This is a genomic window from Halanaerobium sehlinense (assembly GCF_055379485.1).
In genome coordinates, this window is sequence record NZ_AP042442.1 from 1268770 (window position 1) to 1326440 (window position 57671).

Genomic DNA, 57671 nt, shown 5'->3' on the forward strand with positions numbered 1-57671 from the left:
AGCAAAGAATATTCATAATATTGTTAATTGGAGTTTTAGTTCTAAAAAGTTTGAAAAAACCTGAGGGGGATATAAAATGAATCAAAAATTATTAGTTTTAACTTTAATTACACTGCTGGTTGTTTTTTCCACAAGCGCGATGGCTCAAGTTATTACAGTAGAGTACTGGAATCTTTTTGGCGGTGGGGACGCTGAATTTATGGATGAGATAGTAGCAGAGTTTAATGCAGCTCACGAGAATATCGAAGTAGATGTGACGAGATTAGAATGGGAAGAATATTATACTAAATTGAAGACAGCAACTGCCAGTGGTAACGGACCTGATATTGCAATCAGCCATGTTACCAGAGTCAAAGAACTGGCAGATGAAGGTTTAATTGTTCCCTTAGATGAATTGGGTGCGGCTGTGGATATCAGCTGGAATGAATATAATCAGAATATTTTAAATGGTGCTAAAATTGATGGGGAAATTTATGCAGTACCACTGGATACTCACCCACTAGTTCTTTATTATAACAAAGACTTTTTAAGAGAAGCAGATCTTTTAACAGAAGATGGAACACCTAAAATGGATGGTACATTTATGGAGTTTTTGGGTAAATTAAAATCTGATTCATCAGCAAAATATCCAATGACTAACTGGACAAAGTTAACAGCTGAAGGTCACTACAGGGTCTGGTGGAGTCTTTATAATCAGCTTGGGGGAAGTCCGGTTGTAACAGGAAAAGAACTGACAATTGATAAGGCCAAAGCAGTAGAGGCAATTGAATATATGCAGGAGTTATATAACAAAGAATATTCACCACTGCATTCAGAGTATATGGAAAATGTAAACTTATTTAGAAATAAAGAAGCAGCTACCCTGTTAACAGGTGTTTGGATTACTGGAACTTTAGAGGCAACTGAAGGTTTAGACTTTGGAGTAATTCCAATGCCACAGATTTTTGACAACAGATCTTCCTGGTGAGATTCACATACTCTGGTTATTCCATATGCCAGAAGTGTTGACAATGATAAGCGAGAAGCAGCTTTAACTTTTGCCAAATGGGCTACAGATAATGGCGAACTCTGGGCAAAAGCAGGTCACATTCCAAGTAAGGAAACCGTTAAGGAAAAAGAAGCCTTCCAAAATATGCCTTACAGAATGGATTATGTTAACGCAGCAGATTATGTAAGCTTTGATAGTGCTGGCTCATATACCTGGAGCATCAGAACCGAGATAACAACAGCTTTAAGTAAGGTCTGGAATGAACAAATCACAGCAGAAGAAGCAGTGGAAGAAGCAAGCCGTGGTATAGAAAGATTATTGAGCAGATAAAGAAAGTTGAAACAGTTTGTAAAGCACAGGTGTTTTAAAGCACCTGTGCTCCAATTTTAGAATTTTTAAAGGGGGTTTCAAATTTGAACAGTTATAATAAATTATCAGACCGTTATCCATTTTTAAAGGCACTGCCTTTTCTTCTGCCTTTTGCCCTGGTTTATGCTGTATTTTTGATTTATCCAATTTTTAGAGGTTTTTGGATGAGTTTGCACCGCTGGACAATGATCAGAAATATGGGATTTGTCGGCTTTGACAATTACCTCTATATGATCAAAGACCCTGCCTTCTGGGAGTCTTTAGGTAATACTTTACTCTTTGTTTTAATTTCAACACCAACAATAGTTATTGGGGGCTTAGTTTTAGCATTACTTGCAAACCAGAAAATTAAAGGGCAATTATTTATCAAAATTTCATTCTTTCTTCCTTATGTTTTATCAGTAGCAGTTATTTCATCAATTATGGTTTATTTTTTCCAGCCCCACAGTGGTTTATTAAATGGGATTTTGCAGAGTTATTTTGGAGTAGAAGAGACTATTTTCTGGCTTGGTGAAACAAAGCTGGCCTGGTTTGTAATTGTTTTTGCAACATTATGGTGGACAGTTGGCTTTAATATGATCTTATATCTGGCTGCACTGCAGGATATTCCCCAGTCTTTTTACGAAGCAGCCGAAGTTGATGGTGCGACCAAATTACAGCAGCTTTTATATATTACTCTACCTTCATTAAAACCAATTACCTGGGTGGTAACCCTGCTGCAGATTATCTTTTCTTTTAAGATTTTCTCACAGGTCTGGTTGATAACCGGTGGTGGACCAGGTACAGATACCCGCCCTATAGTTCAGTACATTTATGAAACAAGTTTTAAGCAGAACAGTATGGGTTATGGTGCGGCAATGGCCTTTTCATTTTTCATTATCTTAGTTCTAGTTTCAATGGCTCAAATCTACTTACGTTCAAGAGAGGAAGGTTAAAATGGAAAATAAAACTTCACCAACCACTAAAGTTTTAAAATATTCATTTTCTTATTTGCTGGCTGTATTATTTATATTTCCTATTTTGTGGATGCTTTTTGCTTCACTTAAACCATCAGGCTATCATGTTTCCCAGATTATAGAGTGGTTTTTACCACCTTATTCATTTTCCAATTACTCTGAGGTCGTGGGACAGGCGCCGATTCTTAAGTGGATGTTGAACAGTTTTATAGTTTCGGCAAGTGTTACCTTTATTGTAATAATTTTTGATTCACTGGCAGCTTTTGCCCTGTCAGTTATCGACTTTAAGCATAAAAATTTGGTCTTTGTGCTTTTTACAATTGGTTTAATGGTGCCGACAGAGGCCAATATAGTAGCCTTATTTGATATCGTTCAGAAGCTGGGTTTAGTTAATACCTATCCGGGGCTAATCCTGCCAAGAATTGCAATCCCTCTGGGGATCATTATCTTAAAGGAATTTTTTGATGCTATTCCGAGAGACTTAATTGACAGTGCCCGAATTGACGGCTGCGGCCTTTTTAGAATTTACTTTTCGATTTTCATGCCGTTATCCAAAGCAGCAATTGCTTCAATTGGAATCTTTACCTTTATCCAGGCCTGGAATGCTTTCTTATGGCCTTTTATCGCCATTATGTCCAAAGAAATGTTTACCCTTCCGGTTGGTGTTCCAACCTTTACAGATGCCTATACACCTGATTATTCAATCCCGATGACTGTCAATATGATTGCTTCCTTACCAGCAATTGCGGCTTTCTTATTGTTCCAGAAGCAGATTATCCAGGGAATTAAGTTTACAGGTATTAAAGGTTAAATCGGAACAAAAAAGGTAAATTATAGCAAAAAGGTTGATTTAAACAGAATTATAATTTTATAAACTAACTAGAAAATAGAGATAGATTAAAGAAAGATATTTAAGGAGGATCAACATGGGAAATAAAATACCAAGGCCGGAACATCCTAAAGCTCAGTTTGAGCGGGAGAACTGGCAGAATTTAAATGGTGAATGGAATTTCGCCTTTGATGATCAAAATCAGGGTGAAAAAAATAAATGGTTTGAGCAAAATGAGCTGGGAGAAAAAATAATAGTTCCTTTTACTTTTGAATGCAAAGCCAGCGGTATTGCTGACCGGAGCCAGCATAATTATATCTGGTACCAGAGGAGTTTCGAAGTTGAAGCAGAGTCTGAGCAGAAAGTGATTTTAAACTTTGGGGGAGTTGATTATCTTTGCAAAGTCTGGCTCAACGGATATTTTGTCGGCAGCCATCAGGGGGCTTACGATTCATTTGCTTTTGATATCAGTGACTTTGTCGATTATGAGGGAGAAAATAACTTGGTAGTTAAAGTTGAGGATTCTCTTTCTAAAAATCAACCCCGGGGTAAGCAGACCTATAAAAAGGACAATTTTCTCTGCTGGTATACCAGAAATACCGGTATCTGGCAGACAGTCTGGCTGGAGTTTGTGGATCAAAACCTTTATCTAAAGGATTTGAAAATTACTCCTAACCTTGATCAAAAAGAGGTGGAATTAGCTTATAATTTTGAGGCTGATAATTTTGAGGCAGCAGCTTATAAATTATTAACCAGGATTGAATTTGAAGGCCAGCTGATTAACGAATTTGAGCTGGAAGTAAAGAAAGATAGTTATTGTTTTAAAGTAAAACTTGAAGATCAGAACAATGAACTTAAAATCTGGCAGCCAGGGAATCCAAATTTATATGATCTCAAATTGACTTTACTTAAAGATGATCAAGTTGTTGATCAAATTAATTCCTATTTTGGTATGCGAAAAATATCAATAGTAGAAGATAAGGTATATTTAAATAATAAGCCGCTTTATCAGAAGCTAATTTTAGACCAGGGCTACTGGCCTGATTCTTTAATTACACCTCCTTCTGATCAGGCACTAAAAAAGGATCTGGAGCTAATTAAAGAAATGGGCTTTAACGGAGTCCGCAAACACCAGAAGATTGAAGATGACCGCTTTTATTACTGGGCAGATAAGCTGGGCCTTTTAGTCTGGGCAGAGATGGGTTCTACCTACCAGTATACCGATCGGGCTGTAGAAAATTTCAGCAGCCAGTGGTTGCGAGTAGTCCGAAAATTGTACAACCATCCTTCAATTATCTGCTGGGTGCCCTTCAACGAATCCTGGGGAATCGAAGATGTTGCCAAAAATAGAAAACAGCAGAGTTTTACCGAAAGTATTTATTATTTAACAAAAAGTATTGACCAGCAGCGTCCAATAATTTCAAACGACGGCTGGGAACACACTATTTCAGATATCATAACCTTCCATGATTATGTGGAAAGTACTGCTGAGCTTCGTCAAACATATGTTGAAAGTATAGATCAGCTGCTGCAGAATAAAAAAGTTTTTAATAACCAGGAATATATTAAGGGTGGTAAGTTTATCATGGCTGATAATTACAGCTATCAGGGCCAGCCTATAATTTTCAGTGAGTTTGGCGGTGTTGCTTTTCAGGATAAAGAAGGCTGGGGCTATGGTGAGCAGGTTACATCAAAGGCAGAACTGAGCCAGAGAATAAATAAACTGATGGAAATCATTAGAGATGCCGAATATTTTGAAGGCTACTGCTATACCCAGCTGACAGATGTTGAACAGGAGAAGAACGGCCTGCTGGATGAGAATAGAGAATATAAATTGGAGCTGGAAAAGATTCAAGAATTTAATCAGATTGTAGACAGATGAAAGGAAAGATATGTTTTTTAGATGAAAAAAATAGAAAGCTAAAATTTTATTCTGCAGATTCCCTATCAAATTAGCAAAAATTAAAGGAACTTTCTTCTAAATGACTAATATTAATAATAGATGTTAATAAAATATGATAGGGAGGTTTTATGATGCACAACACTGAATTTATTGAAACCTTTGATGATCAGAAATTATTTCTGCGCCGGGATTTGGTTGATGATCCTCAGGCTGTAGTGATCATTGTCCATGGTTTAAATGAACACCAGGGACGCTATGACTATTTTGCCGGCAGGCTGAATGGAGAAGGCTTTTCTGTTTATCGTTTTGATAACCGCGGCCACGGCAGATCTGATGGGGCTCAGTCCTATATTGAAGATTTTAATACCTACTTAGATGATGCTGATACGGTTTATGAGCTGGTTAAAAAGGAAAATCCTGAACTTCCGATTTTTATGCTCGGCCACAGTATGGGTGGTTTTATTGCTGCTGGCTATGGAGTTAAATACCCGGGTAAATTAAATGGACAGATCTTAAGTGCTGCTGCAACAAATGAACTGGATGCCTTTAGTGAGTTAGAAGAGTTAAGTCTGGAGAATAATCCAGAGATGAAGCTTCCCAATGAACTTGGTAAATTTATTTCAAGATCAGATTATGTGGTTGATGATTATGAAAAAGATTCCTATGTTTCAGAATTTACGACTCTAAAATTAATGAAGGAAGTTTTTATAGACGAAGGAATCCCCTGGTTGGTTTCTAATCTGGATCAGTTCCAGTACCCAGTTTTAATCCTGCACGGAGAGGGAGATAAAATAGTAGATCCTGGCTGTTCAGATAAGTTTTATGATCTTATAGCTTCTGAAGATAAGAGTCTAAAAACTTATCCTGAACTTTACCATGAAATATTGAATTCCGAAGAAAAAGAAACTGTGATTAATGATATTTTAAACTGGCTGGAGGAAAGAGTAGATATCAGAATTGATTTAAAACCAGAATAAGCTAAAAAATAGCGGCCATCTAATTAAAGGTGGTCGTTATTAAAATAGCTGGAGGTGATTAGCTTGGCATCTTTTAATCATTTAAAAAATGAAACAAGTCCTTATTTAAAACAGCATGCCGAAAATCCAGTTGACTGGTATCCCTGGGGGGAAGAAGCTTTTAAGGAAGCGAAAAGAAGGGATCTTCCTATATTTTTATCAATAGGATATTCTACCTGCCACTGGTGTCATGTAATGGAGAGAGAATCATTTACCGATCAGAAAACAGCAGAACTGATAAACAAATATTTTGTCGCTGTAAAAGTTGACCGAGAAGAAAGGCCGGATATAGATCAGGTCTATATGGATGTCTGCAGAGCGATGACCGGGAGTGGTGGCTGGCCTTTAAGTATTTTCATGACAGCTGATAAAAAGCCTTTCTATGCTGCAACCTATATTCCAAAAGAAGATAATTATGGGCGGCTGGGGCTCCTTAGTTTGTTACCAAACATCTATGATGTCTGGATGAATGACAGGGAACAGCTCTTAAATCATTCGGAAAATGTGATCAGCCACCTCAAAAAAGAGCAGAATAATAGCGACCAGGACTTAAAACTTAAGCAGGAAGTAATTACTGAAACTTTAAATATTTTAACTACAATCTATGATGAAAAATATGCCGGTTTTGGCAGTGAACCTAAATTTCCTATGCCCCATTATTTTATCTTTTTAATGGATCAGTGGCAAAAAAGTTCTGACAACAAATATTTAAGAATGACAGAAAAAAGCCTGGCAGCAATGAGATCCGGCGGTATCTTTGATCAACTTGGAGGAGGGTTTCACCGCTATTCAACAGATCGTAAATGGGAGCTGCCTCACTTTGAAAAAATGCTCTATGATCAGGCTTTATTAATCTACAGTTATGCGGAAGCCTATCGGATCACTAAAAAGGATATTTATCTGGATACAATTGAGAAAACAGTTTCTTATCTAAAAAGAGAAATGAGAGATAAGGATGGTGCCTTCTATTCTGCAGAAGATGCTGACAGTGAAGGAATTGAAGGGAAATTTTATCTCTGGGATAAAACCAAATTGAAAAATATTCTTTCTGAAACAGAATACCAGAAATTTTTTAAGGTGTTTAAAGAGAAAGAGAATAATAAAATTACTTTAAGCCTCAACCAGCCGGAATATTTTGCTGAAATACCGGAGATTAAGGCCAAACTCTTTCGGGAAAGAAAAAATAGGGAGAGGCCGGATAAGGATAGAAAAATATTAACTGACTGGAATGGTTTAGCTGTCGCTGCTCTGGCAAAAGCTGGTTTTCTGACCGATAATCAGGAATACATTTCCTTAGCCCAAGCAGCTGTTGATTTTGTCTTTGAAAAGATGAGGGATGATAACGGGAATTTAGTTCATAGCTATCACCAGAAAAAAGCTTCAGCAGTTGATAATCTGGGTGACTATGCCTTTTTATTATGGGGTCTAGTTGAACTTTATCAGGCGACATTAGATAATAAATACTTAATTAAAGCAGAAAAATTAACGAAGAAAATGATTGACCGATTCTGGGACCAGGAATCAGGTGGTTTTTATTTTACTGCTGCTGAAAATAATGAGCTTTTTTTGAGGCGGAAAAAAACCGAGGGTAGTGCGATTCCCTCTGCCAATTCTATAGCCTCTTTTAATCTACTTAAACTGTCTCATTTATTAAATGATGCTGATTTAAGAGAAAAAGTTGAAAAGATGCTGACTACCTTTGCTGCAGAAATAGCTGCTGTACCTGCAAGTCATATTTTCATGCTGCTCAGCTATCAGTATTTAGAAAATCCTTTTAAGGAGATTAATATCTACGGCAGCCTGGATGACCCTCAAGTTAAAGAACTGCTTGCTTACCTGCGTCAGAATTATAAGCCAGAAATACTATTGAAATCTTATCAATCAGAAGCAGGAAAAGAAGATATTGAATTTTCTCTCTGCAATAATTTTGTTTGTGGTGAGAAAACTAATGATTTAAATAAGATAATTTCTGATTTATAATTGATGGCTGCTTAAGAGATTGTAGACTTAAATTAAAAAGGAGCTAATAATGTTCAGAAGAATTTTCTTGAAAAGAACTCCCTGCTATGGCATCTGTCCTGTCTATAAGCTTGAGATTTATCCCGATGGTCAGGTTAATTATTTTGGTGAGCATCGAGTAAGAGTTGAAGGTTTTAAAAGCTGGCAGATTGACAAAAAAGCAGTAGAAGAGTTAAATTATTTAATCAAAAAATATGATTATTTTAACCTAAAAGAAGAGATGGTTACTATGATGAGTACTGATTCTGCTGGCTGTATTACTGAAATAACAATGGATGACGGTAGAAAAAGAAAAATCAAAAATGACTATGGCTGCAATCAGTGGCCGCTTAAACTTAAGGCCTTTGAAAATAGGATCGACAGAATAGTTAATTCTGCTGAATATGTTGAAGAAGAAAATAAATATAGGAGATGAAGTAGATGAATAACGTTGTAGAAAGATTTAAAAAATATATAGCAGTTGACACAAGATCTGATTCAGATTCAGAAACTGTTCCGAGTACCAAAGGTCAGCTTAAGCTTGGTAAAATTTTAGTTGAAGAATTGAATGAACTTGGTCTTAATAATGTGAAGCAAGATGACAAAGGATATATTTATGCCGAACTACCTTCTAATATTGAACGGGAAGTTCCAACTATCGGCTTTATAGCTCACTTAGATACCAGTCCTGATTTGGATGGTAAGGTTTTAAATCCCCAGTTAATAGATTATGAAGGTGGAGATATTAAATTAAATGATCAGTACAGCCTGACTATTGAAGAGTTTCCTTTCTTAAAAGAATTAAAAGGACAAAGCTTGATTACCACAGATGGAACTACACTTTTAGGGGCAGATGATAAAGCAGGAATAGCTGAAATTATGACAGCTCTTGAGTATTTAATTTCAAATCCAGAAATTAAGCACGGAACAATTAAAGTTGGCTTTACCCCGGATGAAGAAATAGGTAGAGGAGCAGATCACTTTGATGTAGAGGCCTTTGGTGCTGATTTTGCCTATACTCTCGATGGTGGACCACTGGGAGAACTGGAGTATGAAAACTTTAATGCAGCTTCTGTTGATCTAAAAATTCAGGGTAAAAATGTCCATCCCGGTACAGCTAAAAACATGATGATAAATTCAATGAAAATAGCGATGGAATTGGATTCGATGCTGCCTGCAGCAGAAGTTCCGGAACATACAGAGGGTTATGAGGGTTTTTATCACTTGACTGAGATCGAGGGCAGTGTGGATTATACTGAGTTAAGTTATATTATAAGGGATTTCTCCAAAGAGGAGTTTGAAGAGAAGAAAAGCTTAATGCAGCAGGTGGTAGACTTTTTAAATAACAAATATGGTGAAAGAATAGAAGTAAAGATAGAAGACAGCTATTATAATATGAAAGAAAAAATAGAGCCTCACTTTGAGATAGTAGAGCTTGCCCAAAAGTCGATGGAGGATCTGGGAATAACTCCAGATATCAAGCCGATCAGAGGTGGAACTGATGGCTCCAGACTTTCCTATATGGGACTGCCAACTCCAAATTTATTTGCCGGCGGCTATAACTTCCACGGCAGATTTGAATTTATACCGGTAGAAAATATGAAAAGAGCAGCAGAATTAATAGTTAAAATTGCTGAAAGTGCAGTTCAACAAAATTGATTTTTAAAGCTGGCAGTTAGCTGTCAGCTTTATTTTTAGATCGAGCTGAAAATCATTTTCAATTAAATCTCAATATTTGTTGACATATGTTCATTATTATATTATAATTTATATCGTAAATAACAAATATAAATTTGGAGGGATTTCTTTGAAAAAGCATGATCTTTTAATTATTGGTGGAGGACCTGCTGGAATTACACTAACTAAAAATATAAAAAATAAAAGAGATATAGGACTTATGAGGCCGGAAGATCATTCGATGATTTACTGTGCGATGCCTTATGTGATAGAAGATTTGCTGCCTTACGAAAAAACCTTAAAAACAGATGACATTGTAACTGATACAGGGGCAGCTCTAATTAGAGACAGGGCAGTAAAGATTGATTTTGAAAATAAAGTTGTTAAAACTGCTAAAGGTGATCAGTACAGTTACAATGAGCTGATTATTGCCACTGGGGCTGATCCAATTCTGCCGCCAATTGCGGGGACAGAGCTGGAGGGAGTCATGACCTTTAAAAGTGAAAATGACTTAAAGGAAATTTTAGAAACTGTCAGCAGGGGAGTCAAAAATGTTTCTGTGGTTGGAGCAGGAGCAATTGGCATAGAGCTGGCCCAGGCTTTAAATGAAAAAGGGATCAATACTAATTTAATAGATATGATGCCGACTGTACTGCCAAATATGTTAGATGAAGATATTGCGGCTGAAGCTGAGGCTGAATTAAAAGAGCTTGGAATTAACTTATATCTGGACAAAAGAGTTGTTGAGCTAAAGGGAGACTCTAATTTGCAGACAGTTGTATTGGATAATGAGCAAGAAATAGAAAGTGAGCTTGTTGTTTTTGCAGTAGGAATGAAGCCCAATGTTGATTTTCTCAAAGAAAGCAATTTAAAGATAGCTGCAGATGGAATTGTTGTTAACAAAAAAATGGAAACTAATATTGCAGATGTCTATGCTGTAGGAGACTGTGTGCAGTTTGAGAGTGGCATTACAGAGGAGGTAATTTCCGGTAAACTGGCAACAAATGCTGTTGCAATGGGCAGAGTGCTGGCCTCAAATTTACTTGGCGGAAATAGAAAGTATAAAGGATTCTATAATGGTGCTGCTACCAAAGTCGGCCAATTCTATGTTGGAGGCACAGGTTTAACTGAAAAACTAGCTGCAGAAAAACATGAAATAGTAACTGCCCAGGCAGAGTTTAAAACAGCCTTTCCGATTATGCCCTTTGCTAAAGATGTTAAACTAAAATTAATTGTCAACAAAGCTGACCGAAAAGTGCTGGGGGGTCAGATTATCAGTGGTGAGCCAGTGACCGATAAAGTTGATAAAATCACGATGGCCGTGCAGTATGGTCTAGATGTTGACCAGCTTTTAGATTTCAATTATTCAGCACAGCCCTATCAGTCTTTTTATCCAGCTCATAACCTCTTAGTCAAAGCAGCAGAAGAAGCTGTTAAAAAACTAAACAGTTAGAAAACAGATAATAAAAATATTTGCAGCTTAAATCCTACTTCCTTAATTGAGGCAGGATTTTTTCTATTGATCTAATCTATTTTTAAGTTTTTTCTGTTATAATAAGCCTGAACAACAAAAAATATAATTAAATTCAGGAGTGTATTAAATGGAAACTAAGATAAGTAAAGAACAGCTGATGAGCATAGCAGATCACTATGGTTTTAAAGAATGGCGGGAGCTGATCTTTATGCATGAATCAGCAATTGAAGAAGTTAACACCAAGCTAAAGATTTTAAATAACGAATTTAAAATAATACATGACCATAACCCAATTGAACATATTAAAACGAGGGTTAAAAAACCTGACAGCATCATCGAAAAACTGGAGCGCAAGGGTTATGAGGTCAATCTGGAAAATGCTAAAACTAAGATCAATGATATAGCTGGAATCCGGATTATCTGTTCCTTTACCGATGATATTTATAAAATTTTGGAGATGATTAAAGCACAGGGTGATATTGAGGTTTTAGAGGTCAAAGATTATATCAAAAATCCCAAGGAGAACGGCTATAGGAGTCTGCATTTATTAATTCAGCTGCCGATATTTTTAAGCAGTCAGGCTCGAATGACTAAGGTTGAAATTCAGATTCGAACAATTGCCATGGACTTTTGGGCCAGTTTAGAACATAAGATTTATTATAAATACAAAAATGATGCTCCAGATGAGATTCCGGAGAAACTAAAGGAATCTGCCGAGATGATCAAAAATCTAGACCAGCAGATGCTGGACATTAAAAAAGAACTGGATGAGTATGCAGAAGTAGATTGATCAAAAACTGCAGTTTAAAAAGACTTATAAATAGCCCTTCCTTTGGCTGGAATCTCTAATTCAAGATAATTTTTACCTTTATCAGCTTCTTTTATCTCTAGTTCTTCTCCAATTTTCTTTTTATCAGACGAGTAGACACAGATAAATTTTTCTCCGGGCAGGTGGATTTCACTGTCAATTAAAACTTTTGCTTTGTGAGCTGTTTTTAATTCACAGTTTATTGCTAACAAAAATTCATCCTGGCTGAAGATCCTTGACCAGGCAATAATTTCTCTGCATCTTTCTTGATCTGCTTGGGGAAGGTGAAAATTGTTAGCTTTTAAGTCTGATATTTCTCTTAAATACTGCCTACCTAATCTGAGGTGAATGTACTCATTTCTAAGTTCAGCCAGTTTTTTAGTTTCTTTATAAACAGGATGTTCTCTGTTAAAAAAACTTCTGTTTCGAGTTCTAAAGGCACCAAATTCTCCTCCAAACATTGATTCTCTTACATATTTGTCGTGGTCTCCACTACCGTCAAATCCCTGTTCAGTTCCATAATAGATGCAGGGAATCCCAGCAGTAAAAAAGTTTAAAAAGACAGCATTTTTAAGCAGAGGTGCTGCTTTTTTATCGGCAGTAAAACGCTCTTTGTGCTGGGGCTTGTACACCATATCATGATCGTCAAACATGGAAATAACTCTTTTATGATACCACTGATTTTCTCCTTCACTTAAAACCTGAGAATTAGTAAAAATCGAGAAATAGTTTTCGGCTGCGGAATATCCCTTGGCTACATTTTCAAGAACTTCCGGGATTTTGTTGATGCCCAGTGCTGCATCAAGACCTGTGTTTTCACAGATGGACTTTGCAAATTCCATCCCACCTGTAATTTCTCCTACTATATAAAAATCCTTTTTTCCCAGAGTTTGAGTAAATTCTTTAATTTCTGTTACAAAAAAACGTACAGCACCTGGGTCCAGATGTTTAACTGTATCCAGTCTAAAGCCATCTAAATCTGCATATGCTATCCAGTATTTATAGCATTCTGTTAAAACTTTTAAGGCTTCAGATGGTTTATAGTTATCTACCTCACCAGAACCAGTATTAATATTTTTTAAGGAGAAAAAATCTCCCTCCCGGAATTCCGGGTCACTATCCCAGTCTCTAATATAACCTTTTTTGCTGAAGGTAGCTAAATTGAAAATTTCTTGCGGCCAGACTCCACCTTCAGGCCAGGTAGTGTTGTAGTTAGGATTATTTGGATCAACAACTGCTCTACCATTCTTATCTCTAAAGGCTTTAACAGGATATTCCTGACCGGTATAGAAGGCATCTTCTGCATCATAAAGAAATACATCAGCTGTGTGGTTGATTATTACATCAAGAATAATATAGATGCCCTTTTTGTGAGCCTTATCAACCAGATTCTTTAAATCAGCTTTTGTGCCAAAATGGGGATCAACCTCTAAAAAGTTTTGAGTTCCATAGCCGTGATAATTTTCTGAGTAAACAGGTTGTTTGAGGACAGGGCTGATCCAGAGGACACTCACACCTAATTCTTTGAGATAGTCCAGCTTTTTTGCTATTCCTTTTAAAGTGCCTCCAATCCATTTTTCTCCACTTTCCAGCCATTTTTGTTTAGCGGCCTCTGTTTTCAAGGCGTTTTCATAATCAGTTTTCTCATTATAAAAAAGAGGATATTCTTTCTCAGATGCAAATCTATCTACAAGCAAAAAGTAAAAAATTTGTTCATCCCATGCTTCCGGAGATTTATGATATTCTCTTGTTTCAGTAATTTCTTTTAAATTAAAATCCTGGATACTCTTCATAAGCGGCCTCCTTATGCTTTATGCATTACCTATTAATAATGTTCTTCAAAATTATTATTTATCCTTTATTGACGCTCTGCGGGGCAAGCCCTCGCAGATTCCTTATTCATAGAACCTAGCCTTTTTACAGTTAATCTCAAGGATTAAGTGTAAACTGGTCTTACAAGTTCTCCAAAGGCTTAAATTTCTGTCCGCCCGACAGTATGTAATCTATCTACTAGCTAATTGTAGTTGTAAACCTTGTTGTAAAATATTCTTGCTAGCATTTATATCTCTATCGTGAATTGAATGACATTTCGGACATTCCCATTCACGAACACTTAAATCTTTGACCTCTTTATTTTGATATCCACATTCGCTACAAAGTTGACTTGAAGGGAAGAATGTATCAATTTTAATTAATTCCCTACCATACCATTCAGCTTTATAGCTTAAATAGTCAACGAATTTAGACCAAGATACATCAGAGATACTTTTTGCTAGTCTAGAATTTTTAAGCATATTCTTAACTTTTAGGTTTTCAACTACTATCGTTTGATTTTCACGAATTAATTTAGTCGAAAGTTTATGTAAGAAGTCTTTTCTAATATTGGATACTTTCTCGTGTACTCTAGCTAATTTATTCTTTACTTTATACCAATTATTTGAGCCTTCTTCTTTTTTAGCAAGTCTTTTATTTAGTCTAGCAATTTTATTTTCATATTTGGATAGAGTTTTAGGATTAGAAACTACTTCACCATTAGAAGTAATTAGAAAATCTTTTAAACCTAAATCTATACCAATGTCTTTATCAGTTTGAGGTAGTTCTTCTACTTCTTCTTGGACACATACAGAAATATAGTATTTGTGAGCTTTTGATTTTCTAATAGTTACATTTTGAATTTTACCTGTGACTTCTCTAGATTTTCTAAATTTAACCCAACCTAATTTGGGTAACTTGATTTTATTATCCTTAATCTCAATACTTTCAGTTCCACTAGAACGCTTGAAGTATTGAGTTCTATAAGATTGCTTATTATTCTTTTTAGACTTGAATTTAGGAAAACCACCCAAACCTTTAAAGAAACGCTTAAATGCTTTGTCTAAGTCTTTTAGAGATTGTTGTAGAGAAATGCTGTCAACTTCTCTTAACCAATTATATTCTTTCTTTAGTTTAGGTAATTGTGTAGCAAATTTAGAATATGATAAGTATTTATTGTCTTTAGATTGAGCTAGGAAGTGGTTGAACACAAACCTCACACAACCTATATTTTTATTGATTAATTCTTCTTGCTCTTTATTAGGTGTAATTCTAAAACTATATGCTTTATCTACAATTTTGGTTTGCATAATTACACCCCCTAATTAGATTTTTGATTTTGAATGTATCTCTTAATAGTATGAGAGCTTACGTTTCCGATTGTACTTAGAAAGTAACCTTTACTCCAAAGCGAACCACAACGAGCATAGAATTTTTTTAGTTTAGGATATTCTTTAAATAGTTTAATTGCAGAAATACTTTTTAAAGTCCTAACTATATCAGTAGGTGCTACTGTTGGTTTGGCTGATAGAAAAATGTGTATATGGTCTGGCATTACTTCCAATTCTAAAATTTCATATTGATATTTATTGCATACATTAGCAAGAATATTTTTTAATGATTGTTCTATATCTCCTTGTATGACTTCAAATCTAAATTTAGGACACCATACAAGATGATATTGTACTAAGTATTTACAATGACTTAAACTTTTGTAATCGTTACTCATCACTATCTAACTCATATTTTTCTTGTATAGCTCTACGCATTAGGTCTAAATAAGTCAATGTAGATTCTTCTTCAACCGAGTATATTCTTGCTAAATTTTCAAGTTCATCTTTCCAGTTTTCAGGAATAGAAATATTAATTTGAACATTTTTCATAAGTTACCCCTCCTTACATATATATTATATTACAGTAGATTGTATATGTAAATAGGAGAAAGTGGTTTTATAGAAGGTTGAGAGGATATTATATTTTTTAAGCAATATTTAATTGCATTAAAAAATATCGGCATTCATCCAGAGGGTAAGCCCGTCTGGTTTTCTGCCGATAAATTCTATAACAGCTTATTCAAAGCTAAAAAGGGATAGGTTTCTTTTTGAAGAATAAGATATTAGTAGCTATTTTAAGAATGATAGAAAAAAAGAGGTGCTAATTATGGAAAGCAAAAAAGATAAATTTATTGAAATGTTTAACGAACTTTATGAACATCTAAAAGATGTTAACGACTGGGACACTAACTTTTATAGCCTGCTGCATGAAGGCAGAAATAATGATTATATTATTAAAAAATATAGGGATGAGCTAGATACTGTCAGGCAAGTTAGAAACTCAATTGCCCATAATAATGAATATTATTTCTTACCCAGCAGCTCCTTATACACCTTATTAGAAGAGATTTTAGAAAAAGTGATAGATTCGCCTAAAATCAGTGACTTTATTGATAATAATTTGATGGTAATAAAGGAAGATACCTCAATAATTAAAACAATCAGGGATATGAAAAAACATGACTATGATCAAATTCCAGTAATAGATCAAAAGGGTAAGTACATTGAATTACTGACCACAAATACAATCATTAGATGGATGGGAGATTTAAAGTCAGATCAGAGCGATAAGCTGATTATTGAGGATGTTCAGGTCAAAGAAGTTTTAAAATATGCAGAAGAGGATGAAGTCTGCGAATTTATTTCGAAAGACAGCAAACTGGATACCTTAATTGATAAGCATGAGTCAATTATAAAAGAAGGAAATAAAATTGATGCCTTTTTGATAACTGAAAATGGGAGTAGAGAGGAAGTTCTGCAGGGAATTATAACCGACTGGGAAATACCGGAAATTTACAATAAGTTGAATATTTGAACCTATGATCTCAGCTGTTGAGAAATTGATATCTTAAATATTTTAGGCTATACTTATTTTATAAATTGCAGCATTAAGGAGCCAAATAAATGAATCAAAATTATAAAGAATTTTTAGCTTCATATACTAAAAGTGACTTAACAGAAATCAGGCAGTACTGGAACTTCAGTGGAATCAGTCAGTTAAATAAAGCAGAATTAGTGGAGGTTCTGGATCAAAAAATAAAAGAAAACTTGAGAGAATGGCTGTCATATCAGAGTTCAAAAGAGGTTGATTTTTTAAAGAAATTAATTAAAGAACAGCAGCAGAAAGATTGGATTACAATAACACCTAAAGATATTTTACCTCCTGCCTTAAATAATTTTCAGGGGCATGGAATTATTGGTATCAAGGATACAGAAGCTGAAAAATCTGTCAGAATACCGGCTGATCTGTCAGCAGATATTGCAAAGATTGTAACTGATTCAGATTTCCAAGATCAGATAAAAAAGAATGATAGGCTGCTTCAATTTGCTCGAGGACTCTTGGCTTATTATGGGGTCCTCTCAATTATGCAGTTAATAGAATTTTACGATTTATATTTTGAGGTTGAAGCTGAGGGAGCAGAATTTTATCATTTTTTAAAATTAGTAAATGAAGCATTTTTAAATACTTTTGATATTGAATACTTTGACCACTATTATCTTTATTCAGGGGTTTTTAATCCGGAAGAAATGATTAGTGAAATAAAAATGAGGCCCCAAATTGATTACTATAAACCTGCAAAGAAAGATATACTTTATGCTGGAAAACATGACCGGGAAAAATTGAATTTTACGCAGCAGAAATTCAGGAAAAAACTGCTTAAAGATTTTTCTCTTTCAAAAGATGATGTAGAAGAGATAATCTGGACTATTATGCTGGATATTAAAAATGACAGGAAGACAATAAAGATTATTCAGGAATTAGCAGACAGGTTAGAATTTGATATTTTTGATCAGGCACAGGATTTCTTTCAGGAAATGAATGACTTTCATAATAATACCCGCCTCTGGATTTTAAAGGGTTATACCCCTAATGAGATTATGGAAGAGGAGCGTAAACACCTGCGTCCACTACCTGAAAAAGAATATAAGTCCAGTTTTCACGGTGAACTGACAGTTATCAAAGGAGAAAAAGTTGGCCGCAATGATCCCTGTCCCTGCGGAAGTGGTAAAAAATATAAGAAGTGCTGTCTGGGTAAAGACTAAAATTTCAAACAAATATATGGAAGCAATTATAATAATATATTTTACTTTATTTCCAAATTATTCTATGATATACTTTTAATAGTATAAATATTAGAAGAGGAGGAAATTTAATGCAGCAATTTGAGGTGACGGCTCATAATTATGATTTCGTTTTTAAAGATTCTTTTAATCTCTTTAAAAATGATATTGGTGATTTCTTAAAGGTGGAGCTGCCTGGAATTAATATTTCTTCCGTTGATGAATAGTGATCAGGATATGGTTAAACGGGTTAAAGAGACTATTGAGCTGGAAGATAAGCTGGATGCTGATCAAAAATTTAAGAATAATTTGGCTGCTCTGACTATTGTGTTGTGTGATAAATTTTTAAGCAGTGAAAATATGATAGAATTATGGAGGGATCGCAAAATGGTTAAATTTTTTAAATATGTTGAAGAGCAGGGTAAGAAAAAAGGAAAAGAAGAAGGTAAGATTGAGGGTAAACAGGAAGAGGCAAGATTAATCCTGATGAGGCAGGTTAAGGCTAAGTTTAAGAATGCAGATAATGAAATTATTGATTTGATCAATAAGGCTGAGTTAAGTAAAATTGAAGATTTAAGTGAAAAAATTGTAACTGCAGATTCTAAAGAAGAAATAATAGATTTTTTGAAACATTAGAATATAAACTAAAATCCTTCTCATATGGGAGGGATTTTCTTGTTACAGAATTATTTTTTTATTCCCTAAGTAGTACAAAAAAGTTTATAGTTTAAATATAAATCTATAAACCAAAAATGAAGTTATTGATATTATAAAAGCCAAAATCAAATAGGTTGAATTCTCTTTTTCGACAAAAATCCTGGTATCCCACCAGATTTTTGGCATCCTGATCAAATCCTTTAATCCCCAGACTTCTTTGCGGCCGATGGCAAGAGTGTATTTACCCTGGTCTTCTTCTGCTGAAAATACTGCCAGGAGGTAAGTTCCTGCTGCAGGAGCTGCAGTTGAAAATTTCTGTCTTCTCCAGTAAGATGTTTGGGTGAATGGTTCAAAAAAGATCTCAGGATTATCTGTATCATCGCTAACAATAATTATATTTTCGTCTGGATTAATTTTTAAGAAAGAATTAATATAATTTATATCATAACCAGCATAATTATTTTCTAAACCCGGTCCTATCAGGGCAACATTTGGCTTGAAATTTTGATATCTTTCAATTTCAGGGATAACCATGCTGAAGTATATCTCCTCACCCTGCTCAACTTTAAATGTGTAGTAATCTATATCGCCTACTTCCTCTAATTGATTGTAGGCAGCCCAAGAAATTTGATGATCTTCAACAAATATAGGATCTTCTCTAGAGTTAGACCCAGAGGTATCTAATGGTATGTGGGCCAGTGCAGTTGATTTGAAATTTATAATTAAAATTAGAACAATTAATATTATTAAAAATAAATCTATGATGATTTTCATTTTCATTTACCCCCTTATTTTTGTATTTATATATCTAATTATACTGCTTATGAAATCAATATACAAAAATTATAGTAAACTTAGAAAACTAAAATATAAAAAAAAACACTTAAAATAGAGGTGAGAATAAATGAGCTGTGTATTTTGTGATTATCTAAAAGAAGATTATATTATAGAAAATGAACTGGCCTTTGCAATCTACGATAAATCCCCGGTCAATGAAGGCCACATGTTGGTGATTTCCAAGCGGCACTTTGCCAGTTATTTTGAGGCAACTGAAGCAGAAATTATTGCTATCTTTGAACTGACAAAAGAATGTAAAAAAATATTGGAAGAAAAATATAATCCTGACGGCTATAATATTGGCTTTAATGTTAATTATGCTGGAGGTCAGACTTTAATGCATCTACATCAGCATATTATTCCCCGCTATGAGGGAGATGTAGATAATCCCAGAGGTGGCATCAGGAGGCTGAAAAAGCAGCTGGTTTATTATGATGGGTAAATTAATTATAAATTTTGCTATAAATTACATTTTATGGTATAATAATCAATATTAAAGTTAATTCTTGATTAATTATAACATTGGTGTTATAATTTAGTTGAGGAAATATTCCTCTGAGAGGTTATAGTATGAGTCAATTTAATATTAAATTCTATACTGACAGTGATGGCAAATGTGATTTTTTCAATTATTATCAAAAACTTAAACTTGAAAAAGAAAGTGGTAATAAAAATAGCAGGATTTTATTTCTCGCTATTTCTCGGAAGCTAAGAATATTAAAAAGAAATGGCACAGAAATAGAATGCCAGATTTTAGATACATTAAGGGCAGTAATTTTCCGATTTGGGAAATTAGAATTAAACATCCAAAGGGATATTTTAGAATTTTTATTTACAGGCGAAATAATATTTATTATGTATTAAATTATTTTTGGAAAAAGCAGGCTAAAACTCCTAAAAAAGAAATTTGGAAGGCAGAAAAATTAATTGAAGATATTGAAAGTCGATTAGGAGGTTAATATAATGAAAAATTGGGATGAATTTGATCAAATAGTAAAGTCATCAATGACAGAAGAAGAGTATGAACGTCATATTTTAATAGCTAAAATTTCAGCTGATTTAATAAGACTAAGACTTAACCAAAATATGACTCAAACAGATCTAGCAGAAAAATCCGGACTAAAACAATCAGCAATTGCTCGACTGGAGTCAGAAGAAGTGTTGCCTAAATTAAGTACCTTACTTAAGTTAGCTAAGGCTTTAGATGCTAATATTAATTTAAATCCAAATCAAGAAAGTATAATAAAAATTGAATCTAATAAAATGATTAATAATAAAGCTGGTTAAAAATATTTTGCTATATATTAAATTCCATGTTAATCTATAATCACAATTTAATAATTCTACTCTTATTAAGAGTGGTGGAGGGAACGGACCCGGTGAAACCCAGCAACCCCCGTCAGGGAAGGTGCTAATTTCCGCAGCAGTTGTGCTGAAAGATAAGAAAAGATGCTGATGACTATTTATGAGCTCTTCTCTTATTGAGAAGAGTTTTTATTTATTTTAAGCTGAAAAGGAAGGTTTTAACTATGACTTATACTACTGGCCTGACAGTTTTTAATACTGCTCCAGGTGAAAAAGAAGAAATGCACTGCAATGTCTGTGACAGCAGATGTGAGGTAAAAAGAAAAGAGGGAACAATTAGAATATATAATAAAAATTATTTAAGAGCCCTTCTCATCTTAGAAGGGTTTTTTGCTTAATAATACATATATTATTTATAATAACTACTGGTTAATAAAATATTTTAAAAATTGCGATATTTTAAGTTGCACGTTTAAATTATAAATGCTATACTAGCAACGAAATTACTAAATGATAAATATTTACAAATTGAAGAAAGGAGGAAATTTTTTTAATGAATATTGTGAAAAAAATAATTTAAAGAGGTGTTAAAATGAATTTCAGTAAAGTTGATTCAAGTTTCTGGACAGATGAGAAGGTCAGATCATGGGACAACAAAACACAATTTATGGCACTTTATATCTTAACAAATTCACATCGAAATTCTGAAGGGTTATACAGATTGCCCAAGTATTATATTGCAGGAGATTTGTCAATTTCTCCTAAAGAAGTTACTAGGTTATTAGATAAATTAATTAGTTGTAATTTTATTCAATATGATGAAGAAAACTCTATTATTTTTATAAATAAAGCTTTAAAATATGATCCTACTAAAAACAAAAACCACCAAATTTCAGCAGCAAAAAAATTAAATGAACTACCTAAAACATATCTTTTTAATGAATTACTTAAGGCTGCAGAAAAATATAATAAATCATTTGCTAGATTTTTAAAAGAAGTTAAACCTGAATTTTTTAATGAGCAAAGTCCTGATGCTGTGGGGGTTTCCAATGCTATCAATAATGGCATGGTAGATGGCATTGATGATGCTATTAGTGATGACATAGGCGATTCTCTAGAACTAACTCTAGCTCAAGCTCTAGAACTAAATCCACATCTAAAACCAAAACAAAAACAAAAAAAGACGTCAGGCTTGAGCAACCAGAGGCAGCAAAAAGCAAAAGAATTGACAATTAAATTAATCGACTTAATTCAAAAAAATAATTCCAGAGCTTTTGTGCCAGAAAAAAACATAGACAACCCTTTATTTAAGAAATGGTTAACTTCTATTGATAGATTAGAACGTTTAGGACCAATTGGAGCTAAGGAAGAAGAAAATAAGGGTTACAGCTGGGAGGAAATTGAAAAGATCATTGAATTCAGTCAGAATGATAGTTTCTGGAGATCAAATATCTTGAGTGCCTCTAAATTGAGAAAACAGATTGTTGTTTTAGAAAATCAACTGAAAAATAAAAAAAGTGATGATTCTGAAGCCAAAGTTGATATGCTAGCAGAACTTTATGCAGAAGCAGAAAATGATGATCTAAATGACTAAAGCAGATGTAATTAAGCTTTTAACCTATTTAAACCATTGTTATCCGGGTAAATTTAAATTCCCCAAAACTGATAAAAGGGAAAATAAAATGATAATCCAGATCTGGTATGATTTTTTAAAGCTCTATGATACAGAGACTGTAAACAATATTTTAAAAAAGTTGATTATAACTGGAGGCCATTGGCCGCCAACAGTTGGTGAGATTGTTAAAGAAATTGAAATCTTAAAACTACCAGCTGAAGAAAAAATCACTGCTGGTGAGGCCTGGAGCCTGGTGCTCAGGGCGGTTCGCAAATACGGATATTATAATGCTGGAGCTGCAATGAAATCTCTACCAGCTAAGGTTAGAGATACTGTAGAACATTTTGGAGGTTTTGCAGCTATCTGCCACAGTAAAAGCAATGACAATTATGTAAGAAGTAATTTTCAAAAGTTATATCGGGAAGTTAATCGTGAGAATGAAAATTTAATGTATCTGCCGGATACTATTAGAGATGAATTATTAAAATCTGCTCAAAAAAATACAAATAATAGGGAGCTGTTAATATGAAAAATCTAACTAAAGCAGAATTAATTGAATTATTTAAGATGAAAATTAGGGAAGATCAGAAAATACCAATTGCAAAGGCAATTGATCGGGATACGAGATTCCCTTCCTATAGAACATTCAAGAAAATATTCGGTGGGAAAAGAATCAGGCAAATAGATGAACTAAAAGATGTAATTAAAGAAAATTTGCTTATGATTAAGTTAAACCAGATATTTTGTGAAGATTGTCGATTTGATAAAAAATCATGTGGTAAAGATATCGATGAATGTATCAAAGATGCAGATCTTTTTATAGAACATATAAAACAATAAAGTGGATGCGGCCTCTGTTAAAAGCAGGGGCCTTATTTTTTTAGTTTTTAAACTTTTCATTATCATTAACTATGATTAGAGTATCAACTGATTCTTTTAATTCTTTAATCAATGGTTCAAATCTAACTAAAAGATAAATAGATAAAACCATTGGAAAACCATAAGTACTGATCAGATTAAATATTTCCTTCATAATAGCTCCCCTCCCTATCTTAGATTTAACCTAATTATATCATAGAATAAGGGAGTTTTATCTCGAAAAATAGCTGGAGCAGGAAATGATCTTTTAATTAATGAGAGTGAGATTTTGGAACTTCGAAAATAAGCAGGGAAAGCAGTAATTTAGATCGTCTGAAAAATTACTGACACTTTAATTGACCTCTTAAAATATATTTTGCTATAATTTAAAAATAATGGTATAATATTCATATTATCATTGAACTTAAGCTTTAAGTTATGGTAAAATATATTTAGAAGGGAAAATTGCCGTGCCTGAAAAATCAAATACACCTCATGATGATTTGAACAAGTATCTTCCGAATTTCGAAACATTATTTTATGACTTTTCCAACGATTCTAATTTGAAAGTTTTAGGAGATAGAAGAGTACGGTTGACTTTAAAATTTTTTAAGATTTCAAAGATGAAAGATATTCGAGTTGTTTATGAGGAAATAATCTCTTTTGTAATTAGTGAAAATGGTGTTGATATAGATATTTTTTATTTAGGTTTAAACTATATTGCTGATAGTAGAGAGGAATTTAATTATTATATTCTAAATGAAAGATTAAAGTATAAAGGGATGAAAAGGGAGGCTGATATTGTGATATCTGCAGCTGATAAATTAAGATTTGAAGGAGAACGTAAATTGTTTAAAAAATTAGTTAAAGGTAATTTTGATCAAACAAATCAGGAAGTAATGGATTTAATAGATAAAGTTGATATTAAAAAAATAGAAGAATTGAGTGAAAGAATTTCTAGGATTAAAAATATACAGGAGTTAGAATATTATTTAAAACAATAGAAAATTGAATTTATTTATATTAACCCTTCTCATATGAGGAGGGTTTTTGTTTTTATGCACTAGTTTGCGACATAGTGGTGGCAGAGCAATAGGTTAGGCTGAAGAAAAAGGCCTAAAAAGCAGGAAATTAATGATTTTTAAAGAATAATTTATATTAGGAAATAAAAGTTATTAGTAGAAAATATTTGTGACAAATCAAGACTTAAATCGACAGAATATTTAGAGTTATTAATAAAATTAAGATTAATTATGTGGGATCTGCTGGAAGAAATCAAGCAGATAATAAAGAAACAGTTGAATAAAGCTTTAGTGGGAGTGGAAATTAAAGAAAGCTCTAATATTGATGAAAGCTGGTACTGGCTGGCATCACTGCTGCTGCAGCTCCCGGAACTGCTGTCAGAAGAGCACTGAGTTTGAAGTTTAGTAAGTCAGAGCAGTTAAACAGCAGGACTTTGGAGATTGCTTATGCTTTTAGAAACTTATTTAACAGAGCTGAAAATATAACCTTAGTCAGTGGTCTTGAACTGCATAAACGCTACTGGCAGAAAGTTTTAGATTACAGTTTAGATGGAAACCTGCAGTCTGTATTAGATGAGTACTTCCATATTTTATATGAATCAGCTGGTTTAAATAATATTGATCAGAATTCTGTTCTGACTGAACTTACAGAAAGTGTTATTTCATCTCTAGGTTTAAGAACTGTATCCCTAGATTATGATGAAGTAGTTAAAGATAATAATAAATACCAGCTGCAGAAAAATAATTTGCGCTGTCATTATGCCCTTAAATTTGATAAGGAAAAAAACTATTATGAATCAGGAGGTCGTGCGCGAAAGCCAGGTGAGAGAGGCCTTTAATTCTCCATTTAAGCCGTTTATTCTGGCAACTACATCAATTAGTCAGGAAGGGCTTGACTTTCATCAATACTGCCGTTCTATAGTTCACTGGAACCTGCCGGGTAATCATGTGAATTTAGAACAGAGAGAAGGTAGAATCCACAGATACAAGGGTTATGTAATCAGAAAAAATGTTGTAGCCAGATATAGAGATTGGATTTTTAATAAAGATAATAATCTTAAATCTGACCTCTGGAATTAATTATTTGAACAGGCAGCTGCAGACAGAAAAAAAGAGATGAATAATCTAAAACCATTCTGGATTTTTGAAAATGAAGATGGAGAAAATTATGAGATAAAAGACATATCCCTTTTTATCCGATGAGCAGGGATAGCAGTCACTTAGATCAGCTGAAAAAATCACTGGCAGTCTATAGAATTGCTTGTTGCATTTAAACTATAATGCTATAATATAAATATAAGAAATCAAAAGCATTGATGGGGGTAATTAATATGAACAAAAAAATTGAAATAGAGTATCCTGACACATTACCTGATTTGCTTCAAGAAAGTTCAGAAGTTTTTGAAAGAGAAGCAAAGATGGCAATGGCTGTTAAATTATTTGAACTTAAAAGAATTTCTTCTGGAATGGCTGCAGAAATGGTTGGCATGGATAGAGTTTCATTTCTTTTAGAATTACACCGCTATGGTGTTGAAATGATCAATATGGAACCGGAAGAATTAGCTTCTGATGTTGAAAATGCTTAAACAGTTAGTTATAAATACTGGTCCAATTATAGCTTTGATAGCTGCATTAAATGATTTGAAAATTTTAAATAGAAATTATGAGAAAGTGATTGTTCCACATAGAGTTGTTCAAGAGATGTTAGCAAAAGGGAATGATAGGGCAGATGCTAAAATATTTTTAGAGGATGAATTTATAACTAGAATAGAAAAACCAGTTGAAATTAATACATTTTTAAGAAATAGTTTAGATTCTGGTGAAGCATCGGTAATTCAAACTGCCTTAAATAAAAATATTGATACAGTTTGTATTGATGAATCTGCTGGTAGAAGAATTGCCCGCCTTAATAATTTAAAACTTACCGGTTCATTAGGTATAATTATTTCTGCAATAAATAACGGAGAGAATATTGATCTTAAAAAGGGTATTAATAATATGAGAAACAATGGTATTTGGATAAGTGAAAAACTTGAAAAAGAAGCATTTAAATTAATTTTAAATAAGTAGTGGTCAGCCCTTCTCATTTTGAGGAGGGTTTTTGCGTTTATACATCCGTTCGCGACATAGTGCTGTCATATCAATATGTTGGACTAAAGAAAAAGGCCTCAAAAGCAGGAAATCACCTATATTTAGAGAATAAATAACATTAGGAAATAAAAGTTATTGTTAGCAAATATTTATGACAAAATATGACTTAAATCGACAGAATATTATGAATGAGGTGGTTTAAAATGCAGAGTAATTTCTCTTTTCTAAAAGAAAAGTGGACTAATTTAGCGGAAATAGCTGAACTGGCAGAAGAAAACTTATATCAAGATCCAAATACTACAATTGTCAAATTACGGATGTTTACAGAACAAATTGTAGATTACATATATGCCTATGATAACTTAGATGAGCCTGAAGAAAATAGTTTTTTTAATAAATTAAAATTGCTGGAAAGAGAAGAATTGATCCAGGGAGAAATTGAAGATGTATTTCATACTTTAAGAATTGAAGGTAATAAGGCTGTACATGAGTCCTTAGATTCAACTGAAACTGCAAAAACTCTGCTTTCTTTAAGTTATAAACTTGCTGTCTGGTTTATGCAGCTTTATGGAGACTGGAATTTTGAGGCAGAAGAATTTAAACTACCTGAAAAAAATAATGAACAAAAAATTGATCTAACTGCTCTTGAAAAGAAATATGACAATCTGATTGAAAAATTACAGCAGGAAATAGATGAATTAAAGAAAAATCAGACTGGCCAGAAAATAGAAAATAGAAAAGAAAAAAGTAGAGAAATTAGCAAAAACATAGTTTTTAATACTGATGAAAATAATATTATTAAAATTAATAAAGATAATAGCATAGAAATTAGTTCAGAATATAAGTTTATAACTACTGATACTATAGAAGATAAACCTGAGGGATATAAAAACTCCTGGAATGCTGTGAGAAGAGCATTTAGCGGCAGACAGTGTCTTGCCTACTGGCGCTACCCTCTTTTTTCTAAACGAGGTGAAAAACATAAAGAGCCTGATATTACAATTATTGATAAAGATTTAGGAGTAGTAGTTTTAGAGGTAATTGATATTAGTTTAGATCAACTGTCTAACTCTCAGTATGAACGCTGGGATTTTAAAGATGGAAGTAGTCAGGAAGTAATCTATAAAGTTGAAGATAACTTATATGAACTAAAGGGTCTTTATCAAGGTAATAGAAACCTAAGACGAATTAAAGAGAGTTCTGCAGTAATTTTACCTGAGATCAATAGAGAGCAGTGGCTGGAGCAAAACTTTGATGATAAAAAAATTATTTTTAAAGATCAATTAACACCAAAGAAATTTTTAAATAGAATAGAAGAAATTGATACTTTAGCTGGGAATGATACATTAAGTAGTGAGGCCTGGAATGATATTTTAATGATTTTAACAGGTCAGATTACTTTTGCTGATAAAAAAGATGTTGAAAACAATTTAGAATTAGAAAAATCATCTAATTTAATTGGTAAGTTATTAGGGGTATTTAAGAAAAACAAATCAAACAATAAAGAAACTCAAACTCGAGGTCAAATTAAAGACATTATTAAATCTGATTTATTTGAAGTAGATATGCAGCAGGAGGTAATAGGTAAAACAATACCACCCGGGCCCCAGAGAATAAGAGGTATTGCTGGTTCAGGGAAAACAGTACTTTTAGCACAAAAAGCGGCTCATATGCATTTAAAGCATCCAGATTGGAATATTGCTTTAGTGTTTTTTACCCGCAGTTTATATGACAGTGTAATTGAAGAGGTCAATAAATGGCTGAAAAGATTTAGTAATGGTAAGGTAGAGTATGACCCAGATAACAATGATAATTTACAGGTCTTACATGCCTGGGGAGCTAAAGATCAGCCAGGATTTTATAGAGAATTATGTAAGGCTCATGGTAAAAAACCTTTAAGTGCTAGAAGAAAAAAGCTTGTAGATGGAGCTCCAAATGAAAAATTAGTCCATGCCTGTAAATTTCTTTTAGAAGAGGTAGATGAGATTAAAGAAATTTATGATGCAGTTTTAATAGATGAGGCACAGGATTTAGTTGTTGATAATGAAAAAATTAAGTATGAAGGTAAACAGCCTTTTTATTGGTTGGCTTATCAAAGTTTAAAAACTATAGATCAAGACAAGGATAAACGTTTAATCTGGGCCTATGATGAAGCGCAGAGTCTTAACTCACTAAATATACCTACTGCACCTCAGCTATTTGGAGATGAGCCGCATTTTAAGAGATTGGTTAGTGGTTTTCATCCTGGTGGTATTAGAAAAAGTGAGATTATGAATAAATGTTACAGAACTCCTGGCCCGATTTTAACTGCAGCTCATGCAATAGGAATGGGACTTTTAAGAGAAGACGGGATGCTCAGAGGTTATACAACTCAAGAAGACTGGGAGAATATTGGTTATCAAGTAAAGGAAGGAAGCTTTAATCCTGTAGGACAGAATGTGATCTTACACCGCCCGGAAGAAATGACTCCCAATCGAGTGCCTGAATTATGGCAGGAAGATATTATTAAATTTAATAGCTATAATACCCGTAAGGAAGAGCTAAACAATTTAGTGGAAAAAATAAAATATAATATTAAAGTTGATGGGCTCTCACCAAGTAGAGATATTTTAGTTATTGCTCTTGGTAATAATAAAGAGGCATTTAAATTAAAAGTCGAAGCTGCTAGAAAATTAAAAGAAGAGGGAATTGATATTTTCATACCTAAAGCTTTAAAAAATAATATCCTTTACCCTAACTATCCAAATATAGATGCAAATAAATTTTGGAATGAGGGAGGAGTAACCTTTACTACAACTTATAGAGCTAAAGGTAATGAAGCCTATATGGTCTATGTAATTGGCCTTGATAAAATTGCAGAATCTGAGAGTAATTTCACTTTAAGAAATCAGCTATTTGTAGCTTTAAGTAGAACTAAAGGCTGGATAGAAGTAAGTGGAGTTGGTGATTTTTCATTTTATGAAGAATTTAGAAATGTAATTCAGAGTGGTAATACATTCGAGTTTACTTTTCAGAGACCATTATTTGAAAAGAGAGTTAAATCTACAAAAAAGAAAGATCAAAATCTTAAAAATGAAAAAGACAAAAATGAAGATATTAAAGAGAATAATCCTCAAATCATGATAGTCGAGGAAGAATTAGATAATGATTTTGACGATTATGAGGATGAGTTTGATATTTCTGACATTGTAGAATATTTTGATGGCAGAACTGGAAAAGTTCATGATATTGAAAATGATATATTAATTGTTTTTAATGATTCTGGCAAAATTGAAAAGTGGAAAATGAAAGATGTAGAATTAATTAGACCAAGCTAAAGTGAGAATAGGCTTTCAATAAAGACAATGTTAAAGCAGGTAATTAATAATATTTAAAGAATAATTTAATTTAGGAAATAAAATTAAATATTTTTAATTTAAAGAGGAGTTTATAAAATGCTAGCTGTAACTGGAAATGATATAGAAAAATTAAACGATAAAGATCTCAGGACTTTAATTGGTCTATTATGTGAAGAAGAGTTAGAAAGATATAATATTTCACGCAAAGGTGTTACCTGGGGTGGAGATCAGAACGCCAGAGATGATGGAGTTGATGTCAGAGTCCAGGTGAGTTCTGAAGTTAATCAAGACAGTTTTGTCCCAGCTGAAAATACTATTTTCCAAGTGAAAGCAACTGATATGCCAGCATCAGAAATAGAAAAAGAAATGTCGCCTAAAGGTAAATTACGGAGTACAATCAGAAAATTATCAGATGATAATGGCGCTTATGTAATTGTTAGTAGCAAAGGCTCAGTAGCAGAATTTGCACTTAAAAATAGACTTAAAGCTATTAATAGTGTTTTATTAGATTATAAAAGAGATCATAATATTAAATATGATTTCTATGATAGAAACCGAATTGCAAGTTGGGTTAGAAGTTATCCAGCTTTAATATTTTGGATAAGAGATAAAAATTCTGATGAAATAAATGGATGGCAGGGATATGATAACTGGCTAAATTTTTCTAATGAAAAATATATAGTTGATGAAGATGCACGATTGTTTAATAATACTAGATCAAATTCAACAAAATTGTCAATAATTGATGGTATAAATATTATAAGGACTAAGATGAAAGAACCTGGAACATCCATCAGATTGGTTGGACTGTCAGGTGTTGGAAAAACAAGTTTAGTAAAAGCATTATTTAATGATGAAATTGGTAAAAATATTTTACAAAAAACAAAGGTTATTTATGCTGATTATAGTGATCAACCTATACCAGCCCCCGTTAATTTCATTCAACAATTAATTGCATTAAATAAACAAATACATTTAATATTAGATAATTGCCCACCTGAAGTCCATAGAAAATTAACAAAATTATGTTCAACTAAAAATAGTTTAATAAGCATTCTAACTGTTGAATATGATATTCGTGAAGATCAACCCGAAGAGACTGATGTTTTTTATTTAGATGTTGCTTCAAATGAATTAATAGAGAATATGATAATTAATCAACATGAAACTTTGAACAGAGCTGAAGCTAGAAGAGTTGCTGAATTTTCAGGAGGTAATGCTAGAATTGCTAAATCATTGGCTAACACCTTAAATCAAGAAGATAATATAAGTGATTTAAAAGATGACGTTTTATTTGATAGATTATTTAAACAGAGAAATGAAAAAAACACACGATTACGCGAAGCGGCCGAAATACTTTCTTTAGTATATTCGTTCAACAAAAAAGTTGATTTGGAGAATAAAGAATTAAATATTTTATCTAAGTTAACAGGTTTAAATTCTTTAGATTTATATAAATATTCTAGTGAATTAAAAGAAAGAGGACTGTTACAAGAACGTGGGGACTGGAGAGCAGTTTTACCCCATGCTATTGGAAATAGACTTGCAAAGAGAGCTTTAAAAAATTTACCTGAGAATATTTTATGTAGCACTATTGCAGAATCTGAACGTTTATTTAAGTCATTTTCAAGAAGACTCTCTTATTTATCTGATAGTGAAAAGGCTAAGAATATTGCATATGATTTATTGAATAAAGATGGATATTTAGCTGATATTAATAATTTAGATAAAAATCAAGTAGAAATTTTAAAGAATATAACTCCTATAATTCCAGAAAAGATTTTATTAAAAATGGAAGAATTAATTGATTCAGAAGAAAATAAAACTTTTTTTACTAGAGAAAACAATTATTTTTATGAGTATGCTAAAATATTGATATATATAGCTTATGAAGTAGAATATTTTAATAGAGCGGTTAAATTATTAATATTATTTTCTTTAAGTGAAAAAGAAAATAATAATTATAATTCTGTTCGAAAACTACTATATTCTTTATTCCATATTCAACTTTCAGGAACTAATGCTTCTATTGAACAACGCTTGTCTATAATTAGAGAGCTAATGGAATCAGAATCAAGACCTAAAATTGATTTAGGAATAAAGTTATTTAAAGAAAGTATTAAAAGCTCACACTTTATTTATCACTTTAGTTTCAGACCTGTTTTAAATAATAGAGACTATGGTTATTATCCTAAAACAAAAGATGAATTTGAATTATGGTATATAAAGTTATTGGATTTCTCTGCTGAAATTATAAAACTTAATAATTATTCTTCTGAAAAAATCAAAGAAATATTAGGAGATGAATTTAGAAGCCTTTGGTCAAGAACTAAATTATATGATGAACTAGAAAATTTAACAAAGTTAATTAGAAAAAATGGGTTTTGGATAAATGGAATCAATTCTATAAATAGAACACTTAACTATGATACTGATAAGATGAGTAATGGTGTTGTTGAAAGGCTAAAAGAATTAAAAAATATTCTTGAACCCAATAATCTAATTGAGAAATTAAAGTTATTTTTATTTTCTAGCAGAGGTTTTGATTTATTTGACGACCCAAAAGTAGTAAATGATAAATCAAAAAAATTAGGCGTAAAAGCTGCCAACAATATAGATATATTAAAACAACTACTTCCTGAAATTTTATTTGGAAGAGCTATAAACTTATATAATTTTGGACAAGGTCTAGCTCAAGGAAGTCATAAACCTGAAAGATTGTGGCAGATTTTTAGAAATGAAATTGAAAAAAAGAATGCTTTGAACTGCAATTTTAATTTATTAAAAGGATTTTTAAATGAGCTTTCAAAGATTGATTTCCAATTAACTAATAAAATAATGGATCAAACTCTAGAAGATAAAGTTTTAGCTAAAATTTTTCCAAATTTGCAGTTGAGTTATGCTCTTGATGATAATGGTTTTGTTCGCTTAAAAAAATCACTGGAATTAGGAATTGCTCCTGTTTCAGAATATAGTAATTTAGCTTATAATTACAGGATTAATGATAATGATGAAAACTTTGCAGAGATTATAGAAATGATCTTGAATGACGATAATGAAATTAGAATCGCTATACAAATATTACATCAAATATTGAATTTTAATAAAGATAATGAAATTAGTGATGTTTTAATTAATACTGCTCATGAAGTTCTTTTTGCTTATTCATTTGAAAACAAAAATGATCGTGGATTAGATTTTCAACTATCAGAGATAATAAAGAAAACATTAGATAGTGATAACGGTAAAAAAATAAGTAAAATTATTTTAGCAAGGCTAAAAGTCAATTGTAATTCCCTAAAAATTTCAATGTATGATTATAGCCAGGTGATGAATTCATTAGCTCAAACGCAGCCTATAACCTTTTTAGATCAAGTTATTGGATATGATAAAGAAAAGGACAGGATAGATTACACTTGGAAAAACTCTATTGTTCATCAGAGCAATCCGTTAAATCAAATTGATAATCAAACAATTATTCATTGGTGTGAAGAAAAAAGAAGCATTAGATATCTAAAAATAATTGATTTTATAAATATATTTAAAACAGTAGAAAACTCAAAAGAACTTAGGTTATCAGAATTAATTAATTTAATTATAAATAATGCACCAAATAAAATAGAAGTTTTAGAGGAAATAAGCAAATATATAAGACCAATGAGCTGGAGTGGTTCGAGGTATTTAATTATTGAAAAAAGGGTTAATGCTATTCTAAAATTAAAAAATAATCAAGATACAAATATAGTAAATTGGATAAAAAATAAAGAAATAGAATTCAAAAAAATAATAGAAATAGAAAAACATGCAGAACAAAAGGAAGATTTGATTTATCAATCATTTGAGTAATACCATTTATTTTTGAAAGGGGATTAACAATGTCAACAGCAACAGTAGGTTTTGAAGAAGATTTATGGAAGTCAGCGGATAAATTAAGAAATAACATGGATCCAGCTGAATATAAACATGTAGTTTTAGGGTTAATATTTTTAAAATATATTTCTGATTCTTTTGAAGAAAAATATCAAGAATTAAAAGAGATCGAATATGCAGAACCTGAAGATAGAGATGAATATTTAGCAGAAAATATATTCTGGGTGCCAAAAGAAGCACGCTGGGAATATATTAAGTCAAATGCTAAAAAACCGGAAATTGGACAAATTATTGATGATGCAATGGTAGTAATTGAAAAAGAAAATGAAAGACTAAAAGGAATTTTAAATAAAAATTATGCTCGTCCGACATTAGATAAAAGAATTCTAGGAGAATTGGTTGATTTAATTAGTAATATAAAAGTTGGAGATAAAGAAAGTAGATCTAAAGATGTTTTAGGTAGAGTTTATGAGTACTTTCTTGCTAAATTTGCAAGTGCAGAAGGAAAGGGTGGAGGCCAATTCTATACACCATCTTCTATTGTAAATTTATTAGTAGAGATGATTGAGCCATATAAAGGCCGAGTCTATGATCCAGCCTGCGGTAGTGGCGGGATGTTTGTGCAAAGTGAGAAATTTGTTTTAGAACATCAAGGTAAAATCAATGATCTATCTGTCTATGGCCAGGAATCTAATCCAACTACCTGGAGATTGTGTCAGATGAATTTAGCCATTAGAGGTATCGAAGGTAATTTAGGTGGAAAACCAGCAGATAGTTTTCATAATGATTTACATAAGGACTTAAAAGCAGATTATATACTTGCTAATCCTCCTTTTAATGTTAGTGATTGGGGTGGTGAACATTTAGCAGATGATATCAGATGGCAGTATGGTATTCCTTATACAGGAAATGCAAACTATGCTTGGGTCCAGCACTTTATTCATCATCTTGCTCCTCATGGTACAGCAGGTTTTGTTTTGGCTAATGGTTCACTTTCTTCTAATACCAGCAGTGAAGGTGAAATAAGAAAAAATATTTTAGAGGCAGATTTAGTTGACTGTATCGTTGCTTTACCACCAAAATTATTTTATTCTACTGGTATTCCTGTTTCTCTTTGGTTCTTAACAAAAAACAAAGGTGGAAATGGTGGCCGTAAAAGAGATGGAGAAACTTTATTTATTGATGCCCGCAAAACTGGAGAATTAGTAGATCGTGCTCATCGGGAATTAAGAGAAGAAGATATAAATAAAATATCTGATACTTATCATGCCTGGAAGGGAACAGCTGAAAACATTAATTATGAAGATATAAAAGGTTTTTGTAAAGCTGCTAAGCTTGAGGAGATAAAAGAACATGAATATATATTAACTCCCGGAAGATATGTAGGTATAGAAGAAAAAGATGAAGATGATGAGCCATTTGAAGAAAAGATGGCCAGATTAACTGATGAGTTGGCGGAAGAATTTGCTAAATCGAAAAAGTTAGAAGATGAGATTCGCGAGAATCTTAGGGGGATTGGTTATGAGTTTTAATGAAATAGAAAATACTTTGCCTCAAAATTGGGAAATTAAAAAGGCAGAAGAAGTATGTGAAAGAGTTACTGATGGTACTCATGATAGTCCCCAAAAAAAGGACGAAGGAAAATATTTAATTACTTCTAGACATTTAAATGATAATTCAATTGATTTGAAAAATGCTTATTTTATAAGTGAAAAAGATTTTAATAAAGTTAATGAGAGAAGTAAAGTTGAACAGTGGGATGTTTTGTTTAGTATGATAGGTACTATAGGAGAAACATATATAGAAAAAAATAGTGAGATAGAATATGCAATTAAAAATATCGGTTTATTTAAAATGAATAAAAATGAATTAGTTGGTAAATGGATTTATTATTATTTAAATTCCAAATTTGCTAAAGAGTATGTTTACACTCATAAAAGAGGTTCTACTCAGCAATTTTTACCATTGGGTTCTTTAAGGGATTTTCCAATCATAATTCCTAAAAATAAAGAAATTCAAAATAAAATAATTATAATTTTAGATTCAATACAAAATAAAATTGAAAACAACAACAAAATGAATCAAACTTTAGAAGAAATGGCCCAAGCTATTTATAGAAACTGGTTTATTGATTTTGAGCCATTTCAAGAGGGAGAGTTTATTGAAAGCAAATCAGGTATGATACCTGAAGGTTGGGGAGTAAAAAAAATTAAAGATATTTCTAAAGTTGTTTTAGGTAAAACTCCTTCTACCAGAAAGGAAGAAAATTATGGTGATAAATATCCGTTTATAAGAATTCCTGAAATGCATGACCAAATGTATATAACTGATACAGAAAAAAAATTGTCTGAAGTTGGTCATAAAACTCAAGAAAAAAAATTAATACCAGAGAATTCAATAATGGTTTCTTGTATTGGAACAGTAGGTTTAGTATCATTAAATCTAAAACCTAGTCATACAAACCAGCAGATTAACACTATTAATTGTCATGATATATTAGTAGAATATTTGTATTTTAAAATGAAAAACATGAGAAGAAAATTAATTAAAATTGGTAGTAGTGGAACTACTATGAGTAATATAAATAAAGGGACTTTTGAAAAATTAAATGTATTAATTCCAAATGAAAAAAGTTTAATAAAATATCATACAACAGTTAAACCATTATTTGATAAGATCAAAAATAATTTATTAGAAAACCAATCTCTAAAAGAACTAAGAGACACCCTTCTACCCAAATTAATGTCAGGAGAAATAAGAGTAACTTCAGAAAAATAAATAAGAGGTGAAAACTATGTTTACTGAAGAAGAGCTAGAAGAAGCAGGTCTTGCCTGGTTTAAGGAATTGAATTATTCAACAGCAGCTGGTCCGAAAATAAGTCCAGGTGGAGAATACCCAGAAAGAGATGATTATAGAGAAGTAGTATTAAAAGATAGATTAAGAAATTCTTTATACAAAATTAATTCCAAAATACCAAATAAAGCTTTAGAAACTGCAGTTCGTAAAATATTAATTCCAGAAGAACCTTCTTTGTTGGAAAACAATCGCAACTTCCATAAGATGCTTACTGATGGAATAGATGTTGAATATGAAAGAGAAGATGGCAGTATTAAAGGCGATAAAGTCTGGATTTTTGATCAAGAAAATATTAATAACAATGACTGGTTATTAGTTAATCAATTTGCAATCAAAGAAGGCAATCAAACAAGAAGACCTGATCTAATAGTTTTTCTCAATGGTTTACCTCTTGTAGTGATCGAATTAAAAAGTGCAACTAAAGAAAAAGCTACAATAGATAAAGCATATAATCAATTACAGACCTATAAAAAAGAAATACCCTCACTTTTTACATATAATCAAATGTTGATCAACAGTGATGGCCATAATGCTCGCGTTGGTACAATTACTGCCAATAAAGAAAGATTTATGCCCTGGCGCAGTATTGATGGAGAAGAAATAGCTCCAGCAGGCATACCAGAAATGGAAGTCTTAATTAAAGGTATTTTTCAAAAACAGAGATTTCTAGATTTAATCCATCATTATATACTTTTTCAGGATGATGGTTTAAATATAACAAAAATTTTTGCTGCCTATCATCAATACCATGCTGTTGATAAAGCAATTACTAGTACTTCTCAAGCTATTAGTGATCAAGGAGATCGCAGAATTGGAGTTGTCTGGCACACTCAAGGTTCTGGTAAAAGTTTGTCTATGGTCTTTTATGCTGGTAAATTAGTTTTAGGTCTTGATAATCCCACTATAGTTGTAATAACAGATCGCAATGATCTTGATGATCAGCTATTTGGTACTTTTAGCAGTTCTAGTGAATTATTAAGACAGAAACCAAAACAAGCAGAAAGCAGAGAAGATTTAAAGAAACTACTTTCAGTAGAAGCTGGAGGAATTATTTTTACTACCATTCAAAAGTTTGAAGAAAGTACTGATAATTCTATCTTGACAGATCGTAAAAATGTAATAGTGATCGCTGATGAAGCTCATAGAAGTCAATACGGCTTTGATCCCAGTATCAAACAAAGTGCTGGTAAAGCAGAAACCAAATATGGATATGCTAAATATATGCGCGATGCACTTCCAAATGCCTCTTATATCGGTTTTACCGGAACGCCTATAGAAATGGATGATAAAAATACACCGGCTGTATTTGGTGGTTATATAGACGTCTATGATATGACAAGAGCAGTAAAAGATGAAATGACTGTTAAAATTTATTATGAAAGTAAAATCGTCCAAGTCGAACTACCAGATGAGCAAAAAGATTTATTAGATTCCGAGATAGACGCATTAACTGAAGGCATAATTGCCGAAGAAAGAGAAAAATATAAAGCCAGAAATTCAGCTTTAGAAGCTGTTGTTGCTGCTGATAGCAGGTTAGAAACTGTGGCAGAGGAAATTCTGAAAAACTTTAAACAAAGACAAGAAGCTATTTTAGGTAAAGGAATGATTGTAACTATCTCTAGAAGAGCTGCTGTAGAATTATATGATAAAATAACTGATTTAAAACCAAATGGCACCATAAAGATGATGAGAAGGGTAAAATTAAGGTAGTTATGTCAGGTGATGCAAGTGATCCAGAACCTTGGCAGCCTCATATTAGACCAAAATCTCAGCGGAAAGTAATAGAAAAAAGAATGAAAGATGAAGATGATTCATTAAAATTAGTTATTGTTTGTGATATGTGGTTAACTGGTTTTGATGTACCACCTCTGCATACGATGTATATAGATAAACCTCTTAAAGGTCATAATTTAATGCAGGCTATAGCAAGAGTAAATAGAGTTTATAAAGATAAACCAGGTGGTTTAATTGTTGACTTCATTGGAATAGCAGACGCTCTGAAAAAAGCTTTAATGGTTTATACAGAATCCGATCGAAAAAATACTGCTATTGACACAGAAGAAGCACTAAATGAGTTATTAAAAGAATATGAAATATTGAATGACATCTTCTATAAATTTAATTATAAAAGATTTTTTAAAGCTAAACCACAAAATAAGATGAGAATAATAACTGAAGCAATGGAATATATACTTTCATTAGCTGACGAACCAGCCGGAACTGGTGAAGAACGATTTATTAGACATGTAAATCGATTATCTAAAGCTTATGCACTTTGTTCTACTACTGAAAAAGCTCAATCAATTAGTGAAGATGTTGCTTTTTTTAAGGCGGTTAAAACTGCTTTGAGAAAACATTTTAATGATGGTGAAAAAAGCCCTCAAGATATTGAAGGGGCAATTAATCAAATAGTTTCTAAAGCTATTGCTGCTGATGGAGTCATTGATATTTTTGAAGATTCAAAAATAGATCCTGATATGTCTATTTTATCCGAAGAATTTTTAGAGGAAATCAAACACTTAAGACATAAAAATCTGGCTGCTAGAACATTAGAACAGATTTTGAAAACTAAGGTCAAAGCTCTGGCTAAGAAAAATCTTGTAAAATCAAGAAAGTTTTCTGAAATGCTGGATGAAACTATTAATAAATATCGTAATAGAGCTATTGAAACCAGAGAGGTTATAGAAGAACTAATAAAACTGGCTAAAGAAATGAATAAAGCTAAAAACGAAGAAAACGAACTGGGATTAAATGAGGATGAAGTTGCTTTTTATGATGCTTTAGGAGTTAATGATGCTGCAGTAAAGATAATGGGAGATGAAATTTTAAAGAAAATAGCTGTAGAATTAGCTGAAACTATTAGAAACAGCACAACTATTGACTGGAATTCTCGCAAAAGTGTAAGAGCTAAAATGAAGGTTAAAATTAAAAGGCTTTTAAGAAAATATGGCTATCCACCTGATAAACAAAAAGAAGCTATTGATACTGTGATGGAACAGGCAGAAAAGATGTGTGATGGCGATTAGATGAGGGAGTGATAAACTATGAAAGCAATCTTTTCTAAAACAATAAAGTTGTTCTTATTAGATGGAGATCCAAATAAAAGAATGTCTTGTGAGTTATCTAATTGGGTTGGGAAAGCTTATAAAATCCCACGTTCTTTAATGAAAGAGTCGGACGATAGGGATGACCTTAAAAATATAGGAGTATATTTTCTTTTTGGTAAAGATCCCAATAATCCTGATGATAATATGGTCTATATAGGACAAACAGAAAATATTTTTAATCGATTAAAACAACATCTAGATCAAAAGGAATTTTGGAATGAAGTAGTTACAGTAATAAGTAAAGATGATAATTTGAATCGAGCCCATGTAAGATATTTAGAATATAAATTACATGAAATTGCTGATCAAGTTGGAAGGTATAAATTAGAAAATAGCTCTATTCCCAAAGCTCCATCTATTTCTGAACCTGATAAAGCAGAAATGGAAGAATTTATATATAACGTTAAATTATTAGTAAATACTTTAGGTTATAAGGTTTTTGAAGAAATAAAAGAAAAACAAAATAAAGATAAAAAATATTTCTATATAAATGCTGTTAGAGGAGCAAATGCTAAAGGTCAAATTACTAGCGAAGGGGTTGTAGTACTAAAAGGATCTAAAATGGCTAATAATACTGTTGATTCAGCTCAAAATTGGGTAATTAAAAAGAGAGAAGAGTTATTAGAAAAAGAAATAGTGGTTGAAAATAATGATAATTATATTTTCCAAAAAGACTACTTGTTTTCTAGTCCTTCAACAGCAGCTGCTATAGTAATGGGAAGAAATGCTAATGGTTTAACAGAATGGAAATTGAAAAATGGAATGACCTTAAAAGAATTTGAAAAGCCAGATGAAGAGTAAATTTCAATTATAAAAAAGAATAGCATCTGATAAAATATCAGATGCTTTAATAATTTTACCCATTTAAGAGCTCTTTATAATTTTAATTTCTAAATTGATAATACTAGATTATCTTTAGAGTGTCAAGTATTAAGCTCAGACATTTCCCATATGCACATATTTGAGCCCGGCTTTTTCTCCGATAGATTTTGCCATTTTAATTATATCAATTGGAGTACGAGATTTATCCTGCATTTTCCAGCCTGGATAAAAACGACTTACATGCCAGGCAACTTCGCTGCCTAATTTATCTGCAATAAATTTGGCTATTTCTTCTAACTGCTCTTTTTTATCATTTAAATCTGGGATGACAAGAGTTGTCACTTCAAGATGGACTCCAGCCTGATAAAGATACTTTAGATTTTCTTTAACTGGTTCTAAGCGGGAACCTGTATATTCTTTATATAATTCAGCTGGCCCTTTATAATCAATATTTGCTGCATCAAGATAAGGAATTATTTCAGCCAGAGTTTCTTTAGTCATATATCCGTTGCTCACCCAGACATTTTTAAGTCCTTTTTGATGAGCAATCTTCATAGTGTCTAGTGCATATTCCAGAAAAATCGTTGGTTCAGTATAGGTATAGGCTATTGACTTACAGTTATTATTCAGTGCCTGCTCAATCACTTCTTCTGGAGAAAGATTTCTACCATTTACAGCTTTATCTAGCTCAGGACTCTGAGATATTCTCCAGTTCTGGCACCAGCTGCACTTCATATTACAACCTTCAGTACCGATTGAAAAGGCCTTTGTATGTGGCAGAAAATGATAGAGGGGTTTTTTCTCAATTGGATCAATATTAGCAGCAACTGCCTTCCCGTAATTGAGAGCATAAAGCACTCCTTTTTGATTTTCTCTTACCCGACAGATACCTCTATTTCCTTCTTTTATCACACACCTGTGGCTGCAGACAGCACATTTCACCTTCTTATTATCCAATTTTTCATAAAGCATTGCTTCTTTCATATTTAATCACCTCAGAAATAATAATTGACTGTCAAATAGAAAGAGCTTAAAAAGTTAAGTGATTACATAACTATTTTATCAAAGATTTAATAAAATTTCTAGATTCTGAAGCTGCAGTATTTCTTAAAGATTTACTTCAATGGCTTTAAAATATTGAGGCAAACTTAATCTTTTTAGAAATACAAAAAACATCAGTTTGCGACATAGTGCTGTCACTAGCCTGTGTTATTATTTAATTGGAATTAAAGGTTTTCGATGATAATTAATCAAATTAATAAAAGGAAAAAAATTATTATTATAGAAATATATAATAACTGTTTAATGATTAATATAAGTTAGTTATGCTGAAAAAAAGATTAATAAAGGTGGAAGTATATGAGCCTTAGCTAGATGTTTCCAGAAAAGTCTGGAAACAAATAAATTTGGGAAACCTTAATCAGAACAAACTTTTTAAATACTTAAGTCACAGGGGAAGAATAATCTAAGTTTAATATTTGGAGTGATTTAATTGAATTTTAATAATAATAGCTTTGATATAAATACTAATATTGATAAATTAGAAAAAATTATTAAGAATATTAAAGAAGCTTCTACTAATAAAGAATATACAATTAAAAATAAAATAAAGAAAATCAAAGAGTCTTACATTAAAAATTGGGAAGAAGAAAATCAACTTATCCTTAATAAAATTACAAATCAAATTAATTTAGAATCCGGTATTCCCGTACCTGTATTATCGATTTGTGGAAAAGGAACTAGAGAAATAAGGTTTACAGAATATTTATCATATTTTCTTAATCCCAAAAATAGTCATGGAATTAAAGATAAACTTTTAAAATCTATATTTTCTCAGGAAGTTAAAAAAAATAATTTGAGATCAGATTGGTATAAAGAAGTAAAGGTGTTCTCAGAATTTAATCTGGGAGCAATAGAAGAAAATAATAAAAAAATTTACGGTTATGCAGACATAGTTATTTTGTCTGATGATTTTATCATAATAATTGAACATAAGATTTTAAGTACTGAAAGTGATCATCCGGACTCAGATTTAAAACAGTTAGAAAGATATAATCAAATTTTAAAAAATAATAAAAAATTAAAAGATAAAAAACAAATTAAAATATATTTAGTTCCTGAAGTTTCTGATAATATTAATAATGAGTGGAGTTCTATGACACATCAAGAATTAGTAAATAAGGGATTAGAATTAATCAATGACAATACTTTATCTGTTAATGCGAGAGAAAATTTAATCAGACTATTAATGGATCTTGTAATTGGTCCTTATGAAATATTAGAATTCAATTTAAATAAACTTTTTAATTTAGCTAATAATTTACAAAAAAATGGATTTAAATTAAATAAAGCTTTACGATTCGAAAAACTTTTAGAAGAAAATGAATTAATAATTGATTTATTAACTATTAGAAAAGGAGAGTAAATTGTTATGGAAAAGCTATCTGAAGCAGGTAAATTATTTCTTAAAGATTATTTAGTTTTAAATGAAGCCAAAAATGATATAGACAGATATTTAAATACAACTGTGAGGAAGGTTCATGATATTATATTAGAACAATTAGATGATTTTAACTCAGAATATCTACAGTTAAATATATGGGAAAACAAATCAACAAGAGGAAGATTACAAATAAGATTTAAGGTTTTAATTGAAGATGAGTTATTTAGGAACGATAAATATGATATTTATATTATGTATAGAGATATTAGAAATGCTACCGATTTATTTACAAATAATTCTGTCAAAATCTTTTTATATTCACCAGCAGCTGTTTCTAATTTAAAAGATACGTTAATAGAATTATCTAAAAAGAAATTAGGGTATAATATTTACAATAAAAAAATTATATTATTGGATTTAGATAGCTCTACACAATCTGCAGAAAAAATTGCAGAAGAAATATTTGATATGATCAATAATGTAAAGGTACTGTTAAATGATATTTAACAAATCCAGAATCAGAACAACCTGCTGGTGATTTTATTGTTGATATAGTTGGATTGCAAGTGGAGCTGGAATAAGTGGTCTTAGATATAAATATACTGTAACCCAGCATGCAGCTGCAGTAAAATTATATATAGATAAGGATAAGGAGTCTCAAGAAGAAAATTACAAGATATTTGAAAAATTAAAATCTCATAAAGAAGAAGTTGAAAATATATTTGGTGAAGAGTTGAATTGGGAAAAACTTGAAGGAAAAAGAGCGTGTCGTATTAGTAAAAAAATTAATTTAGGTGGTTATAGAGATAGGGATAAATGGGAGTTAATTCATAACAAATTAATTGATGCTATGATAAGGTTAGAGCAGGCGTTGAACTCTTATATTAATGAATTAAAATAATTATTCAATCAATTCTTACTGGGCAAATTAAAGTTTGAAGTGAGGATTTATCGAAGCAAAATATAGTGTTAAAAGGACATTCCCTTATAAAATCTTCAAAAGAGAAACTACTAATTTAGTTGAATATGATTGCGGCTATGTTTATTAATTTTTTAATAAATAAAAGGAAAAAAATTATCAATAAAGAAATATATATTAAGAGATTTAACTATGATTTTGACTAAAGTGTAACTATGAAAGGGAGTGTTAGCGGTGAGAAAGATTATTCCATACCTATCTTCCAGGAATATTAATAAAGTTGAAGATTATATACCCTTTTATAATTCAAAAATTTATTTAGAGCAGAAATCTGGCAGCCTACAATATTTTGAAAATCAAATTCCAGAAATTAAAAAAATTGCTGATGAAGTTGGCTATAAAGACTTTAACGAGTTTATAAAACACCGTAAATTATGGCATGGATTTAAAGAAAAGATACCACTCAGCTATTTAAAAGCAATAGGTGTAAAACTTGACGTTTTAGAGTTCACTATTGAGCTTGATCAAAATGATTATCAAAAAACATTAGAAATCCCACAGCATCCTAAATCATACATTATTCAAACTAGGCCATTTCCTCTTACTAAGAGACTTCCTCAAAATATTTCCGAAGCTGAAGCTCTAGAATTAGTCAGAAAAGAGGCTGTTTTAGAAAACAAAAGCTGTGTAATTAACTATCCATTTCTAAAAAAGATTTTAATAGACTCTGATGGCTCAATAAAAACAACTTATTACCGACCAGATATAAAAATAGAGGGAGAATATGTTATTCCAGCAGTGATAAATGATTATTCGGATGATATAAGTTTATCAGCTAAGTAAAAAAGCACCATCCATTTTGGACAGTGCCCTTTAAATTTTTATTAATTTATCGTGTATATTCACCTTTTAAAACAGCTTTCTGCAGTACATGGCCTTCCATTACCTTAAGAAGGGTTTCTTTGTCAGCTCCAGCTTCTAAATCAAGCTGATCATCAAGAGCATAGACGTAAAATCTATAGGTGTGAACTCCACTGGGAGGTGCAGGCCCCAGATAACCTAAGTCGTTGAAATCATTTTTACCCTGTAAGGCACCATTGAGTTCTTTGACTTCTGCTGTCTTTTCAATATTTTTAGGTATTTCATTGATCTCTGCTGGAATATTCCAGATCAACCAGTGAGTAAAAGTTCCTGCAGGAGCATCTGGGTCATCGACAATAATAGCAAGTGTTTTAGCTTCTGCTGTAATATTTTCAATTATTAGGGGAGGAGAAATGTCCTTTCCATCAGCTGTATACTCTTCTGGAATATAGCCACCTTCTTCAAAAGCAGATTTAATAACTAAATCTTTTTCCATAAGCATTAACCTCCTTTTATTGTCTAAAAATAATTGACTTTACAACTCTTTTATTCATCCAAATAATTATCTCTGCTTTAATAATATCAGAAAATTTTCAGAATATAAAGGATATTCAATTTAATAACGAAAGTATAGTTTTAAACAGCTTAAATTAATCTAAACTGAAAGAAAGGGGAATATTAATGAATAGAAAACAAGTTGATCTAATGAAAAATGGCAGAGGGTTTATTGCAGCAATGGATCAGAGCGGCGGCAGCACCCCAGGAGCGTTAGCAGGTTATGGTATTAAAGAGACAGAATATCAAACTGAAGCAGAAATGTTTGAGCTTGTTCATGCAATGAGGACCAGGGTTATTACCAGTCCCTCTTTTAGTTCAGATCATATTTTAGGGGCAATCTTATTTAAACATACCATGAATAATAAAATGGAGGGCAAATATACAGCTGAATATCTCTGGCAGGAAAAAGGAATACTGCCGATACTTAAAGTTGATCAGGGTAAAGAAGAAATAGAAAACGGAGTTCAGCTAATGAAGCCGATGACTGAGCTTGATGATCTGCTCCAGGAAGCAAAAGAGCATAATATTTTTGGAACTAAAATGAGATCCGTGATTCATAGTGCAAATCTCAATGGAATTAAAGAAATTACAGCACAGCAGTTTGAATACGGCAAAAAGATCTTTGACGCAGGATTTATTCCAATTTTAGAACCAGAAGTAAATATTAAAAGTGAGGATAAACTTGAATCTGAGAAAATATTAAAAGAAGAGATCTTAAAGCTGCTTGAAAATTTAGATTATGAGCAGTATATATTCAAACTTTCTATCCCAACACAGCCGGATTTTTATCATGAAATTATTGATCATCCAAATGTAGTGCGGGTAGTAGCCTTATCAGGTGGTTACAGTCAAGAAGAAGCTGTAGATAAACTTGCTAAAAATCATAATATGATAGCAAGTTTTTCCAGAGCACTACTTCAGGATCTAAAGGTTAATCAATCAGATGAAGAATTTGATCAGGTGCTTCAAGATGCTGTAGCTAAAATATATCAGGCTTCAATAACTTAAGTAGAAACCAACAAGAAAATTAATATTTAAGACAAGGACCGGATTTTCCGGTCTTTTAATTTTTGACCTATATTCATAGAAAGAATATAATGTTATTAATAAAAAATAATAGTTAAAGTAATAAAAGTTAAATTTAAGCTTAGAGAGGTGAAATCAACTTATGAAAAACGTGGAGATTAAGGTAGTAGTTGATAATAGTGTTCATAAAGGACAATTATTAGCAGAGCATGGACTGTCTTTCTGGATTAAGATCAATAATAAGGAATACTTATTTGATACAGGCCAGGGTCTGGTGCTTGAAAATAATTTAAAAGAGCTGGGGATTAAGATAGGGGACCTGAATGGTATTTTATTGAGTCATGGACATTATGATCATGCCGGTGGGCTGAAATCATTACTTAAAGCAAGACCTGATTTAAAATTATATGGCCACTCTGATATTTTTCTTCCTAAATACTCTCAAAAGAGTTCCGTACAAACTGATAGGGGAATGAACATAACTAGAGATGATGTCCAAAACTTTATTCCTGTTAATGAAGCTAATGAGATAGAACCCGGACTCTGGATGACAGGAGAGATTGAGCTTGATAATAGAGAAGAAATTATGAGATCTGACTATAAACTAAAAGTAAATGATGAGCTGAAGGTAGACAAATTTAAGGATGACCAGGCTGCATTTATTGAAACTAAAGCAGGAATAGTAGTCTTATTAGGCTGCAGCCACAGCGGAGTTATTAATACTTTAAAGCAGATTAAGAAGCTGACAGAAGGGCGGAGGATTGCTGCTGTTATTGGTGGAATGCATTTGATTCATGCCGATAGTGAGAGAATTGATGCTATCATTGATTATTTAAAGAATTTGGATTTTGATTTACTTGCTCCCTTACACTGCACCGGCTTTAAAGCAGCAGCAAAAATGAACTCTGTTTTTAAAGATAAGGTGGTAGCTGGTGGAGTAGGAGAGAAGTTTACTTTTCAGTTATGAGGTTGATCTTAATTAAAAATGATAAAATAATAACGTCGGGAAACCAGCGTTTTTAACTTTCATAAATAATTACACTAAATTCACTTCTATGATATAATCAAAATGAAATTAATATTAAAAATGAAGTTTAAGCAAAGGACTGATGAATATGCTAATTCAGGCAACAAAAAAATTGAGAGATGAATTAAATCTGGAAGAACTTGAGCAAAAAGAAAGGCCAGACTTATTCTCCTGGCATGCCAATTTTCTTAGAATTAATCGGAGAAAAACAGTAGTTTTAGTCAATGATGCCTGTGACTACACTGTACTATTATATGGCATGAAAAAAGATGATCTAAATAATTTTCCCGGGCGGGTCAAAGAAGGAATAAGAAGAACTTTTGAACGTGAAGGAATTAAAGAAAGTTTAATCGAAAAATATTTATCTCAGTTTGAAGAGTTTTTCTACAAGAAAGCAGAAAATAGAAGTTATATAGCCAGAATGAATAATTCATGTAAATTTGCCAAAAGATTTGCTGATAGATTTAATGAAAATGAAATTTATCAATCTCAGATAGCAAAGAATGTAAATAACATGCCTCGTAAAAATGATAATAAAGATTATTTTTATCCTGATGACTTTCTGCAGCAGAAATTAGCAGAATATTTTGGCGAAGAAGATGTGATTAAGACAAAAGCCGCAGTTTTAAAAGTAGAATTAGACCTGGGTGAATATGAAGCCTGGAGAAAATTTATTGTTCCTCTAAGTTATAATTTTAGAGAATTACACAAAATTATTCAGCAGTTATATAACTGGCAGGATTATCACCTGCACGAATTCTTTGTTTACAGTGAAGAAAAAGATGACACTAAAAATTGGAATCAGTCTGAATATCATAGAAATGGCTATAAAGCTATCTTAAACCTGGCTATGAATCAAGAAAATTTTGAATATAACAGAGATCAGTTGAACTTTGCAGCTGAGGATTTCAAGCAGGCAGTAGAAAATGAAGTTAAACTAAAGGATGTTCTTCCTGCCAGAATCAAATATATTTATGATTACGGGGATTTCTGGCATCATTATCTTGAAACAGAAGAAATTATAGATGATTATAAGTCAAATAAGCCAACCTTCCTCGAAGGTGGTGGAACTGCACCTCCAGAAGATGTAGGAGGAGTAAGTGGTTTCAGTGAATTTATGCAAATTATTTCAAATCCAGATGATGAAGAATATGAGTCAATGCTGGAATGGGCTGAAAGTCAAAGGTTTGAAGAATATGATTCTGAAGAGTTAAAATCTGCGATTGAGCGTTATTTTTAAAGGATTAGAAGAATATAAGAATTAAATATTTTTTCTTGTCATTTCAAAAAGGAGTTAAAAATGAATTCTTACAGCAAGAAAACTAAAAAAGAAATTAAGCTGCTGGCAGCTCTTGCTCATGAGAGAGAACTTGAAAAAGCTTTAATTGATCTCAATGTAAAATTTAAGCAGTGGGAAAAGAAAGAACTGGATTCTTTTGAATTGGACAGTCAAATCCACAAATTTCATAATAAGATATCCAGAGAAATCTTCAAAAAATACAACAGCTATGATATGGAAGATCACTTTGTTGCTATAGCAATAGGTAATGAGATTATTGATAAAGATGAAGTTGACCCAGAAGCCTACCAGGAACTTGAATTATTAATTGAGAGAGTAAATGATAGCGATTATTTTTAATTGGAGGAATAGAGATGGTTGCACCTAAAAGAAAAATATACAATAAAAAGCAGAGACTTGCGGCTGCAGAAAGATGGATTACTACATATGAAGGCAAAAATCTAGTTAAAGGTTACAGTAAATGGTTTGGCGTTGAAAAAACCTGTGCAATAAATGAACTGGAATTACTGGGACATGAGATAGATCCAGAATATAAAAAGCAGATTTATAAACATGAAATAGAGAAAGAAGATGCAAAAAAGAAAAATTTTGGTGATCCAGGTGATTTTGAAACAAGAGAATATGATGACTGGCAGAATGCATATTATTATTTTATAGCTGGTTATACTTCAGGTGGTGTTCCATATGGGATAACTTGGGAAGAATATGAGAGAGAATATAAGAAAGATGAAGAAGAAAATAATATTGAGTATCGAGAAAATTAGATCTAAAAGTTGTTAGGAGAGACAATAATGGTCCTTATACTGGTGAAGACATACAGGAAAGGGGGATCTTAAATGAACAAAACTAAACTATCAAAAACCGTATCTTACATTTTACGCCATCATCCGGAAGACTTTGACTTAAAACTTGAAGCTGATGCCTCAGTCGAAACAGCTGAACTGCTGCAGGCACTAAAAGAAAAATTTAGAGATATCACTAAGAATGATCTTATTAAGTTGGTTAAAAATGATCCCAAAGGTCGCTTTAGTTTTTTAGATGGCATGAAAAGAATCAGAGCCAACTACGGCCACAGTATAGAGGGTGTTAATCCGGATTATCAGATAGTTAAACCACCGGAGTTACTCTACCACGGAACAAGACCCAAGGTTAAAGAAAAAATACTGACCGCCGGGCTGAAGCCAATGGGCAGAAATTATGTTCATCTAAGTGTTGGAGTTAAAGAAGCTGAAACGGTGGCTCGAAGGAGAACCAATCAACCAGTGATCTTGAAAATAGAAGCTCTGAGAGCTTTTCGCGAAGGACAGAACTTTTATAGAACAGCAGAAGACATTTTCCTAACAGATAAAATTCCTGCAGATTATTTATCATTATTAAAGAATAATTAAAGATAGGAGTTATGATAATAAATGAAAGAAATTTTTGAAAGAAGGAGTATTAGAAAATATACATCTGAAAAGATTGAAGCTGAAAAAATAAAAAAGATTGTTAAAGCTGGCTTTGCAGCCCCTTCCTGTGGAAATCAGCGGATAAACCATTTTATAATTATCAAAAATAAAGAGATACTTAATAAGATTGCTGATATCCATGGTTATGCGGAGGCCCTTAGAGAAGCCGATACTGCTGTAGCTGTCTGTGCAAATTTAGAAGAAGAGCTTTATCAAGGCTTTTGGGTACAGGATTGTGCTGCTGCAGCTGAAAATATGCTGACCGAAGCAGTTCATTTAGGTTTAGGAGCTGTTTGGCTTGGGGTTCATCCTAAAGAGAGAATTATAAAACATATAAATTCTATTTTAGAACTTCCTGAAAAAGTAAAAGCTCTGGCTATAATCTCCCTCGGTTATCCAGCAGAAGAAAAAGAAGTTTCAGACAGATATGAAGAAGCTAAGGTGCATTTTGATAAATGGTAAGAGAAATAATTTTAAAGATCTATTTTTTAAAAAGCTAAGCAGAATATACATAAATTGGATAAATAAAGAGGGACTGATAAAATGATAAAAAATCTATTAGTTTTACCAAACCAGCTTTTTAAACAGATTAAAAAAAAGAAAGTAGAAAAGATTATTCTCTATGAGGCTGAAGAATATTTTACTAAGTACAATTATAATCAGAAAAAACTGCTGCTCCACCGAGCCTCAATGCAGAATTTTTATCAGGAACTGAAAGAAGAAAGTGAAGCTAAACTCAGCTATTATGAATATAAAACTAGCCTGGAAGAGATAATAACTGATTTTGATAACCTGACAGTCTTTGATCCGATCAATAAAGATTTAAAAAATAAAATTAGAGAAATTACGGCTGCAGCAGGAATTGAACTGACCATTTTAGAAAGCCCCAATTTTTTAACTACGAGAGAGCAAAATGCTCAGTATTTTGAAGACCATGATTTTTTTCAGCACCAGTATTATAAAATGCAGCGGAAGAGGCTGGATATTTTAATCGGTTCAGATCAAAACCCAGTGGGCGGTAAATGGAGCTTTGATACCAAAAACAGAAAGAAGTTTCCGAAAGATATTGAGATTCCTGCACTGCCGAAATTTGATAGCAGGGAACTTAAAGCTGCCAAAGGATATATTGAGCAAAACTTTGGCGATAACCCGGGATATCTCAATAATTTCTTTTATCCTGTTAATAGAAAAGAAGCAAAAGAACTCTTAGCTGATTTTATTCAGAATAGATTTCAAAACTTTGGCAAATACCAGGATGCCTTTGAAAAAGAAATTGTGGTTGGCTTTCATTCTTTAATTTCATCAAGTTTAAATATTGGGCTTTTAAATCCGGAGGAAGTTATAGAAGCTGTGCTTGATCATTATCAAAATAATAAAATAGAAATTGCCTCAGTTGAGGGCTTTGTCAGACAGATAATTGTCTGGCGGGAATATGTAAGAGGACTTTATGATTTAGAGTCAGCGGCAATGGCAGCAAGTGATTTTTTTGAACACCAGCGGGATTTTCCAGAAAAATTTTATCAGGCTCAATCAGGAATTGAGGTCCTGGATGATTCAATTAAAAAAGCTTTAGATTTTGCCTATGCCCACCATATTGAGCGCTTAATGGTGCTTGGAAATTTCTTTCTGCTATCTGAACTGAACCAGCACCAGGTCTTTAAATGGTTTATGGAGATGTTTATTGATGCCTATGATTGGGTTATGTATGCCAATATCTACGGCATGAGCCAGTATTCTTACCCAAAGATGATGACCAAACCCTACATCTCATCCAGCAATTATATTAAAAAAATGAGTCATTACAAGGCTGGCAGGTGGGCTGAAATTTGGGATGGTCTTTACTGGCACTTTCTGGACAAAAACAGGGATAAATTTGCAGATAATCCACGGATGTCTTTAATGCTTTCAATTTTAGATAGAATGGATAAAGATAAGTTAGAGCAGCACATAGAGACAGCTGAAAGGTATTTAGAGAAGTTAGAATAAATTTAATAAGTTAAGCATAAATTATTTAAAATTTTAAAATTAGAAAAATAAATCAAATCAGGGAGTGTTTAAAAATTGATCTATTTGTTTTTGGCTGTTTTATGCAGTTCTTCAATTGCTTTAATCTTTAAATTCAGCGAATCAAATAATTTAAATCGATATGTAGTAACCTCAGCCAATTATTTTACTGCCTCTGGGGTTGCTTTATTTCTGTTATTAAAGCAGGGTATTAAATTCTTTGATTTCAATCAAAGTGACTTCAGTTCCAGTTTCATCCAGGTTATATTTAAGGGAGAGGGTCTATTTTCTGCACAGTCAAGCCAGCAGTGGGCAACTATAATTGGCTTAGTCGCCGGTATCTTTTTCTTTACTTCTTTTATTTACTATCAAAAAAGTGTGCGTGAAAATGGAGCCAGTCTGGCCGGAACCTTTGGCAAACTGGGAATACTAATTCCGATGCTATTTGCGATAATTATCTGGCAGGAATATCCTGAAGATCTGCAGTGGATTGGTATTCTGCTGGCTATTACTTCAATTATCCTGGTCAACTTTCCCTTTAAGCGGGACTGGCGTCAGGCCTTAAGGCTGAATTTAATCTTTCTCTTTCTTTATGGAGGGATTGCAGAGTTCAGCAACAAGATCTTTCAGAAATATGCCCTGGTCGACTATAAGGTTTTATTTTTGTTCTGGGTTTTCTTTTCTGCCTTTTTGATCAGCTCTTTTTACAGCTTTAAAAAGGTCGGTCGTCTGCCCAAAAAATCTGAACTACTGACCGGATTTGCAGTCGGAATTCCCAACTTATTTTCTTCTTTCTTTCTGATCAGCGCCTTAAGTTATCTAAAAACGGCAGTTGTTTTTCCAATATTCAGTGCTGGGAGTATTGTTTTGATCACTGCAGCTGGTTATCTCTTTTTTGGAGAAAAATTAAAGATCAAAGAATGGGCTTCTATTGTAATGACAGTGGTGGCCTTAATTTTAATAAATATTTAGAGCTAACTGAAATGTAAATTTAGTGATCTAAAGAATGGAGAGATGGTAATAATGAAAGAAATTTTTGCAAGAAGAAGTATTAGAAAATATACTTAAAGAAGCAGTCCATCTAGGTTTAGGAGCTGTTTGGCTTGGTGTTCATCCAAAAGAGAGAATTATAAAAATTCGAGCTTTTATGTTATAATTAAGTTAAAAACAGAGAAATAAGCATGGGAGGTTTTATTATGGTTAAAAAGAATTTCGCTGAATATCGTAATAATAAAAAAATAAACAGTCCCAAATGAGGAAGGTAAGAAACTACTTAAAATCAATCAATAGTAGTAACACTGAAAATAATTCAAATGAGGCTGAAGAAATTGATAATTGTCGCAGTGGATCAAGGAGAAGAAACCCTCAAAAAGAAATGCTTTTATTTAAAATGATGATTAGATCCAGAAAAAATAAACTTGAAAAAATAGGGGATAGAAAATATAATAATTGATAGGTTAAATGCTTATGTACACTGGAATGAAAAGTGGCAGGAAGAATGGATCCTTGGTATGATGGTAAGTAATTATCAAGATATTGACTGGGAGTATTTAAATAAAAGGGCAAATCAGGAAAGAGTTAATCATTCATTAAAAGGAATGATTGATAAAACAGAAGAAATTATTAAAGTTATTTAAAAATATTTTCAACAATGTGACAACTATGTTAAAGTGTATTATTTTAATAAAATTAATTTTGTTTTTATTCAGAGGAATTGGTATAATTAAATTATAAATTTTAGTCTCTTAAAGAAAGGAGATGCCAAATGAAAAACACTAATTTGCAAGCTAAACTAAAAAAGCTGAAACCTATTTTAAGGGATAAATTTAATGTTAAAAGTATTGCTATATTTGGTTCATTTGCTAGAAATGAGGCAACTGAAAATAGTGATATAGATATTTTAGTTGAATTTTCAGAAGATATTGGCTGGGAATTTGTAGATCTAAAAATATTTTTAGAAGAACAACTTAATAGAGAAGTTGATTTAGTAACTTTTGAAGCTTTAAAACCAGAATTAAAAGATGATATTTTAAGAGATGTGATTTATCAATGAGAAGAGATGAGTTATATTTAAAAGACATAATTAATTCTATGAATAAAATATTTAATTATACTGAAGAAATGACTAAAGAAGAATTTAAAAATGATAATCTAACTATTGATGCAGTATTGAGAAACATAGAAATTATTGGTGAAGCAGCTAATAAGTTATCTGAAAAAGTATATAAGAAAAATAGTGGAATACCATGGTCACGGATGATTGGGTTAAGAAATATAGTTATTCATGAATATTTTGGTGTAGATCTGAATATTGTTTGGCAAATTATAACCGTTAATTTAACTGAAACTAAACCTAAAATAGAAGAACTACTTGATGATCTATAAATTTAATTTAAATGAAATTGTAGATCATTTTTTTGAATTAAACTATAAAAACACAGGAGATTAGAATAATTTATATATGCTGACAATCAAATGTGCTAAATGTAAAACTAAACTTTTTAAATATAAAAAAATTGGACAGGGCAGAGTTCTCCGCTGCTGGAAAAGCAAGATCACAAGGATCTATGACGGAGAAGTTGAGGGCAAAAACTTTGTCTGTGGAAATTGTGGGAATATCATTGCTGAAATAAAGGATGACCGCCTTGATATGAATAGTGATGCATTCACCTACACTGGAACTAAAATCAGAAAATAATTTTAACATTAGTTTTTAAATCTATATACTTAAAATTAGGCCGGTATTTCCCGGCTTTTATCTATTCATACAGGAAAAATATATTTTATTAAGAATTATATATTAAATAACTCAATAATTACATATTTTACTGTGTAATTTATAAAAAGGAAGGTCAATAACTTGAAATATTTTCAAAAAATACTGTCTCAAGTCAAAAATTATGAACCAGATAGTTTGGCTGAAAAAAAATATAAAAATCAAATATTCAATTTTTTAGTCAATTACAAAGATGATTATTTGAGAACTAATTCTAAGGGACATTTAACAGCTTCCGCCTGGATTATAAATTATAATAGAGATAAAGTTCTGCTGCATTACCACAATTCGTTAGATAAGTGGATTCAGTTGGGAGGTCATCTGGAAAAAGAAGAGTTGATACAGGAAGCTGCTTTAAGAGAGGCCAGAGAAGAATCAGGGTTAAATTCACTTTCAATTATGGAACAAAAAATATTTGATCTTGATGTTCATAAAATTCCTGCGAGTGATGAGAAGGCTGAACATTTTCATTATGACCTTAGAATTCTAATGGAAGCTAACTCTGAAGAAGAACTGGAAAAGAGCAGTGAATCTAAAAGTTTAAAATGGATTGACCTAAATAAAGTAGATAATTATGTGAGGGAAGAATCAGTACTAAGGATGCTTAGAAAGATATTAGATTTAAAGTAACGTTCAAAATAATGGAGGAGAAATATGTCTATTAAAGTTAGAGATGTTTTAGAATTAGAAATATTTAAAGATTCAGAGTTAATAGCCGGAAAAAATGGAATAGATAAAATTGTTAAAAGTGCTTCTTTAATGGAAGTTCCAGATATTTATCCATACCTTGAAGAAAATAATATTTTATTAACAACTCTTTTTCCAATTCACCAGAATGAAAATGCTCAGAAAGAGTTGATTCCTAAACTTGTTGATAAAAATATCGCTGCAATTTGTATTAAACCGGGTAGATATGTAGATGAAATTTCTGAGGTCATGATTAAACAGGCTGATAAATTTGGTTTACCACTTATTAAACTTGATGATGCTGCAAATCTTTCAACAATGGCAAATAAAATACTTGAATTATCATTAGATCGACATTTAAACACTTTAGAATTTAGAAATACTATTCACGAAAAATTAATGGATCTCTTTTTGAAGGGGAAAAGCCTGGAATCACTTGTTAATAGCCTATCTGAAATGATAAAAAACCCAATTATTTTAACTGATACCAACTTCGAAATTATTTCTATATCTAAAGAGCTCCAGGAAAAGGATATTCAGTTCGTCTTTCCAGGTGATGATAGATCAATCTTTAATGAAAAATTAAGCTTGAAAATAGATGAGCAGAAATTTAATAAAAACGATCTAATTATTCATCCAATAAAAGCTGGCAGCCAGTGTTTTGGCTATTTACTCACTCAAAAGGAATTTCTAGATCAGAAAAATCTTCAGGTAGCAGTAGAACAGGCTTCCTTACTAATTGCTTCAGTATTTTTTAAAAATAATGCTGTTTTGGAAAAGGAGAAAAATTTTCAGGATGCTTTTATAAGAAATATTCTGCAGGGTAAAATAAAATCTCAGGTTGAAGCAATTGATAAAGCAAGAGCATTTGGTTGGGAGTTAGAATTTCCCCAAATTATGATGATAATAAAGGTCTTTACTGAAGATGAGCTTGAAAAAAGGAATACTTATGAAAATATATTAAATAATAAACAGATTGAAAAAGCTTTTAATAAGAGTTTGTCAATTTATCAGGATAAAATTAAAACAATTTATATAAATGATTCGCTTGTTGTTTTTATAAATGCTATTTTTGATAAGAGAATTCAGAAGAACCTGCTTTCCGTTGGTGAAAATATTATTGAAAAAATTGATATTAAATCAAAAATAGGTATAGGTACTTCTAAGGTTATTAAAAGTATTGATCAGTTTCCTGATGCCTATAAAATAACAGAAAAAAATCTGGATATTGCAAAGATATTAGAAGAAAAATCATTTGTAATGAAATATGACGAATATGAGATATTTAGTTTAATTGACAAAATAGATGATTATCAACTCTTAAACACTTTTCTAGATAAAAAATTAGGTGATTTAATTATATACGAAAGACAAAATGAAATGAAGTTAATAAAAACTCTAAGGGTATTAATTGAAAATAATTTCAACTTAAAAAAATCAGCGAAAGCAATGTATTTACATTATAATACAATGCGATACAGGGTAGATAAATTAAAAGACTATGGAATAGATATTGAAAATGGATACCGTTTGGCTGAAGTAGTTTTTGCCTATAATATTTATCTCTGGTTAAAAGCAAATGATCAATTAACTCTTTAAATAACCTGATAAAATTACTAAATTATATTAAATTACAACTGAAAGAGCTCTGGAATACATATCTTTGGCAATTAGTGACAAAGATATGTATTTTTTTTTGTCGCAACTTTATGATGATTAAAAATTAAAACAGTGTTATCATTTAATTGTACTCAAAAAGGAGGAATAAATTATGAATGTTAATGTTTACAAAATTCCAATGTCAAGTCCTGATGATATTTCAGGTTTAAAACAATTAATCAATGAAGGCGAGATTAATGCTGAAGAAATTATTGCCGTATTAGGAAAGACAGAAGGTAATGGTTGTGTTAATGATTTTACAAGAGGTTTCTCAACCCTTGCTTTTAAAGTTTACTTATCAGAAAAGTTAAATTTAAGCAGAAAAGAGGTAGGCGAAAAGATTGCTTTTGTTATGTCTGGAGGAACTGAAGGGGTTATGTCTCCTCACGCAACAGTATTTACTAAAAGCAGCAGTAAGAAAGAAATTTATGCTGAAAAATCACTTGCAGTAAGTGTTGGTTTCACAAAGGAGTTTCTACCTGAAGAAATAGGTACAATTGAAATGGCAGAAGAGGTAGAACGAGTTGTTTTAAAATTAATGGAAGACGCAGGTATTGAAAGCACAGAAGATGTGCACTTTGTTCAGATTAAATGCCCACTTTTAACCTCAGATAGGATAATGGAAGCAGAAAAAAGAGG

Annotated in this window: 62 protein-coding genes, 1 pseudogene and 1 riboswitch (1 of these 64 running past the window's edge); of the genes and pseudogenes, 55 read left to right on the forward strand and 8 right to left on the reverse strand. The window is 32.0% G+C overall.

Translation table 11 applies throughout. The features are described from left to right. Positions 1–76 precede the first annotated feature (76 nt). From ACZ446_RS06050 to ACZ446_RS06100, 11 genes are all read left to right on the forward strand, one after another. Complete coding sequence (locus ACZ446_RS06050; protein ID WP_464394217.1) at positions 77–967, forward strand: extracellular solute-binding protein; 891 nt, start codon at positions 77–79, stop codon at positions 965–967. 165 nt (positions 968–1132) lie between these two features. After that, positions 1133–1318, forward strand: a complete 186-nt coding sequence (locus tag ACZ446_RS06055; RefSeq protein WP_464394218.1) for a hypothetical protein — start codon at positions 1133–1135, stop codon at positions 1316–1318. Positions 1319–1401: 83 nt separating this feature from the next. Beyond that, on the forward strand, positions 1402–2292 hold the full coding sequence (locus ACZ446_RS06060; RefSeq protein WP_464394219.1) for a carbohydrate ABC transporter permease: 891 nt from the start codon (positions 1402–1404) through the stop codon (positions 2290–2292). A gap of 1 nt (position 2293) precedes the next feature. Then, the gene (locus ACZ446_RS06065) at positions 2294–3124 is read left to right on the forward strand and encodes a carbohydrate ABC transporter permease (protein ID WP_464394220.1); all 831 of its coding nucleotides are present in this window, start codon (positions 2294–2296) and stop codon (positions 3122–3124) included. Positions 3125–3239: 115 nt separating this feature from the next. Continuing rightward, positions 3240–5024, forward strand: coding sequence for a glycoside hydrolase family 2 protein (locus ACZ446_RS06070; protein ID WP_464394221.1), 1785 nt, complete (start codon positions 3240–3242; stop codon positions 5022–5024). Positions 5025–5176: 152 nt separating this feature from the next. Beyond that, positions 5177–6022, forward strand: a complete 846-nt coding sequence (locus ACZ446_RS06075; RefSeq protein ID WP_464394222.1) for an alpha/beta hydrolase — start codon at positions 5177–5179, stop codon at positions 6020–6022. A gap of 54 nt (positions 6023–6076) precedes the next feature. Beyond that, entirely contained in the window at positions 6077–8041 is a 1965-nt protein-coding gene (locus ACZ446_RS06080; protein ID WP_464394223.1) for a thioredoxin domain-containing protein, read from the forward strand. A gap of 49 nt (positions 8042–8090) precedes the next feature. Then, a complete protein-coding gene (locus tag ACZ446_RS06085) occupies positions 8091–8495 on the forward strand; it encodes a DUF6438 domain-containing protein (RefSeq protein WP_464394224.1) in 405 nt (134 codons plus the stop codon). A 5-nt stretch (positions 8496–8500) separates the two neighbouring features. After that, the gene (gene pepT, locus ACZ446_RS06090) at positions 8501–9718 is read left to right on the forward strand and encodes a peptidase T (RefSeq protein ID WP_464394225.1); all 1218 of its coding nucleotides are present in this window, start codon (positions 8501–8503) and stop codon (positions 9716–9718) included. 148 nt (positions 9719–9866) lie between these two features. Beyond that, a complete protein-coding gene (locus ACZ446_RS06095; protein WP_464394226.1) occupies positions 9867–11189 on the forward strand; it encodes an NAD(P)/FAD-dependent oxidoreductase in 1323 nt (440 codons plus the stop codon). Positions 11190–11337: 148 nt separating this feature from the next. After that, positions 11338–12000: a GTP pyrophosphokinase gene (locus tag ACZ446_RS06100; RefSeq protein WP_464394227.1), complete on the forward strand. Its 663-nt coding sequence runs from the start codon at positions 11338–11340 to the stop codon at positions 11998–12000. 14 nt (positions 12001–12014) lie between these two features. Here ACZ446_RS06100 and ACZ446_RS06105 read toward each other — a convergent pair whose 3' ends face one another. The 4 genes from ACZ446_RS06105 to ACZ446_RS06120 form a co-directional block, all read right to left on the reverse strand. Next, positions 12015–13811, reverse strand: a complete 1797-nt coding sequence (locus tag ACZ446_RS06105) for an alpha-amylase family glycosyl hydrolase (protein ID WP_464394228.1) — start codon at positions 13809–13811, stop codon at positions 12015–12017. A 210-nt stretch (positions 13812–14021) separates the two neighbouring features. Further along, positions 14022–15140, reverse strand: coding sequence for an IS200/IS605 family element RNA-guided endonuclease TnpB (gene tnpB / locus ACZ446_RS06110; RefSeq protein ID WP_464394229.1), 1119 nt, complete (start codon positions 15138–15140; stop codon positions 14022–14024). A gap of 11 nt (positions 15141–15151) precedes the next feature. Beyond that, on the reverse strand, positions 15152–15562 hold the full coding sequence (tnpA, locus tag ACZ446_RS06115) for an IS200/IS605 family transposase (protein WP_464394230.1): 411 nt from the start codon (positions 15560–15562) through the stop codon (positions 15152–15154). Next, positions 15552–15713 (reverse strand): hypothetical protein, encoded by a 162-nt coding sequence (locus ACZ446_RS06120; RefSeq protein ID WP_166635247.1) that lies wholly within the window; start codon positions 15711–15713, stop codon positions 15552–15554. The genes tnpA and ACZ446_RS06120 overlap by 11 nt, the downstream gene beginning before the upstream one ends. A gap of 277 nt (positions 15714–15990) precedes the next feature. Between ACZ446_RS06120 and ACZ446_RS06125 the strand changes: the two genes are divergently transcribed. The 4 genes from ACZ446_RS06125 (at position 15991) to ACZ446_RS06140 (ending at position 18581) form a co-directional block, all read left to right on the forward strand. Continuing rightward, on the forward strand, positions 15991–16698 hold the full coding sequence (locus tag ACZ446_RS06125) for a CBS domain-containing protein (RefSeq protein WP_464394231.1): 708 nt from the start codon (positions 15991–15993) through the stop codon (positions 16696–16698). A gap of 89 nt (positions 16699–16787) precedes the next feature. After that, a complete protein-coding gene (locus ACZ446_RS06130) occupies positions 16788–17927 on the forward strand; it encodes an SEC-C metal-binding domain-containing protein (RefSeq protein ID WP_464394232.1) in 1140 nt (379 codons plus the stop codon). 110 nt (positions 17928–18037) lie between these two features. After that, positions 18038–18172, forward strand: a complete 135-nt coding sequence (locus tag ACZ446_RS06135) for a hypothetical protein (RefSeq protein ID WP_464394233.1) — start codon at positions 18038–18040, stop codon at positions 18170–18172. Beyond that, positions 18165–18581: a hypothetical protein gene (locus ACZ446_RS06140; protein WP_464394234.1), complete on the forward strand. Its 417-nt coding sequence runs from the start codon at positions 18165–18167 to the stop codon at positions 18579–18581. The genes ACZ446_RS06135 and ACZ446_RS06140 overlap by 8 nt, the downstream gene beginning before the upstream one ends. 84 nt (positions 18582–18665) lie before the next feature. On the opposite strand, the gene ACZ446_RS06145 is transcribed toward ACZ446_RS06140, so the two are convergent. Beyond that, positions 18666–19376, reverse strand: a complete 711-nt coding sequence (locus ACZ446_RS06145) for a hypothetical protein (RefSeq protein ID WP_464394235.1) — start codon at positions 19374–19376, stop codon at positions 18666–18668. Between the two features lie 130 nt (positions 19377–19506). Here ACZ446_RS06145 and ACZ446_RS06150 point away from each other — a divergent pair, with 130 nt between their 5' ends. From ACZ446_RS06150 to ACZ446_RS06180, 7 genes are all read left to right on the forward strand, one after another. Beyond that, on the forward strand, positions 19507–19881 hold the full coding sequence (locus ACZ446_RS06150; RefSeq protein ID WP_464394236.1) for an HIT family protein: 375 nt from the start codon (positions 19507–19509) through the stop codon (positions 19879–19881). Positions 19882–20182: 301 nt separating this feature from the next. After that, on the forward strand, positions 20183–20398 hold the full coding sequence (locus ACZ446_RS06155; RefSeq protein WP_464394237.1) for a type II toxin-antitoxin system RelE/ParE family toxin: 216 nt from the start codon (positions 20183–20185) through the stop codon (positions 20396–20398). A 4-nt stretch (positions 20399–20402) separates the two neighbouring features. Further along, the gene (locus ACZ446_RS06160) at positions 20403–20726 is read left to right on the forward strand and encodes a helix-turn-helix domain-containing protein (protein WP_464394238.1); all 324 of its coding nucleotides are present in this window, start codon (positions 20403–20405) and stop codon (positions 20724–20726) included. A 59-nt stretch (positions 20727–20785) separates the two neighbouring features. Further along, a riboswitch (SAM riboswitch) is annotated at positions 20786–20885 on the forward strand. Between the two features lie 83 nt (positions 20886–20968). Then, positions 20969–21142 carry a hypothetical protein gene (locus tag ACZ446_RS06165; RefSeq protein ID WP_464394239.1) on the forward strand — a complete coding sequence of 58 codons (174 nt, stop codon included), beginning with the start codon at positions 20969–20971 and terminating at the stop codon, positions 21140–21142. 194 nt (positions 21143–21336) lie between these two features. Further along, positions 21337–22338: a hypothetical protein gene (locus ACZ446_RS06170; RefSeq protein WP_464394240.1), complete on the forward strand. Its 1002-nt coding sequence runs from the start codon at positions 21337–21339 to the stop codon at positions 22336–22338. Next, complete coding sequence (locus ACZ446_RS06175) at positions 22331–22888, forward strand: replicative helicase loader/inhibitor (protein WP_464394241.1); 558 nt, start codon at positions 22331–22333, stop codon at positions 22886–22888. Before ACZ446_RS06170 ends, ACZ446_RS06175 begins: the two co-directional genes overlap by 8 nt. After that, entirely contained in the window at positions 22885–23199 is a 315-nt protein-coding gene (locus ACZ446_RS06180; protein ID WP_464394242.1) for a hypothetical protein, read from the forward strand. The genes ACZ446_RS06175 and ACZ446_RS06180 overlap by 4 nt, the downstream gene beginning before the upstream one ends. A 40-nt stretch (positions 23200–23239) precedes the next feature. Here the strand turns inward: ACZ446_RS06180 and ACZ446_RS06185 are convergent, their stop codons facing one another. Further along, positions 23240–23392: a YvrJ family protein gene (locus tag ACZ446_RS06185; protein WP_464394243.1), complete on the reverse strand. Its 153-nt coding sequence runs from the start codon at positions 23390–23392 to the stop codon at positions 23240–23242. Between the two features lie 295 nt (positions 23393–23687). On the opposite strand from ACZ446_RS06185, the gene ACZ446_RS06190 reads away from it, so the two are divergent. From ACZ446_RS06190 to ACZ446_RS06245, 12 genes and pseudogenes are all read left to right on the forward strand, one after another. Next, positions 23688–24221: a hypothetical protein gene (locus tag ACZ446_RS06190; protein ID WP_464394244.1), complete on the forward strand. Its 534-nt coding sequence runs from the start codon at positions 23688–23690 to the stop codon at positions 24219–24221. A 249-nt stretch (positions 24222–24470) separates the two neighbouring features. Further along, the gene (locus tag ACZ446_RS06195) at positions 24471–24632 is read left to right on the forward strand and encodes a hypothetical protein (protein ID WP_464394245.1); all 162 of its coding nucleotides are present in this window, start codon (positions 24471–24473) and stop codon (positions 24630–24632) included. A gap of 2 nt (positions 24633–24634) precedes the next feature. Next, positions 24635–25078 carry a hypothetical protein gene (locus ACZ446_RS06200; protein ID WP_464394246.1) on the forward strand — a complete coding sequence of 148 codons (444 nt, stop codon included), beginning with the start codon at positions 24635–24637 and terminating at the stop codon, positions 25076–25078. Beyond that, entirely contained in the window at positions 25047–25319 is a 273-nt protein-coding gene (locus ACZ446_RS06205) for a helicase-related protein (protein WP_464394247.1), read from the forward strand. The genes ACZ446_RS06200 and ACZ446_RS06205 overlap by 32 nt, the downstream gene beginning before the upstream one ends. Before the next feature lie 251 nt (positions 25320–25570). After that, positions 25571–25825 (forward strand): UPF0175 family protein, encoded by a 255-nt coding sequence (locus tag ACZ446_RS06210; protein WP_464394248.1) that lies wholly within the window; start codon positions 25571–25573, stop codon positions 25823–25825. Next, the gene (locus ACZ446_RS06215) at positions 25809–26309 is read left to right on the forward strand and encodes a PIN domain-containing protein (protein ID WP_464394249.1); all 501 of its coding nucleotides are present in this window, start codon (positions 25809–25811) and stop codon (positions 26307–26309) included. Before ACZ446_RS06210 ends, ACZ446_RS06215 begins: the two co-directional genes overlap by 17 nt. Before the next feature lie 224 nt (positions 26310–26533). Then, positions 26534–29647, forward strand: coding sequence for a DEAD/DEAH box helicase (locus ACZ446_RS06220; RefSeq protein WP_464394250.1), 3114 nt, complete (start codon positions 26534–26536; stop codon positions 29645–29647). A 288-nt stretch (positions 29648–29935) separates the two neighbouring features. Then, positions 29936–33514: a hypothetical protein gene (locus ACZ446_RS06225; protein ID WP_464394251.1), complete on the forward strand. Its 3579-nt coding sequence runs from the start codon at positions 29936–29938 to the stop codon at positions 33512–33514. Positions 33515–33543: 29 nt separating this feature from the next. Further along, entirely contained in the window at positions 33544–35070 is a 1527-nt protein-coding gene (locus tag ACZ446_RS06230; RefSeq protein ID WP_464394252.1) for a class I SAM-dependent DNA methyltransferase, read from the forward strand. After that, positions 35060–36316, forward strand: a complete 1257-nt coding sequence (locus ACZ446_RS06235; protein ID WP_464394253.1) for a restriction endonuclease subunit S — start codon at positions 35060–35062, stop codon at positions 36314–36316. Before ACZ446_RS06230 ends, ACZ446_RS06235 begins: the two co-directional genes overlap by 11 nt. Before the next feature lie 16 nt (positions 36317–36332). Next, a pseudogene (locus tag ACZ446_RS06240) lies at positions 36333–39421 on the forward strand (type I restriction endonuclease subunit R). A gap of 18 nt (positions 39422–39439) precedes the next feature. Then, positions 39440–40303 carry a GIY-YIG nuclease family protein gene (locus ACZ446_RS06245; protein WP_464394254.1) on the forward strand — a complete coding sequence of 288 codons (864 nt, stop codon included), beginning with the start codon at positions 39440–39442 and terminating at the stop codon, positions 40301–40303. A gap of 135 nt (positions 40304–40438) precedes the next feature. Here the strand turns inward: ACZ446_RS06245 and amrS are convergent, their stop codons facing one another. After that, on the reverse strand, positions 40439–41308 hold the full coding sequence (gene amrS, locus ACZ446_RS06250) for an AmmeMemoRadiSam system radical SAM enzyme (RefSeq protein WP_464394255.1): 870 nt from the start codon (positions 41306–41308) through the stop codon (positions 40439–40441). A gap of 508 nt (positions 41309–41816) precedes the next feature. Between amrS and ACZ446_RS06255 the strand changes: the two genes are divergently transcribed. The 4 genes from ACZ446_RS06255 (at position 41817) to ACZ446_RS06270 (ending at position 44529) form a co-directional block, all read left to right on the forward strand. Next, positions 41817–42749 carry a PD-(D/E)XK nuclease family protein gene (locus tag ACZ446_RS06255; RefSeq protein WP_464394256.1) on the forward strand — a complete coding sequence of 311 codons (933 nt, stop codon included), beginning with the start codon at positions 41817–41819 and terminating at the stop codon, positions 42747–42749. Between the two features lie 6 nt (positions 42750–42755). After that, positions 42756–43274, forward strand: a complete 519-nt coding sequence (locus ACZ446_RS06260; RefSeq protein WP_464394257.1) for a hypothetical protein — start codon at positions 42756–42758, stop codon at positions 43272–43274. Positions 43275–43344: 70 nt separating this feature from the next. Next, positions 43345–43668 (forward strand): DUF4268 domain-containing protein, encoded by a 324-nt coding sequence (locus ACZ446_RS06265; protein WP_464394378.1) that lies wholly within the window; start codon positions 43345–43347, stop codon positions 43666–43668. A gap of 252 nt (positions 43669–43920) precedes the next feature. Then, positions 43921–44529, forward strand: coding sequence for a hypothetical protein (locus ACZ446_RS06270; protein WP_464394258.1), 609 nt, complete (start codon positions 43921–43923; stop codon positions 44527–44529). Between the two features lie 46 nt (positions 44530–44575). Here the strand turns inward: ACZ446_RS06270 and ACZ446_RS06275 are convergent, their stop codons facing one another. Then, on the reverse strand, positions 44576–45043 hold the full coding sequence (locus ACZ446_RS06275; protein WP_464394259.1) for a YbhB/YbcL family Raf kinase inhibitor-like protein: 468 nt from the start codon (positions 45041–45043) through the stop codon (positions 44576–44578). A 185-nt stretch (positions 45044–45228) separates the two neighbouring features. On the opposite strand from ACZ446_RS06275, the gene ACZ446_RS06280 reads away from it, so the two are divergent. From ACZ446_RS06280 to atzD, 17 genes are all read left to right on the forward strand, one after another. Continuing rightward, complete coding sequence (locus ACZ446_RS06280) at positions 45229–46113, forward strand: fructose bisphosphate aldolase (RefSeq protein ID WP_464394260.1); 885 nt, start codon at positions 45229–45231, stop codon at positions 46111–46113. A gap of 160 nt (positions 46114–46273) precedes the next feature. Further along, positions 46274–47098, forward strand: a complete 825-nt coding sequence (locus ACZ446_RS06285) for an MBL fold metallo-hydrolase (RefSeq protein ID WP_464394261.1) — start codon at positions 46274–46276, stop codon at positions 47096–47098. Between the two features lie 142 nt (positions 47099–47240). Continuing rightward, positions 47241–48398 (forward strand): plasmid pRiA4b ORF-3 family protein, encoded by a 1158-nt coding sequence (locus ACZ446_RS06290; RefSeq protein ID WP_464394262.1) that lies wholly within the window; start codon positions 47241–47243, stop codon positions 48396–48398. Positions 48399–48458: 60 nt separating this feature from the next. Then, on the forward strand, positions 48459–48797 hold the full coding sequence (locus ACZ446_RS06295; RefSeq protein WP_464394263.1) for a hypothetical protein: 339 nt from the start codon (positions 48459–48461) through the stop codon (positions 48795–48797). 14 nt (positions 48798–48811) lie between these two features. Continuing rightward, complete coding sequence (locus tag ACZ446_RS06300; RefSeq protein ID WP_464394264.1) at positions 48812–49222, forward strand: hypothetical protein; 411 nt, start codon at positions 48812–48814, stop codon at positions 49220–49222. Positions 49223–49294: 72 nt separating this feature from the next. Continuing rightward, complete coding sequence (locus ACZ446_RS06305) at positions 49295–49846, forward strand: RNA 2'-phosphotransferase (protein ID WP_464394265.1); 552 nt, start codon at positions 49295–49297, stop codon at positions 49844–49846. A gap of 21 nt (positions 49847–49867) precedes the next feature. After that, positions 49868–50368 carry a nitroreductase family protein gene (locus tag ACZ446_RS06310; protein WP_464394266.1) on the forward strand — a complete coding sequence of 167 codons (501 nt, stop codon included), beginning with the start codon at positions 49868–49870 and terminating at the stop codon, positions 50366–50368. Positions 50369–50449: 81 nt separating this feature from the next. Further along, positions 50450–51892, forward strand: coding sequence for a cryptochrome/photolyase family protein (locus ACZ446_RS06315; protein ID WP_464394267.1), 1443 nt, complete (start codon positions 50450–50452; stop codon positions 51890–51892). A 75-nt stretch (positions 51893–51967) separates the two neighbouring features. Then, the gene (locus tag ACZ446_RS06320; RefSeq protein ID WP_464394268.1) at positions 51968–52882 is read left to right on the forward strand and encodes an SMR family transporter; all 915 of its coding nucleotides are present in this window, start codon (positions 51968–51970) and stop codon (positions 52880–52882) included. Between the two features lie 280 nt (positions 52883–53162). Then, a complete protein-coding gene (locus ACZ446_RS06325) occupies positions 53163–53363 on the forward strand; it encodes a hypothetical protein (protein ID WP_464394269.1) in 201 nt (66 codons plus the stop codon). 58 nt (positions 53364–53421) lie between these two features. Further along, positions 53422–53547: a hypothetical protein gene (locus tag ACZ446_RS06330; protein ID WP_464394270.1), complete on the forward strand. Its 126-nt coding sequence runs from the start codon at positions 53422–53424 to the stop codon at positions 53545–53547. Positions 53548–53675: 128 nt separating this feature from the next. Then, the gene (locus ACZ446_RS06335; RefSeq protein WP_464394271.1) at positions 53676–53963 is read left to right on the forward strand and encodes a nucleotidyltransferase family protein; all 288 of its coding nucleotides are present in this window, start codon (positions 53676–53678) and stop codon (positions 53961–53963) included. 38 nt (positions 53964–54001) lie between these two features. After that, positions 54002–54295 (forward strand): HepT-like ribonuclease domain-containing protein, encoded by a 294-nt coding sequence (locus ACZ446_RS06340; RefSeq protein ID WP_464394272.1) that lies wholly within the window; start codon positions 54002–54004, stop codon positions 54293–54295. Positions 54296–54371: 76 nt separating this feature from the next. Continuing rightward, positions 54372–54608, forward strand: coding sequence for a hypothetical protein (locus ACZ446_RS06345; protein ID WP_464394273.1), 237 nt, complete (start codon positions 54372–54374; stop codon positions 54606–54608). Between the two features lie 162 nt (positions 54609–54770). Beyond that, on the forward strand, positions 54771–55316 hold the full coding sequence (locus ACZ446_RS06350; RefSeq protein WP_464394274.1) for an NUDIX hydrolase: 546 nt from the start codon (positions 54771–54773) through the stop codon (positions 55314–55316). Between the two features lie 24 nt (positions 55317–55340). After that, a complete protein-coding gene (locus tag ACZ446_RS06355) occupies positions 55341–56972 on the forward strand; it encodes a PucR family transcriptional regulator (protein WP_464394275.1) in 1632 nt (543 codons plus the stop codon). Positions 56973–57144: 172 nt separating this feature from the next. Beyond that, positions 57145–57671 carry the start of a cyanuric acid amidohydrolase gene (gene atzD, locus ACZ446_RS06360; protein WP_290763024.1) on the forward strand. The gene runs 574 nt beyond the window's last position, so 527 of the gene's 1101 nt are visible here — the first part of the coding sequence; the start codon lies at positions 57145–57147; its stop codon lies off the right edge, out of view.

Excerpts from the sequence above, each read along its gene's own strand:
- ACZ446_RS06050 (WP_464394217.1), top strand. The coding sequence starts at position 77 with ATGAATCAAAAATTATTAGTTTTAACTTTAATTACACTGCTGGTTGTT.
- ACZ446_RS06055 (WP_464394218.1), top strand. The coding sequence starts at position 1,133 with ATGCCTTACAGAATGGATTATGTTAACGCAGCAGATTATGTAAGCTTT.
- ACZ446_RS06065 (WP_464394220.1), top strand. The coding sequence starts at position 2,294 with ATGGAAAATAAAACTTCACCAACCACTAAAGTTTTAAAATATTCATTT.
- ACZ446_RS06070 (WP_464394221.1), top strand. The coding sequence starts at position 3,240 with ATGGGAAATAAAATACCAAGGCCGGAACATCCTAAAGCTCAGTTTGAG.
- ACZ446_RS06075 (WP_464394222.1), top strand. The coding sequence starts at position 5,177 with ATGCACAACACTGAATTTATTGAAACCTTTGATGATCAGAAATTATTT.
- ACZ446_RS06085 (WP_464394224.1), top strand. The coding sequence starts at position 8,091 with ATGTTCAGAAGAATTTTCTTGAAAAGAACTCCCTGCTATGGCATCTGT.
- pepT (WP_464394225.1), top strand. The coding sequence starts at position 8,501 with ATGAATAACGTTGTAGAAAGATTTAAAAAATATATAGCAGTTGACACA.
- ACZ446_RS06100 (WP_464394227.1), top strand. The coding sequence starts at position 11,338 with ATGGAAACTAAGATAAGTAAAGAACAGCTGATGAGCATAGCAGATCAC.
- ACZ446_RS06105 (WP_464394228.1), bottom strand. The coding sequence starts at position 13,811 with ATGAAGAGTATCCAGGATTTTAATTTAAAAGAAATTACTGAAACAAGA.
- tnpB (WP_464394229.1), bottom strand. The coding sequence starts at position 15,140 with ATGCAAACCAAAATTGTAGATAAAGCATATAGTTTTAGAATTACACCT.
- ACZ446_RS06120 (WP_166635247.1), bottom strand. The coding sequence starts at position 15,713 with ATGAAAAATGTTCAAATTAATATTTCTATTCCTGAAAACTGGAAAGAT.
- ACZ446_RS06125 (WP_464394231.1), top strand. The coding sequence starts at position 15,991 with ATGGAAAGCAAAAAAGATAAATTTATTGAAATGTTTAACGAACTTTAT.
- ACZ446_RS06130 (WP_464394232.1), top strand. The coding sequence starts at position 16,788 with ATGAATCAAAATTATAAAGAATTTTTAGCTTCATATACTAAAAGTGAC.
- ACZ446_RS06135 (WP_464394233.1), top strand. The coding sequence starts at position 18,038 with ATGCAGCAATTTGAGGTGACGGCTCATAATTATGATTTCGTTTTTAAA.
- ACZ446_RS06140 (WP_464394234.1), top strand. The coding sequence starts at position 18,165 with ATGAATAGTGATCAGGATATGGTTAAACGGGTTAAAGAGACTATTGAG.
- ACZ446_RS06145 (WP_464394235.1), bottom strand. The coding sequence starts at position 19,376 with ATGAAAATCATCATAGATTTATTTTTAATAATATTAATTGTTCTAATT.
- ACZ446_RS06150 (WP_464394236.1), top strand. The coding sequence starts at position 19,507 with ATGAGCTGTGTATTTTGTGATTATCTAAAAGAAGATTATATTATAGAA.
- ACZ446_RS06155 (WP_464394237.1), top strand. The coding sequence starts at position 20,183 with ATGCCAGATTTTAGATACATTAAGGGCAGTAATTTTCCGATTTGGGAA.
- ACZ446_RS06160 (WP_464394238.1), top strand. The coding sequence starts at position 20,403 with ATGAAAAATTGGGATGAATTTGATCAAATAGTAAAGTCATCAATGACA.
- ACZ446_RS06165 (WP_464394239.1), top strand. The coding sequence starts at position 20,969 with ATGACTTATACTACTGGCCTGACAGTTTTTAATACTGCTCCAGGTGAA.
- ACZ446_RS06170 (WP_464394240.1), top strand. The coding sequence starts at position 21,337 with ATGAATTTCAGTAAAGTTGATTCAAGTTTCTGGACAGATGAGAAGGTC.
- ACZ446_RS06175 (WP_464394241.1), top strand. The coding sequence starts at position 22,331 with ATGACTAAAGCAGATGTAATTAAGCTTTTAACCTATTTAAACCATTGT.
- ACZ446_RS06180 (WP_464394242.1), top strand. The coding sequence starts at position 22,885 with ATGAAAAATCTAACTAAAGCAGAATTAATTGAATTATTTAAGATGAAA.
- ACZ446_RS06185 (WP_464394243.1), bottom strand. The coding sequence starts at position 23,392 with ATGAAGGAAATATTTAATCTGATCAGTACTTATGGTTTTCCAATGGTT.
- ACZ446_RS06195 (WP_464394245.1), top strand. The coding sequence starts at position 24,471 with ATGTGGGATCTGCTGGAAGAAATCAAGCAGATAATAAAGAAACAGTTG.
- ACZ446_RS06210 (WP_464394248.1), top strand. The coding sequence starts at position 25,571 with ATGAACAAAAAAATTGAAATAGAGTATCCTGACACATTACCTGATTTG.
- ACZ446_RS06215 (WP_464394249.1), top strand. The coding sequence starts at position 25,809 with ATGTTGAAAATGCTTAAACAGTTAGTTATAAATACTGGTCCAATTATA.
- ACZ446_RS06220 (WP_464394250.1), top strand. The coding sequence starts at position 26,534 with ATGCAGAGTAATTTCTCTTTTCTAAAAGAAAAGTGGACTAATTTAGCG.
- ACZ446_RS06230 (WP_464394252.1), top strand. The coding sequence starts at position 33,544 with ATGTCAACAGCAACAGTAGGTTTTGAAGAAGATTTATGGAAGTCAGCG.
- ACZ446_RS06235 (WP_464394253.1), top strand. The coding sequence starts at position 35,060 with ATGAGTTTTAATGAAATAGAAAATACTTTGCCTCAAAATTGGGAAATT.
- ACZ446_RS06245 (WP_464394254.1), top strand. The coding sequence starts at position 39,440 with ATGAAAGCAATCTTTTCTAAAACAATAAAGTTGTTCTTATTAGATGGA.
- amrS (WP_464394255.1), bottom strand. The coding sequence starts at position 41,308 with ATGAAAGAAGCAATGCTTTATGAAAAATTGGATAATAAGAAGGTGAAA.
- ACZ446_RS06260 (WP_464394257.1), top strand. The coding sequence starts at position 42,756 with ATGGAAAAGCTATCTGAAGCAGGTAAATTATTTCTTAAAGATTATTTA.
- ACZ446_RS06275 (WP_464394259.1), bottom strand. The coding sequence starts at position 45,043 with ATGGAAAAAGATTTAGTTATTAAATCTGCTTTTGAAGAAGGTGGCTAT.
- ACZ446_RS06280 (WP_464394260.1), top strand. The coding sequence starts at position 45,229 with ATGAATAGAAAACAAGTTGATCTAATGAAAAATGGCAGAGGGTTTATT.
- ACZ446_RS06285 (WP_464394261.1), top strand. The coding sequence starts at position 46,274 with ATGAAAAACGTGGAGATTAAGGTAGTAGTTGATAATAGTGTTCATAAA.
- ACZ446_RS06290 (WP_464394262.1), top strand. The coding sequence starts at position 47,241 with ATGAATATGCTAATTCAGGCAACAAAAAAATTGAGAGATGAATTAAAT.
- ACZ446_RS06295 (WP_464394263.1), top strand. The coding sequence starts at position 48,459 with ATGAATTCTTACAGCAAGAAAACTAAAAAAGAAATTAAGCTGCTGGCA.
- ACZ446_RS06300 (WP_464394264.1), top strand. The coding sequence starts at position 48,812 with ATGGTTGCACCTAAAAGAAAAATATACAATAAAAAGCAGAGACTTGCG.
- ACZ446_RS06305 (WP_464394265.1), top strand. The coding sequence starts at position 49,295 with ATGAACAAAACTAAACTATCAAAAACCGTATCTTACATTTTACGCCAT.
- ACZ446_RS06310 (WP_464394266.1), top strand. The coding sequence starts at position 49,868 with ATGAAAGAAATTTTTGAAAGAAGGAGTATTAGAAAATATACATCTGAA.
- ACZ446_RS06315 (WP_464394267.1), top strand. The coding sequence starts at position 50,450 with ATGATAAAAAATCTATTAGTTTTACCAAACCAGCTTTTTAAACAGATT.
- ACZ446_RS06325 (WP_464394269.1), top strand. The coding sequence starts at position 53,163 with ATGAGGAAGGTAAGAAACTACTTAAAATCAATCAATAGTAGTAACACT.
- ACZ446_RS06330 (WP_464394270.1), top strand. The coding sequence starts at position 53,422 with ATGATGGTAAGTAATTATCAAGATATTGACTGGGAGTATTTAAATAAA.
- ACZ446_RS06335 (WP_464394271.1), top strand. The coding sequence starts at position 53,676 with ATGAAAAACACTAATTTGCAAGCTAAACTAAAAAAGCTGAAACCTATT.
- ACZ446_RS06340 (WP_464394272.1), top strand. The coding sequence starts at position 54,002 with ATGAATAAAATATTTAATTATACTGAAGAAATGACTAAAGAAGAATTT.
- ACZ446_RS06345 (WP_464394273.1), top strand. The coding sequence starts at position 54,372 with ATGCTGACAATCAAATGTGCTAAATGTAAAACTAAACTTTTTAAATAT.
- ACZ446_RS06355 (WP_464394275.1), top strand. The coding sequence starts at position 55,341 with ATGTCTATTAAAGTTAGAGATGTTTTAGAATTAGAAATATTTAAAGAT.